General features: G+C 44.3%; 23 protein-coding genes and 1 pseudogene. 4 read left to right on the top strand and 20 right to left on the bottom strand.

Going from position 1 to position 45650, the window contains the following annotated elements:
- From BUC02_RS14465 to BUC02_RS14430, 6 genes are all read right to left on the bottom strand, one after another.
- The coding region (locus BUC02_RS14465; protein WP_175549868.1) for a transposase at positions 1-227 on the bottom strand (227 nt) is incomplete at its 3' end.
- A 73-nt stretch (positions 228-300) separates the two neighbouring features.
- Positions 301-717: a hypothetical protein gene (locus BUC02_RS14460; RefSeq protein WP_139261208.1), complete on the bottom strand. Its 417-nt coding sequence runs from the start codon at positions 715-717 to the stop codon at positions 301-303.
- Positions 714-1721, bottom strand: a complete 1008-nt coding sequence (locus tag BUC02_RS14455) for an ATP-binding protein (RefSeq protein ID WP_073323736.1) — start codon at positions 1719-1721, stop codon at positions 714-716. The genes BUC02_RS14460 and BUC02_RS14455 overlap by 4 nt, the downstream gene beginning before the upstream one ends.
- A 36-nt stretch (positions 1722-1757) precedes the next feature.
- Positions 1758-18629, bottom strand: coding sequence for a calcium-binding protein (locus tag BUC02_RS14450; RefSeq protein WP_139261206.1), 16872 nt, complete (start codon positions 18627-18629; stop codon positions 1758-1760).
- Between the two features lie 465 nt (positions 18630-19094).
- Positions 19095-20213, bottom strand: coding sequence for an FISUMP domain-containing protein (locus BUC02_RS15735; RefSeq protein ID WP_083564620.1), 1119 nt, complete (start codon positions 20211-20213; stop codon positions 19095-19097).
- Between the two features lie 18 nt (positions 20214-20231).
- Complete coding sequence (locus tag BUC02_RS14430) at positions 20232-20528, bottom strand: hypothetical protein (RefSeq protein WP_073323726.1); 297 nt, start codon at positions 20526-20528, stop codon at positions 20232-20234.
- 111 nt (positions 20529-20639) lie between these two features.
- Here BUC02_RS14430 and BUC02_RS14425 point away from each other — a divergent pair, with 111 nt between their 5' ends.
- Together BUC02_RS14425 and BUC02_RS14420 are read left to right on the top strand one after the other, a co-directional pair.
- A complete protein-coding gene (locus BUC02_RS14425; protein ID WP_073323724.1) occupies positions 20640-20933 on the top strand; it encodes a hypothetical protein in 294 nt (97 codons plus the stop codon).
- 173 nt (positions 20934-21106) lie between these two features.
- On the top strand, positions 21107-21523 hold the full coding sequence (locus BUC02_RS14420) for a hypothetical protein (RefSeq protein ID WP_073323722.1): 417 nt from the start codon (positions 21107-21109) through the stop codon (positions 21521-21523).
- A 57-nt stretch (positions 21524-21580) separates the two neighbouring features.
- Here the strand turns inward: BUC02_RS14420 and BUC02_RS14415 are convergent, their stop codons facing one another.
- From BUC02_RS14415 to BUC02_RS14405, 3 genes are read right to left on the bottom strand one after another with little or no spacing between them, the layout of a single operon-like run.
- Positions 21581-21970 carry a TIR domain-containing protein gene (locus BUC02_RS14415; protein WP_073323720.1) on the bottom strand — a complete coding sequence of 130 codons (390 nt, stop codon included), beginning with the start codon at positions 21968-21970 and terminating at the stop codon, positions 21581-21583.
- 10 nt (positions 21971-21980) lie between these two features.
- The gene (locus BUC02_RS14410; protein ID WP_073323718.1) at positions 21981-22955 is read right to left on the bottom strand and encodes a caspase family protein; all 975 of its coding nucleotides are present in this window, start codon (positions 22953-22955) and stop codon (positions 21981-21983) included.
- Between the two features lie 11 nt (positions 22956-22966).
- Positions 22967-23374: a TIR domain-containing protein gene (locus tag BUC02_RS14405; RefSeq protein ID WP_073323716.1), complete on the bottom strand. Its 408-nt coding sequence runs from the start codon at positions 23372-23374 to the stop codon at positions 22967-22969.
- A gap of 233 nt (positions 23375-23607) precedes the next feature.
- On the opposite strand from BUC02_RS14405, the gene BUC02_RS14400 reads away from it, so the two are divergent.
- A complete protein-coding gene (locus tag BUC02_RS14400) occupies positions 23608-25059 on the top strand; it encodes a GAF domain-containing protein (protein ID WP_073323714.1) in 1452 nt (483 codons plus the stop codon).
- A gap of 773 nt (positions 25060-25832) precedes the next feature.
- Complete coding sequence (locus BUC02_RS15990) at positions 25833-26519, top strand: hypothetical protein (protein WP_139261204.1); 687 nt, start codon at positions 25833-25835, stop codon at positions 26517-26519.
- A 164-nt stretch (positions 26520-26683) separates the two neighbouring features.
- Here the strand turns inward: BUC02_RS15990 and BUC02_RS15985 are convergent.
- From BUC02_RS15985 to BUC02_RS14350, 11 genes and pseudogenes are all read right to left on the bottom strand, one after another.
- Positions 26684-26878, bottom strand: a pseudogene (locus BUC02_RS15985) (succinate dehydrogenase/fumarate reductase iron-sulfur subunit); the annotation flags it as partial.
- Between the two features lie 88 nt (positions 26879-26966).
- Complete coding sequence (locus BUC02_RS16350; RefSeq protein ID WP_217653093.1) at positions 26967-27278, bottom strand: hypothetical protein; 312 nt, start codon at positions 27276-27278, stop codon at positions 26967-26969.
- The gene (locus BUC02_RS15975) at positions 27242-27790 is read right to left on the bottom strand and encodes a hypothetical protein (RefSeq protein ID WP_139261202.1); all 549 of its coding nucleotides are present in this window, start codon (positions 27788-27790) and stop codon (positions 27242-27244) included. Before BUC02_RS15975 ends, BUC02_RS16350 begins: the two co-directional genes overlap by 37 nt.
- The gene (locus BUC02_RS14380) at positions 27762-32642 is read right to left on the bottom strand and encodes an RHS repeat domain-containing protein (protein WP_073323708.1); all 4881 of its coding nucleotides are present in this window, start codon (positions 32640-32642) and stop codon (positions 27762-27764) included. The genes BUC02_RS15975 and BUC02_RS14380 overlap by 29 nt, the downstream gene beginning before the upstream one ends.
- Positions 32643-32652: 10 nt before the next feature.
- On the bottom strand, positions 32653-39948 hold the full coding sequence (locus BUC02_RS14375) for a cadherin-like beta sandwich domain-containing protein (protein ID WP_139261200.1): 7296 nt from the start codon (positions 39946-39948) through the stop codon (positions 32653-32655).
- A gap of 271 nt (positions 39949-40219) precedes the next feature.
- Complete coding sequence (locus BUC02_RS16345; RefSeq protein WP_175549886.1) at positions 40220-40360, bottom strand: hypothetical protein; 141 nt, start codon at positions 40358-40360, stop codon at positions 40220-40222.
- Positions 40357-41238, bottom strand: coding sequence for a hypothetical protein (locus BUC02_RS14370; RefSeq protein WP_073323704.1), 882 nt, complete (start codon positions 41236-41238; stop codon positions 40357-40359). The genes BUC02_RS16345 and BUC02_RS14370 overlap by 4 nt, the downstream gene beginning before the upstream one ends.
- 688 nt (positions 41239-41926) lie before the next feature.
- The gene (locus tag BUC02_RS14365; RefSeq protein WP_073323702.1) at positions 41927-42574 is read right to left on the bottom strand and encodes a hypothetical protein; all 648 of its coding nucleotides are present in this window, start codon (positions 42572-42574) and stop codon (positions 41927-41929) included.
- Entirely contained in the window at positions 42567-44603 is a 2037-nt protein-coding gene (locus BUC02_RS14360) for a DEAD/DEAH box helicase (protein WP_073323700.1), read from the bottom strand. The genes BUC02_RS14365 and BUC02_RS14360 overlap by 8 nt, the downstream gene beginning before the upstream one ends.
- A gap of 295 nt (positions 44604-44898) precedes the next feature.
- Positions 44899-45114, bottom strand: coding sequence for a DUF3791 domain-containing protein (locus BUC02_RS14355; RefSeq protein ID WP_073323698.1), 216 nt, complete (start codon positions 45112-45114; stop codon positions 44899-44901).
- Positions 45115-45266: 152 nt separating this feature from the next.
- Positions 45267-45650 (bottom strand): V-type ATP synthase subunit K (locus BUC02_RS14350; protein WP_073322246.1); only part of this gene is annotated, 384 nt, incomplete at its 5' end.

Raw genomic sequence — 45650 nt, 5'->3', positions numbered from 1 at the left:
GGGACGGCGATGTCGAGCTCTCCCGCACCCGTGAGCAGTTTCCTGTGGTAGTGGCCGCTGCGGTAGTTCCTGCGGCCTTCGGAGCGTTCGTGCTTCTCGGCATTGCAGAGGTCTGCCGCCTCCTCGTCTAGCATCGCGTTGAGCGTGTCCTCGACCGTGCCCCGGATGAGCGTTTTCAGGTCGTCCTTGAGTCCGGCTTCGTCGATTTTGATTATATTTCTTTCCATAGGATGGTCCTTTTTAGTTTGATTTGTGGTTATTTCAAATCTAAAAATTGGAACATCCTATTTTTTTACCCCCTTAGTGGAATTTGCGAAAGAAAATATACGTTACCAAAGCAGGCAACTGATCTTTGGGCATTCCCTTAAGAACCACATAGTAGTTAATCGAAAGCTGTTCCCAATTTCTTCCTTTTAACGGATCTAGCAATGAATCCCTTTCAGAAAGAATTTTCATATAGTCACTAGCAACAAGGTGTAATGTGTCGGAAAGTTTTTCCGCTATAGAAGGAAGAAAATTTTTATTAATGTCGTCACTGCTTTGCGGAATGGAACTCTTTGCTTCTAAAAAGATGGCTTTTTTTCCACGAAACAAGACGAATTCAACACTTTTACTAACAAGGTGCTTCTTTTGGGAAAATTTTTCTGCAGCAAAGACATCCTTATTTTCGAAGGGACCAAACTGCATTCCCGATTCTTCAAAAGTTACCGTACTCACAGGTCAATCTCTTCTTCGTAAAGGCGAATCGATTCGGCTATAATCTGGTTGTCTTCTGGGATGCCATCCAGCAAATCATCTACCCTATAGCCCCCATCAAGGGAAATAATAGGAATTGACTGACGATTTTTCTGGGCAAGCAGGTATAGTTTTTTTACGACAAAATAGGAATGCGAAGAAATAATGAACTGCACCCCGCATGCAGAAAGTTCATAGACAATATCCAAAAACTTGGAGATTGCCGTAGGGTGCAGGGACGATTCAAGTTCGTCAATAAAAACAACGGAGGACTTTGTCAAGAATCTGTTCCCAAGCAGGGTGTCAAGAATACCGATTTTCTTGATGCCGTCGGATGCAAGTTCTATGGGGAATGTATGTCCATCCTTCTTAAGGAACCAGCGGTTTTCCTTGGCGTCAAAACTGACCACTCCACCGGTAATATCTTTCAACATCTTTCGGCTATTGGCAAAACCGCCCGGATTCTTGCCCTTTGTCGTTGGCGAGTTCAGCGCCATCGCCAAATCATAATAGGTTTCGTCAAAGCCAAACTCCATATCCAAATCATGGGTCTTGATGACAAGTTTTTGGAGAGAGAGAATTTCCTTGGCGGGGAGAAAAACAGAATTGACCGGAGTCGGTTTCACCTTATTAAAGAACGGCGAACACACCGGGGCCTCTTTCTTCTTAGCAATGCTAAAATTCACCTCGGCCTTATCCGCCTTGAACTGCACATTGGCCGACAGCGAGGCATCTCTCTTTATCAGCGACTGGAGCGAATCCACCTGAAAAGTCCACCGAAGCTTCTTGTGCAAAAGCCTCTGGTAACTTTCATCGTTCTTTCCGCGCTGGAAAAGTTCGGCAGAACGCTTGGCCGCATACAGGACCTTGAGCAATGTCGATTTTCCGCAAGAATTCGGGCCGACAATCAAGTTAATGCCTTTCAGGTTTTCAACCCTAATCGAGTCGATACAGCCAAAATTTTGAACTTGAAATTCTTTAATCATCTTGGTCCTTTATTTAGTTGCCAAAATTAGTAAAAACTACCCGATAGAAATGACGGCGGTGCCTGCGGTGAGTGCAGTCACGCGGATTTCGTAGCGGTTATCGCCATTGGGAGTGTCGGGAATATCGACAGCGAAGTAGTAGCCCGATTGCGTCGAGGCCGTCATGGTTGTGCCGTTCACGTCCCATTCCCATGCAAGGGCGGGGACGCTATGGCCCTGACCATCAGAAATCAACACGATGTTCGGGTTCCACCACGGATTGTCCTTGCCTGGCCAGGTGTCGCTTACCAGCAACATCGTCTCGCCCTCGGCAAAGGTAATCACCTGCGCACTGGAAACATCCACAATGCGCGAAATCTTGCCAGGGGTCGCCTCCTGCTGCAGGACCCAATCCTTGTTCGTGACATCCGCGTAAAAATCGGTATCCCCATTCGCAGATGTTTCCGGGGTGACTCCCGGCACTCCCCCGTTCTCGAACTTGTCTTGGATATCCCCGGCATCGGTATCGTTGTTGCCCAGGAATACCTCAGGCGTCGATGTCGTCACCGTATGCTGTTCCAGCATGATTTCCACGCTCGGTGCAAACACGCCCACGGGGTTGTTGTGTTCGAGGATCAACGAGGCATTGTCGCCAAGGGCCACATCGTCGCCGTCGCCCATGGTAATCGTATCGCCGAAGTCGCCACCGACAATCACGTCGCGGTCCTTGCCCGTCAAGATGGTGTCGCCCGTCTCGACAGGTTCGTCGTTCTCGTCCAGCGGGATTTCCACGGCTGCGCCGTCGAAATGCATACTCTCGGCCTCGATGGCTCGGTTCGCGTAGTCGGCCAGGTTCTCGTTGCGGGCGAACGGAGCGTCGATATCGAATGTCACGCGGGCGTCGTCACCAAAGACCAGGTCCTTGTCGTGGTCGCCGCCCACGGCGATATCCTCTTCGCGGTTCGTGCCCGCCACCACCTGCACGGCGGTTATCACGGGCAGGTTCAGCGGCCACTGGTTCGTGTCGGTGAACAGGTTCCTGATTCGCACCTCGAAGGTAGCGGAGCTCACACCGTGGAACACCACGTAGTTGCCAACCAGGCGCATGTCGGGCGCAACCTGCGAAAGCAGTTCATCGGCAGTCGGGGCGGTCGCGCATTCCACAAGGCGGTAGTCGCCGTCGAAATGGCTACCCGTCCAGTCGTTCAGATAGTAGTGCTGGTCAGGCGTATTGCCGCTAGACTGGTGACCCCAGATATCGAACAGGTAGTTGTAGGTGTCCGTGTTCTGCTGGTCGCCGCCGAGGTACACATACACGTCGCAGGGTGCACCGTCCGCGAAGGAATCAAGGTTCGTAAGCGTGAGCTTGATTTCCTGCTGCTGTTGGGCAGCATAGTAGGCGTTGAACAGCTTGGAATTCGAGGTGTCGCCGTCAAGCTGGGCGTCGTCCTTCGGCATCAGGCTCGAATTCTGCGTCCCGTCGCCCACGGCGGTATCGTAGGCAACAAGCGAAATGCCTATGCCGTCGTGCGTCACGGGGGCGTTGGTGTAGTTCTCGCCAACGACATGCAGGCCGTTGTTCTTTATGTAGAGGTTCGTCCAGTCGTTATCCGCGACAACACCCGCCGTCTCCCCAACCATCTCGCTTGCGGTCGCGTTCTCGCGGGTAAAGTTGAACGAAGCAACCTGGATTCCGTCGAGCATCGCTTCGGCTGCGGCGGTCGCGCCGGATTCGATGTGGTCGGCCCCCTGGCCGCCCACGACGACATCGTTGCCATCGCCCGTGTAAATATGGTCGTTGTAGTCGCCCGCCACCGTGCGTGAATCAAGCGACTCGGCAAGCGAGAGCGTGGAGGCCGTGGCCTCGGAGCTGTCGCGGTCGGTGAACACCATCTTGGCATTGTCGCCGAACACAACATCGTTGTCGTAAATGCCGTAGCGTTCGTCGCCGTAGGTCGTCAAGGTGTCGCCACCCGTGCCGCCCACCACGATGTCGTCGCCACCGGAAGTGTAAACCGTGTCGGCTCCGCCATGAGCAATGTCGGTAGAGGCGGCCACATCCTGCGCGTGGAGGGTTCCCTTCACCTGGATGGCGGCTATGCCCGGAATGTCCTTGCCGTTGATGTTGTCGAGCGTGTAGCCGTCCTCGATAATCACGCGGAAGTTGTCGGCGGCAACACCCGCTGGAACCTCGAACACCACGTAGTTGCCCGTGGTGTCTATCAGCACGGCATCTTCGCCAGTCAATTCACCTGAGAGAACCGCCGCATTGTGCGCAAGGTCTGCCAAAATCGCCTCGGCGCTGGTGTATTCGGAACGCTTGTAGGTGCCGTTGAAGTTGGAACCGGCGCAGTCGTTCACGTAGTAGCTTGCGTACGCCGTGGCCGAACTGCCTATGTAGAGGCTCACCTTGCGGATGCTCTGGCCTTCCCAGGAGTTCGCGTCGGGCATGTCAAGGTAAACGGCCACGTGATAGTCGGTAAAGTACTGCGCAAGGCCATCCACGGCGACTTCGAGCTTGTTGTCGCACTGGTTGCCCGGGGCGGTAGTCATGTAGCCGCTGTTCATGAGCGCCGCATCGGCATCGGTAGAGGCGTTCGAGAGGTTATGGCCGTAGGCCTGCAGGTTGATACGGTTGTCGGTGCTCGTATTGCGGTGGCTCTCGATGCCGCCGTAGCTCACGCTCACGGCGCTTGCGCGGGTGTTGTCGTCAAAGCGCACAATCTCGCGGTCATCATTGCCGTAAGTCCCGGCAAGGCTCCCGCCCACATTGTTCCAGTTCGCCTTCGCGAAATCTGCCGCACCCGCAACATCTTCCGACGAAAGCCCCGTCTGCGATGCACCCATGAAGTTGAACGAGAGCGTCGCCTCGGTGCGGGTCTCGGGAATGCTCTGCGTATCGGTCACCTGTTCTTCCGCTTCAGCGGCGTTGCCCCTGAAGGTCGCAAAGCCATTGTCGCCGAACACGACATCCTTCCCTGTCCCGGTACGGATATCGTCACCATCAAGGCCGCCGAACACCACATTGTCACCGTTGCCAGCGTCAATGTCATCGGCACCGGCCGTTCCCAGGTCGGTTCCAACATTGTAACCCTCGTTGGAGACCATCAGCGCATTGCGGTCGGTGTCCATAATGACCTTGCCACCATCGCCAACAATGGCATCGTTACCCGCACCCGTGCGGATTACGTCATTGGCGGTTCCACCGATGACGGCATTCTTGCCGTCACCCGTGCTGATAAAGTCCTGACCACCATGCTGTTCGCTCTTGCTTTCGGCATACAGACGAGTTTCCTCGATTGTATAGCGGCCACCATCGCCGATAGCCACATTGTCTGCACCCGTGATGCGGATAGAATCACCCTCGGCACCACCCATGGCAACATTCTTGTCGCCCGCAATAACGATGTTATCTACCCCGCCAATACTGTCGTTGGTCGTTTCGACAATATGCATGCCGAGGCCAAGCTTGTCGCCATAAACGGCTTCGTCATTTCCGGCGTTATTGTATTTCACGCGGCCATTGTCGCCCAGGGCAACGTTCTTGTCGCCACCGATAACTATTACATCATTCTCAGCACCGCCGACAACGACACTATTCGTGCCACCGACCTTAATCATGTCGGTGCCACCATTTTCGGCATCTACCGACTGAATCCTGTAGGCATCGCGGTTCACGCCGTCCGTCTGCAGACGGTGCACGGGATTTCCCTTCTCGTCGGCCGTGCGTCCCGGAGTCTTGCCGATTCCAGTAGTATAGTCGTCAATGAACGCGGGATTTTCGGTATCAATGTTGTTAACCGTAGAGCCGAGCACCGTATCACCAACATCTACGCCGTTCACCTGGCCATTATCGTAAAGTACCTGGCCACGATCGCCGAAAGCTATACCGCCCTTGTTCATGGTAATGTGGTCATCACCGAGGCCGCCAAATGCGACCATATCGTTGCGGGTCACATCCGTACTCGAAGCGTCAATCCTGTCGTGGCCCGACTGCGCGTTGATGACCAGCTGGCCGTCGCCCTCGTAGCCATAGGCGAACTTGAGCGATACAATCGAAATTCCCGCTGTCAAGGTAAAGTCGCGTGAAATCGAGAACGAACTACTGGTCAGTTCAGAAACGGCACGGCGCTGAACGCTGCCGTCGCTCAGCGTGGCATCCACGAACATGGTGAACTCGTAGCCGTTCGGCGCATCCTTGTGGATGTTGTCGGCTGTAGCCTTGTGCGAATCAAACGCATCCTTCCGAGACACGAACAAACTCGAATCATCCGAATCTATTATATAGCTGTATGTAACAACACCCTGGTTCAGCTCAGGCTGCTGTGAAGAAATTGTCCCGGAACAAATCAAGCTTCCTGTATGGTCCGCCTGGTAGCTATTCACCTTGATATCGTCATCGAACTCCGCCTGATAGAAACGGAAACCGTCTATATATTCACCTTCGGCAAGGATAAAATCATATTCGATATCGAAACCATACTGGTTCGAGAACGAGCCCTTTACCTCGCGACGCTGGGTAACAAAATTATCGGCTTCAGCAGGGGGAACATCTTGCTTCTTGATTATCGCTTCGACATAGTAAACTTTGGTGTCAGATTCTTCGCGAACAACATTAACACCATTGTTTGCAATAGGCGTCAAGCCGTAATGGTAAACGCCATCATTGAACAAAGCACCGTTAGCGGCATTTTCAGCAGCGATTCCCGCATCACCAAGATGAGCCCCAAACCCGGCAGTCGAATCTTCTGCAACATTACCCGTATTCACTACCGTGTATGTCCTGTAAGCATCTTCTCGGTAGAGCGTCTTGTTGATATCAACAGTATCCTTGCCCTTACCCAGATTGTATTCGGCATATTCCATCTGCGCCGCAGTGATGCCGCTCTGCATCATCAGAGGATCATCATTTTCGGCAAGTTGCTTTTCGGGGAACGCTTCAAGTTCCGTATGGGTAAAGCGAACAGCATGCGAGTCATAGGCATCAACATTCTTTTCGGCTTCATTCCTATTGTTATTCACAAACCCAGTAAGCGATGCACGGGCATCAACACTATCCTGCTGGTTATTTACAAACAAGCGGTCCACAGACGCCATCTCGTCAACAAACAGGGAATCCCTATTGCCCGAAATCAGGGCAAAGTTAACACCACCAGTAGGCAAAACAACAGGCTCGTTCAAGACAAGGGTTAATATATGCGAACTTGAATCGTAAGAAGCATTCTCAATTCTAAACCACTTGTCTGCAACCGTGGACTCAATTTGATTAACGGGCTCCTTAGTTGTTCCGACATTCTTTGTCGTCTGGTTGACCCACTTGAAAGTCTTGTGGTAGAACAGGGACAATATCTGCGAATCAGACAAGTTTTCATTCCATTCTGTCTCAATGACACTATTCAAGACAGCGGCCTGTTCTTCGGATAACGAAGAGAAGTCTATCTTTGCAACGCCATCGACAACCTGGAGACTGAACAACTTACCTTCGTCAAAATTGTTCAGTTCATTAAAGTTCGAGGCCTGCTGCATGCCGCTTTGCCCCTCAACAACATGCTTGTAATTAAGCATGGCCGGGTTGCCGGTATCAAGCATCATGCTCTTGCCGTAACCATAAGCGTATACGGCACCATCAATGTCATTGATTTTTTTGTCTTTTTCACCCACTTTGGTGACTCCATAATCATCCAAAGCGTTATCGGGAACTGCAGTTACGGTAATGGAACGACTCTTATTCTCACTATCGAAACTTACAATAATGGAGCCATCAGCCTGGGAACTAAAGCCGGAACATGAAACGACCAGACGCTTGCTTTCCGTAACGGCTTCCGAATTTGCCAACAGCTGGGTCGGAGTAATTTTTACATATACGGTTTGACCATCAGACAACTGGCCTTTGTATTCAACATTGTAAGAAGTGCTTGTAAAATCACTCCTTCCAGATTCGGACAATACAGAATTGTGCTCAAAAATATTCAGCAAGTCGCTCGACAAACTAGACGCATTCGGGGTTGTTTGTTCAAAGTTTTCCCAATCGTAGCAATTCGGCAAACTCGCATTCACAATCACTGCATCATGAACTGTCATCGGTTGTCTTGTAATGCCGTTGTAGAACGTAATTACATTGCCATTGAGTTCATAGTATCTATCACAACCTTCTGTATATTCACAAACAGTTTTTTTGCCGATTGTAATCGAATCTATATCCATGTCCTCGTAAGCAAGGTACACCTTGGAATCGTCAACACGGAGAACATTTGAACGCACACATATTGTAAGTGTTTTTTCAGCTTGTAAAAGATTCGGGTTGATCGTTACTACATTGCCGGATAAATTATAATCACTAGTTGACCAATTTTGCTTTACTCCGTCCACATAGAAAGAAAGGACCTGGTTTGCAGCAGCTTCATTTGAATCGGGCTGTGGCACATAGATGGAATTCACCTTGAACTCGTTGCTTGCGCCAATAATGAATTCTTCGGTACGGACTAGCGGTCTTCCCGCGACAACATCGCCGTCTCTGTTTTCTCCAGCAAATACAAGTCCCACGGAAGTCACGGATTTCGTCAAGACATTCTTGGCGGAACCATTGTTCCATGTACTCGAAATTGCGATAGCCTTACGAACGCCTTCTTCGATTAAATCATCTTGAAGAGCCTTTACAAAGACTTCTACAGGGGTATTATTTGTCGGATGGACCGTTATGGTCTCTCCCCACTCAATGCCACCTCCCGCATTTTTCCTATATCCTACAAGGAAGCCCCTGTCTCCACGATTGGAGTCCACCGTTGAGGGAACAGGCGCGCTTATCGTCACATCAAGAGTTTGGTTATTTTGAAGTCCGGCACACCCAACAAAGAAGGACACCGGAGCAGCATTTTCACTTGAAAGAAACACTTCATAGGATTCTTGTATTTCAAAGTCAGGTTGGTTTTGAGTTCCTTTGTTTTCAACGATGAAAACGGCAGGCGCACTATCGGAATCAACGACAGTAAAACTTTCCGTCAAGGATTCCTTGCTCGTATCGGCTACACCATTTGCATCAACGAATTCATACTTGACATCAACAGTCTGACCGTCAGTATTGGCGCTTCGGAGTGTGTATTCCTTGTCGAGACCGCCCATGCTAAAGGTATCGTTGCCCTTACCGCCATTAAGTTCTGTCACATCGGTAGACTTGTTGCCCACGACATAGAACATATCGTCACCGGCAGCGGCATCGAACTGAGTACTTTCGACACCGGCAGCCTTGATGGCAACAAGGTCGCTCAGCATGCCCTCCTTAGTCACGACGAATACATCCTCGGCATCGGTTCCACGAACATTCAGCGTATCCGTATCTTTTCCGCCGTCAATGGTCATTGCACCACGGTCAAACGGAGTTACCCCATCTTCCTTGCGGAAAGAGTATACACTGAAGGTGTCGTCGCCACGGCCACCGGACATACTAAGCGCGCCCACATTGTTCAGTGCAACAAATTCATCGGCACCGGAGCCACCTTCAATATTGAGTTTTGTTCCACTGGATACACCATCGCTTAGGTACGACTCTTCGTTCGTCTTTGTCGCATTGAATTCATCAACAGGTTGGATATTGGCCGAAGTGCCGGTAACCCTGTCAGAATTGTAGAGTTGTCCAACATAGAATTTATCGGCCCCTGCACCGCCATCAACATTGGTCGTTTGCGCGGTTCCATCGATATACACCTGGTCATCGCCGCCATTTGCGTTAACATTCAGGACATCGACTCCCTGGGTGTAGTTCACGCGTTCAATGTTGGAATTGAGATTCTTTTTTACAGTCTCGCTAATTTCAGAGTCAAAATCATTTTCTGTAATTGGCAGAAGTGCAACAAAGCCCAAGTCTTGTTTTTCATTCTGACGCAACAGCAAGCGGTCAATACTTTCCGTGCCTTCAACAACAAGTGTATCGGAACCATCCAACCCCGAATCAGTCACATTGGTGTAATTCGTGGTACTGTCGCCCATCAACTTAACGGTAATCTTGTCGCTACCGCCCTGACCATCAACGAAGTCCATGCCCGGGCCAGTAGTTATTTTGTCATTACCCCCATTGGCATTGGGTTTTAGCTTTGCATTGGCATATAATTCGCCATGCAAGCCAAGATTATCGCCGAAAACAACCTTATCGACATTATCCGATTTACCAGATAATTTATTTTCAAGAGTTAATGTACTTGAATCGTAATCGGCCACACCATTGTCGCCGTACAGCATATCGTTGCCGGCACCACCGTCAATGATATCGTCATCGGCACCACCATAAATCAAGTCGTTGTCAATGCCGCCGCTGATGGTATCGTTTCCACCATCGCCGTCGATAATGTCATTGCCTATGCCACCGTAAATCTTATCGGCTCCGCCATCAGTGTTATCAGCACCATCATCACCGAAGAGCAGGTCATTACCGTCATCGCCGTAGATTGTATCAGAACCATTCGTTTTTAAATCGGAAGAATAATCAGCAAAATCATCATTATTATCATCGTTTATAGCCGCTTTAATTTCTTGGGCATATTTTACTGGATTATTCAATTCGTCAACTAACTTTATCTTAAACTCATCCTCAGAAGCGGACGTTCCGTTCTTGAACTGAGCATCAATAAATTCCTGACTGAATGCAGCAGTCTTTTTATCAGCAGACATGTCAACGGCAAAGGGCGCAGCAAGGTCCATCGGGGTACTATTTATTCTGTCGCCAAAGACAATATCCATCCCATCGCCACCATGGATGGTGTCATCGTCCGAGCCACCCATAATGCGGTCATGGCCTCTTTCGCCATAAATTTCATCATTCCCGGCACCGCCATCAACATGGTCGTCACCACCACCGCCATAAATAGCATCATTGCCATCGCCACCGATTAGCGTATCGTTACCGCCATCGAGGCTGATATCGGTCCTATCAATTTGGGGAATGGAGCCCGTTTCATCGTAACGGCCACCATCGCCGAAAATAAAATCAGCGCCAGCACCGCCATCAATTTGGTCATCTCCGGCGCCACCGAAGATAATATCCTTCTTGGAGCCCCCTAAAATTATATCGTTCCCGGCAACACCAGGGTCAACATTCGCTTCAATAATATATTTATCGTCATTCTTGCGAACTGTCCCAATATCGCCAAAAATTATGTTCAAGCCATCAGCACCGATGATAGTGTCGTTGCCGGCACCACCCCATATAAATACGGTGCGATTACTTGCCATTTGCAATCCAGAAAGGTCAATGTAATCGTCCCCATCGCCGCCATTGATTTCGATATCAAAATCTGCTGCTTCAACATCATCTTCTTCAGCTAACTTAATATATATCTTATCATTCCCCTTTTCGGCATTGATGATAAGCCTTCCATCAACCTTTTCTGAATGCCCATATTTATCAAAGACTTCGCTACCATTAACATCTAATTCTAGTATTTCATCACCATCATCCAGAGTCTTATTCAAATCATTGGTCGCTACACGGCTCGATGCATTAGAACCAATATTCGCAACGACATCATCACCCGACTTTGAAATCATTACAGGGCTTAAATGATGTTCATAATTAAATTCAAATAGGGTGATGTCGTCCGTAATGTTCCACTTCTTGGTATAGAACAATAAATCAAGGTAGGCATACAACTTGGCTGTAATGGCTCCATTTACATCGAACATGCCAAAAAGGCCTTCTTCCTTGAATACTCGTTCAATTTCGTTCAGGCGAAGTTTACCATCCTTGTTCGGATCAAATAAATTGAAGCCTACATTGATGCCTACACCACCACCTACACCAGCACTCACGCCAGCATTTAGTTCGGCAGAGGCTTTTAACCCACCATAGAAAGAGAGCTCATTTTTATCATTACCCTTTCCATCAAGGTCATCTACGTAGAAACCATTTAACAATCGGCTAAAGTCCTTATAGTCGCTACCCACCCACTGTCGAATACCTAAGGTATCATAGCCAAAGGCAAGGTCTATATTCGCATTGAAAGACACTCCTAAACGAACGCCAAGCGGAGCCCAAATACGAATGAATGTATCCCAGTCAAAGTCAAAACTGAGCTTGGGCATATCATAATGGACCAAGTCAATATCTTGACCGAGCAGCAGTTTGAAAATGTCAGTCGGTTTGTCCCAGATAAATCGCCAAGAACCATCACCCACTTGCAATCCATTACCAGAAAGGGCCGATGACGCATCCTTAGAGGCGTTTTCATATCCTGATAGGAAATTATTTTTCTTATCATCAAGCATCTTTGCAAAATCAGACGCAGCTGTTTGCCCTTTTAAGAAGGCCTCACTTTTTTCCTTGTTTCCGCCCATACCTCCTATTAACGGCATGCTTCCTAAAGAAATTAAAAGACTCTTATTATTTCCAAATGCAGCAATTTTTTCACTCAAATCAATTAAATCTTTGATGGCATAGACCATGCTATCATCAAATTTGCCTTTACTAAATTCCTTGGCTAGGCTAAGCGGAGTAATAATAATATCTAAGTCTTTAAGTACAGGGAATGGCGTTGTCAAGAAATCAATTAGTGGTTTTAACGGTTCAACAACTTTTTGAATCTTGGATACAATCGGCGCTAGAACTCCACTAATAAATGATCCCATATCGAGTTTCATCTCACTGAATCCCAATTGGGTTATATTTCCATCTGTCCAATGGAAGACAAAATCTCCACTTACATTAGGAAATTTAGGTGTATCAGACGACTTGACATCTTTCAAAACGCCAACAGTAATTTTTGTTTCAATATCTGCGTTGGCGGTAAAACTAAATTGAGGAAGCACTCCCATTGCCTGGGAAAGGTCAACCCCAACAAGTTTCTTTGATGTATCAGCTATTACCATTGTGCCAAAGGCCGATTCATAGGCACTGTAATTTGACACTCCATCTTCGAAATTCAGGCCAAAATTAATCTCAACGCCATCATCCGAATCAAGTTCCAGCATCATGCCCAATCCGGCCATTTTGCCGAGAACATTCGATTCATCTTCAAAAAGACCCGAAACCTTGGCACTTACTTCGTCACCTTCGCCGAAGATGAAATAGAAACCTTTCTCCTTTGACACTCCAAAGCCAAATTCAAGCGACCAGGACAAACTAAGGTTTAATCCACCTTCCGCTTCCAATCCAAGTCCAGGATATCCAAGGTCAAATCCAATATTGGAGCCAAAGGAGTAATCTCCGCCTAACCTAAAGAACCATTCCGCAAATTCATTTCCCTGTCGGTATAGAAGATTGTTACTAATGTCATTTTTCCATAACTCTTCACCAGAAGACACATTAATAGAAGGTACACTTGCTCCTGGAATGATTAAATAGCCATCTAAAAGCTCACTCAATTTTTGAGCAACCATTTGAGCCGTCATGCCGGTTGATTCATAAACAAAATTCGAGAATGGCTCAAGAATTTTCTGTTTAAGATCACTCAAGAAATCGACTCCAGAGCTCAATGTTCCGCCAACTACAGGCACATTGACCAAATCGCTCATCATGCCACCGTTAATGCTTGATTCCATGGTGTCTAGCAGACGATTCAGGCCCGTCACAGCTAATTTTATCTTGTCAAACCAATCAAAATCACCACTTAAGATTTCCTCCATCTTAGAATACACACTGCTAAAATCAACGACAAAATCGCCATTATTTGCAGAGTCAGATTCTTTCAGTCTTAAGGAACATCCTGAATCATTTTGATTACTCGTCCTAGAAGAATCATAAACTACTTTTACAGCCTCTCCGATAGCGACAGGTGTTATTCCTGATAACCAATCGCTACAATACTGCTCTATCTGGGACTTATAGGCTTTTGCCGATTCAACATTTGCGGCATTGACAATACCACCGTTCATCCACTTGCCAAACAACACATCGCCAAGAGAATAACCACAAACACTTATGGGCAATTTGCTACAAACGACCATTGGAATGACGCAATTAGGATTTAAATCAGCAGCAGTTCCATTTTTCTTCCATGTTGTTAGAGACACTCCTTCATCACCAAATTTTCCAATCAATGCGGCATTTCCAAAAATAAACGCATCGTTATTGTTGGAACCAACCGTAATTAAGTCTTTCAGCAGAACTGCTATTTCTGATTGAGTTGCAGAATCACCCGCAGCATCAATTCCCAAATTAAACGAAAGTTTTTCTCCAACTATATCAATATCAGCGCCAAATTTTATTACATCACCCAAAACAAAGTCAAAGGAGGAATCCATATTCGCAGAAAGTTCAAACCAAAACCCTCCTGAGACCTTCAAATCAGCATTACCGCTTATACCTGTTGAGCCATTACCGAAATTAAATTTATGAACAGAACTAAAAGCTTTTCGAACATTGAATTCTATGCCTATTTGCTGAAGTTCATTGTTGTATTTTAACTTAAAAATTTCCTTACCCTGTGTACTTGTCAAACCAAAATCATTAAGATATTTGATTAATCGATTATTCAATCCCTGCAAGCTAACAATATTGTCCTTACGCAAATTGTTCACGATTTTTCGAATATCGTTTGCGACATTCACCAAATCGCCAACCGATTTATTGATAACAGGAATTTTGATGTCGCTATTCTTAGCAATGGCGGTCAAACGATCTACAAGCCCATCAAGCAAGGCATAGACATCTTGCACTGAGAAATTTGACAAATCAGAAAGTTTATCATGTATTGCAGTCTCTAGGCCTGAGAAGTCAGATTTTATTGATGGAAGACCATTCTTTTCCTCTAGTTCAATCTTGTTTTCGCCGATATAGAATGTGTCAAAACCAGGAACCGCAACAGCGCCGCCAAATTCGAACTTATTTGAAGATTCAGATTGTTGATTGGCCGATGTATACACAAATTGAGGATTCTGGAATTCCCAGTTACTCAAGAACGAATCGTTAGCATTATTGGCATCCGTCTTCTTGTTTGCAGTAAAAGTCGCCTCAACATGCACTGAACCGTCAGCGACAAGATTCACATCAACAAAATTGAAAGTGGCCTCAATGGCGGCGACATATCTTAAAGATATATTCGGATCATTCCAATTGACTGTAGTCGAGGCATTTTCCTTGATAACAATCCAATCATTTTTTGAAACTGTAATGGAATCGACGTTCCCTTCCGAATTTACATCAAGATTATGAATCTTAAAGTAAACATCTCCAAACTTAACATATCCACCAACAGCAAACGAGCTCTTATTTGCATTTTCATCCAACGAGATTACAATTAATTCCTGATCGCTAGTATCAACCTCTTTAACCTCTATAGCTTTACCAATAGAGAAATCGACCTTCGCATACAATTCTACCTTGGCATCGGCACTTTCATCAAGGCTAAATAATTTAGACCAATCAACGCCAAGCAAGGTCTTGCCAACAATGCGGTAATCGCCATCGCCACAGCAGTTTGCCCTCATTGTAGTAAATCCCAATTTTTCGAGGATTTTACTTGCGCCGACGTTTTCAAGGGAGAAGGGACTATTTGACCGGAATTCAAAATGGTCCCAGTATGTAGTAGTATGCGATTCTGGATCCGTTTCTGAATAACACAGATACACCCCCGTTCCATTCAATTGTGTGTTAATTGTGGTAACAAAGGACTGAACCGTTGTATTCTCATCAAAATTCAAACTTTCAAAATCTATCGAAGCGGAAGAACCCTTTATTTTGAAATCATCTGAGCCCAAAGATGATAATTGATGTAAATAGCCAAACCAACTTAAAGAAGTATTTTCGTCAACCGTGAAAACTATCCGATTATTTTGAGCAACAACCGACTTTACACCTTGAATTGTATTCGCATCCAACGAATCCTTAATTGCACGGGAAAGATCATTTAGGTCGGAGCAATTTTTTGTGTCAACATGAACGCTATCATTACCGACAACGACCGCTAAAAAATTATCCGAAATCGTAACCCTATAAATTTCAGAAACATCAGCATCACTTGCTAATTTGCTAAAGTCTTGCCAATAACTCACATAACGAGAGTCAACAAGTCCGATACCAACACCATTATTCTCAATTTCTTTTGCAACAAACGCTCCAGCCGCAAATCCATCTAAATTTTCCTGAAGAGCGTCCACGTCTGTCGTACCTGAACTCAAGTCTATATATTCACTTGCATACCCCAAACTTTCAGAGTATTTCTCTATCAAAACACCTTTTTGGCTTCCTATTGCACCTGAAGCATTCAGTACGCCTGATATGCGCATATACTTGAATCCAGAGTTCGATTCAAGCGTATAATAATCCGAATCGATTTTAATTCCATTGCCTTCTCTTTTTGTTTTATACCCTTTTATTAGAGACGGGTCACATCCGAATAGAATTTCATCCGTACCTTCATTAATGTCAACAACATACAGCCCATAGGTATTCTTGATGGAGCGACCTTCTGCCAAAGCACCTGTTGATAATACATCATCCAAGCCAAATTGATTTTCATCTGACTTTTGCAAAGACAAATACTTATCCAAGCATTTTTTCCAATCAGGCGAATCCAACAAGCCTTTATCGTTAAGATCTGTCGCAAAGGTTTGTATCAAACCAAGATCAAGCGTTATATCCACATCATCAGCATTGCCTACTCCTTTTAAACTTATGACAATTGAATTATTTGAATCAAATGTTGTTGAGAAGCAGGTTTGCGGCACAGTATTGATTAACTTAAGTTCACTAAAAGCGTCTGCGCTGCCGGAATTTGATATGTCAAACTTTGTTCCTGACTTGATAATGAGTTTCTTAATATTTTTGTTATACTCTATCTCCGGCAATCCAGTAGTATTCACAGATGTGAATTCGTTTTCCTTGCCTTGAACCGTTTCAACACACTCAAAACTAGATGAATCAATTTGACCACTATGAACTAATACAATTTGGTCATCCACCTTAAAGGTAAAGGCAAAATTTGCAGTCGATCCATCTAGCTTTACATCCGTTCTTGTTTCATTAAAACTCAATTTGTCAAACGGGGTCGACTCGTAGTAAGTTTCGTTTAGCGCTATATTATCTTCACCAAGAATAACCCCCAATGTAGTAGCCGGGTCTTCACCGTTCCCGTCATTTATCGTCTGATAATCAAATTTCACATCCAAACTAAAAGAAATTCCAGCACTACACCCCGCAGACACGTTGCCGTATGTAGCGACATTTGCGAATCCATCACCAAGCGACTTTGCTAAATTCAAATCAAAATCTTTACTTTCGGTAAAGCGCAAACTGAAAACCAATCTGAAGTTTTGAAATTCAAAATTTTCCGGCAATCCAGTTGGCAAGCTAGTTTCGAGTTCTTTAGAGACTGGATTTCTCGACACCAGCATGCTTATGGGATTTTGAGCATTATCCCCTAATAGGAATAAGCTACAGGCATTCGATTCACCAAACACACTTTCCCAAGCCTCATTGAAGATAAGAACAAATTCTTCGACACTTGAGAAGTTAGCCTTATACTTACTGCCTTCAACGACTTTTAGCAAGCCATCTTCTGCATTTTCACTGGAACCAAAAACAACCTTATCAACTTTATTTACAATATCAACAACATCACCGACAGAACCTCCCAGAAAATCCAATTTTACATTGTCTTCCAACTGTTTGCGGAGAGCGGTTTGCATCGACTGGAGATACGCCACAACCTGGTGTGAAAGGGTTTCACCCGAAAGCGAAGCAAACGCCTTAATCTCATCGGGCACGATCCAGTTTTCGGTCAGCGAATCATAACCGAATCCATAAGGTCCTTCGGAAGAATCTAGTTTTGCAACTGTCACAGAGCCAGACCTTAATGTTGCTGATTCCACCGAGAATTCTGGTATTGCAGTAAATACACTTCCATTATTTGCGTCATAACTTGCCGTTAGGCTAAATATTCCGTTTGTAACAGTCGCGCTAAACAAGCCTAAAGAAATGGTTTCATTGATATTGTTCTTTGAAATCAATAAATCAAACCGGTCAAGATTAAAGCTATCAAAGCAGAGTTTTCCTGTCGCAGAATTTATATGGACATCTAATTTAATCCTAACCGAGCAGTCAACATTGAGATCACCTAGTTTAAGCAATCCAAGATTCACCAATTCATCAGTTCCCGTTGCCATATTGGCGATAGTTGGTGTAATGTTTAAATAAAGCGATGTCGGAGCTTCATACGATGTGGAAAGGGCGACATTTTGCAAAACATTTTGCCCATCTCCGACTAGGTTCACGACATGTCCGTTTCCATCATCCAAAGACAAGTGTTCCAGCAAAGAACCAAGAATCGATTGTTTTTCTTCAACAAGTTTTTCGAAATATGTTCCGATTTTTTCAAGATTCAAAACACCATTTTCAACTGCGCCATTAATCGCAAAAGACGCTCTGGCCCAATACTCTTGTATGTTTCCGACAATGTCAGAAATTTTAACTTCTTCATAATCGCAATTGTGAATAAAGGGAATCTGCGAAAAATCAACCTTGTTGTCGAAAATATGTTCTAGGGAGAAATTGCCTATGCCCTGTTTAGGCTGTAAACTAGGCATATTCACAGAGAATTCGCCATTTTCCGGGCCTTTCACCTTGATAACATCATTAACATCTACAAATTCAAAAGGAAAGTCATCATTTGCATCAAGAGAGAACTCCAAATCTAGTCCAACATCAGTCGTTGCATTCCGATATGTAGCAACAATGTCGGCACTATCTAGCGTAGTGTCTGACAAACTAGTTTCAACTACAGCCAGTCCCATAAACGAAGACGATGCACCAACATTCGGTACAGAAACACCTATCGATTCTACACTTGCAGACAATTCAACATCTGTTGCATTTTCGAACCATTCTCCGTCATCATCGGCATCTAAATCAATTTCAATAGACAGGCTCCCCGTTGCCAAAAGACTAATTGAAGCATTGTCTACACCCAATCCAATTTCATCTAATTCAAGTTCACTAGCGTTCAATGTATTCTGAACATCAAAATCTAGCTTGAGTGTATCATTATTTGGGGCACTAAAAACGGGATTTCCAATATTTGACGGTAACTGATCTGGGAGATTCGTGTTCAATCCAGAAACAAGTGCAGCCAAGGGGACAGATGTTGTCCCATCGGGCAATGCATCTCTATAGTTCTCGAATGCCGTAGATACCAAAGACCGTATATTTGAGCCGACACCAGAAAAATATGCAGAAGCAGAATCAAGAGACTCACTCAAGCCAAGTCCGGACAACTGCAAATCATCAACTTCATTCAGGGCACTTTCAACTGTAGTTGAAACATTGGATATATTGTCCTCAAAGTCCTCCAAGACAACATCCGCATTCATCATCATGCGAGGTTCTAAAGATTCGATTTTGTAGTTCAACTCGCCGATTCTTTTTTTATTATTCTTTTTAGACATATTACAAGCCCTTTAACATATTGAGATTTAACGATTCACCTGCTTTTTCACTTGTACACAACGCACAGAAAAACCATATGTCTTATATTGATCGGATCGAGAATTTCCCGTAGATGATTTCCCCTGTGATCCGGCAACAGCACCTTCTTCGGCATAATTCTTTGATTCTTCAGGATAAAACCAATATGTGTAATCATTAAGATCCGAAAACTCATATGCCCAATTATATCCAGCGGCAATTAAACTATACCCTGTATAGTTAAGGCCGCCAAAAGAGGTCGACCTTACACCTTTCACGCCCGCATCATTTCCATCTGCGTGAACTACAATATAAAAATCATTGTATGTAAGCAAACGCCAACCATCTGGGCAAATTCCCTGATGATTCTCTTGAATCAAATGGGCACAACTCTTGGTATTACAACTATCGTTGAAGCCCATCATTTCAGCCCATTGGTAAAGTCCACCATAATTTAGGCATTTTGTGGTATCATTGTTATAGCAGTAGCGTTCAACTTTAGAGTTGTCAGATTGATTCTCAGAACCATCAACCATTATACCAACATTCAAGTTCTCTGCCATAACATTGATTGTTGCCGCTTTATTATTAGTATCTTTTCCTGTCACAGTCAGATACTTGTATATACGCTGTTCATATTCAAATTCACCATACGAAAAATTCGGGGGAAGATCGCCCCATCTTACAAAACTACTACTTGAAGCTACTGACGAAGATGATTGTTTCACGGAAGAACTGGAAGACTTTACGGAACTACTACTTTGCTTTTCACTCGAAGACGAACTCACTGACGAACTGGACTTACCCTTGTTACTACTAGAAGAATCATCTGTCTTTACGGAACTGGAGCTCTTGGAGTCAGATGAATTCTTTGTTTCTTTCGCGGAACTACTAGACATATTCTCACTACTCGAAGACTTGTCTTTTTCCGTAGATTCATTGCCAGACGACTTTTTATCTATCGAAGAGGATGACTCTTCGGTGGAATCAGAGTCCTTTACGCTTGAAGACGATTCAACAGCGGATGTTTCGTTGTTGTCTTCACTTGCCGACGACGAATCGTCACAGCCCCAAAGGCCTATTCCGCCAAACACGGCTAAGAAAAGTAGTGTCTTGAACTTGTTCATCTTTTGGTACTCCTGTTATTAAACTTTTTTCGAAATCAGAATCCCGATGGACAGGGCATCCACCATAAATCGCGGTTTCAACCGCTCAATCGAATAGGGACCAGGCCCTTTTACTTTTACATCCGATTCATTCATAGGAACAAAATCTGTTCTTATTTTTAAGAAAAAGATAATAAAGAAAGCTATTTGACCAGCCACAAACACCCCAAATGGGGGTAAAAAGCCCCCATATTCACCCCACACCCCGCCCCGCAGTCCGATTTTTTTTGTATACCGCTGGAACGTGGGCGTATTATAACCGTATTCATTTTTCAATTAGCATGACACACGTCACACCGTAAAGTTTTTTCGAATAAAGTTATTGGATTTTCATCAAGAAAAAGACATCTTTAGTCTATAAACTAAACTCAGCAACAAGGAGTATTTATGGCTGAAAAAGTAAGGATGGTTATTACACTTGATTCCGATTCAGATTCTTCAACAACGGATCAAAGGGAAGAAATTCTCGCAAGACATGGCTTTTTTAAATTAACTCCAGAAAAGAATATCCGTCTACCTGAATCAACCTATATAGGTTTAGTTCCTTCGACGGAAGCAGGAAAAAAGAAAGTTTATGCTGTATGGAAAGAGCTAAATGATTTCGGTCTCGAGCCCCGGAGAATTTTCGGGGCAAACATTGGAGAATGGCAAGTATATCGAAGTGAAAAAGACAAAGATTAGTTTTTTCTAAGGCCCTGCTATAGCAGGGTTCTTTTTTCTACCCCCTTGCCATCATACCTGTTTTTTTCTATTATGCGGTAGGCTAGTGAGCTGATTGTAATACCACGAAATTGTGGAACAGGGCCCACTCCATTAACAGAAAACTATACCTAAATTTATTAGAGAGGTAAAACATGTTTTATGGTATTGGAGCCGCATATTCTAGCGGCACAGAAGACCACGCATCAACATTCATCAGCAAAGGCATCGCCTGTATTGGCTGGAACAGCAAGGACGCTCCGGCGTTTCACGAAATGCTCCGCCAGATAAATATAGGGGACATAGTCTTCCTTAAGTCGTTCAGTCCAAAGGCTGGGCTTTATATCAAGGCCATCGGCCTCGTAACATCTTCTAGGATTCTACAACCTAGCGAAACCGATAATCTTGGCTACGCAAGGGAAGTTGCCTGGAAATTTCACGCAACAAGGCAAAGTAACTGGCTATGGCTTGGCCGACTTCAGGACAAATACGATTTCATGCGCGGTGGCACCATGTACATCGAAATGAATCCCAATGTTCAAGCAAGAATCATCGCAGAACTACTGAAATAAGCAAAAACAACCCCTGCCGGTAGAGAGCCGACAGGGGTTTCTCAGTGCATAATTTATCTAGCGTTTACCTTGGAACAACAGCTTAAGGATATCCCAAGTCCACTTATAAATCGTATCCGATGCTAGTGCATGGTTTGGCTTCTTACAAACCTTGTCTGGGTGGCCCTTCAACAGGAAATACGGGATTTTTTCTTCTTGCGCAATGGTTAGTTCAGCTGTAACTCCGGTCGCCGTATCCGTATGTTCTCCACAAATAACTACAACAACATCGCAGCCTTTTATTCTATTGCGGGCTTTCTTTTTCCAGTTGTCATCTATCTTTTCTTTGATAGACATATCCGTTATTTCAAACGGGCTGTCGGGATTCCTTGCTTGACCAACAAGGCACTCCTTGAGTTCCTTGTCATGGTCGTAGTCGAAACTAATGAATGTGCGTTTCTTTTCCATGGCGTTCTCCTTATATTCTATCTTTTTGAGCCAAATGCAAGTAATACTTACCCAACGGGGTCAGGCGGCATCCCTTGGAATGCATCGCCGCAAAATACATGTGTTCTTCGCCAACCGGTTCAACTAACCCGACAGAAACCATTTTCTGCAAGAACTTGAACTTCTTGACATTTTCCGACTTAGCAAACGGCTGTATCAATTCGTGATCCACTTTCGGCGTATTCGTAAACTCGAACGACGGGTCTAGCGAGAATTCTTCTTCCGGCCTGCTAAAGAAATTCTTCAACTGTTTCAGTTCGCTACAAGAAACGGGCGGCGAGACCTTCCTCAGGCAGACAAATTCCCGCACATTGGTCTTGAATATCGGGCGTTGGTCCCAGGCACTCAGGGCCTTGTCCACATACGCATATATCGAACCGGGCGATACATTCCCAAGCAGGTCGGCGGCCTCGCCTTTCAGCGCATTCACAAGCAGGCTGGTAAATACCCCACTATCCGCCCCTTCCATAGCGCACTCGTTCTTATCACAAGCAGACAAGAATGTCACGCCCGAATCAAGTGCGGCCTTGTCGTTCGAAAGCAGGGGCATATTCCCGGCCCCGCCCGAAAAACAACTGTCAAGGATAACCACCTTGTTGTGGCACTTCGACCTTCCGATAATCTCTGTTATTTCGGTCAATTTGATACCCGGACTCATTTCGGTTCCGTCCGGCGTGCAGATGTACTCTCCAAGCATATCCGATTTGCATCCGTGCCCCGAAAAATAGAGCAGGGCGATTTCGCTTTCGCCCGCGAAAAGTTGCTGGATGTCCCTTAGCAACTTGTCCTTTGGTACGGCATCCGTTCTCAATATCACATCAAAATTTTTGTCGCCGTTTGCATGCGTTTTCAGCAACTCGGCGACATTGCAAGCGTCGTTTACACAACCGTGCAAAGGGCAACCGGAATAATTGTCAATTCCGACAACTAGAGCCTTTCTACTCATAATTCTCTCCTTTATATTGAATAATACCTAATAGCATCAACAACTGAATCGCTAGTCCAGCCTACAATATCGATAGCATTGTCTCGAACGATAGACGAAACCCGCTCCGCACCGCGCAGACGAACGCCAATTATAGGCTTGTCCATCTCCAGGGCAATGCCTATTTCCTCTTCAATCCAGTCAGAATAAGTGCAATAGACTCCCGCCGGAACAATCACGCAACTCGCATGGCGTATTTTCTCTTGCAAGGCGGCTCGCAACGCCGCCCTGCTACGAGCATTGTGAATAGGGTCATCCTTCGGCACGGAATAATCCCGCCATGAGAAATTCGGATGCCCGTCAAGAAAGCCGGTCAGGGTTTCATAGTCTTCCCCATAGCCCCAGGAATGGCTAATAAAGATGTTATAGGTCCTTGTCATAGGAACTCCTCTCCTCATAAAAAAGGCTGATTTTCTGATAATGCTGGCATTTATGCAAATACCGTGCCAACCGCAAAAACAGGCTTTTGGGGGCATTGGGGCGACCGCAGATGTTTCAAAATGCTTCAGATATTCTTACGCGCCTTTGGACTGTAGCATTTCTAAACGGTTTCTGCATGTCGGCATATTTTTACTATTATTTCCACCCAAACCACACCCTAACCGACAGTCCAATGACCGCACAGAACCAGGAAAAGCCGCAGTTCGACCAGGGCGCCATCATCAAGGCGCTGCAGAACGCGTTGCGCACCACCAGTTCCAAGATAGGGCAGATGAACGAGGTTCTGGACATCGTGCGGGTTGTCGGCGAGGCGAAGACCTTCAAGACGGCGGCACTTGCACTCGCGGGCGAAATCGCCGACCGCCACCACGCCGAAAGGGTGAGCATCGGCATGGTCAAGCACGACTACGTGGTGCTCGCGGCCATAAGCCACACCGACCATTTCGAGGGCAAGATGCAGGTGGTGCGCGACCTGGAGAGCGCCATGGAAGAGGCCTACGAACAGGACGCCAGCATAGCCTACCCGCCCCCGGACGGCGGCACCCCGCTCGCCACCCGGATCCACGAGTACTACAGCAAGACTTACGGCGTGGGGCACATGCTCTCGGTCCCGGTAAGGCGGGGCGAAGAGACCATCGCGGTAATCACCTGCGAACGCGGGGCACACCCCTTTGACGACGAGGAGTCCGCCCAGATCCACCTGGTAGCAACGCTCACTAGCGCAAGGATAGACGAACTCTACCGCAAGAGCGGCTGGTTCGGCAAGAGGTTCGCCCGTGCCGCGCGGGAGGGGTTAGCCAAGCTGCTGGGCCACGAACACACCTGGGCAAAACTGCTGGGCATCCTGCTTACGGCGTTCGTGCTTTTCGCGGCACTGGTGCCCATCCCCTACAGGGTAAGCGCCCCGGCCATGCTCAAGACCGACCACATCACCTACCTGAGCGCCCCCTTCGACGGGTTCATCCAGAGCGTGAAGGTGAAGCCGGGCGACATCGTGTACAAGGGCGACGAGCTCCTGCGACTCGACCAGAAGGAACTCAAGCTAGAAGAGGCCGACCTGATGGCCCAGGAGCAGGACAACCGCCGCGAAATACAGAAGGCCCAGGCGAACAGGCAGCTGGCCGACCTGCGCATACAGCAGGCCAAGCTCTCGCAGACACTGGCGAAATTAAAGACGGTGCGCTACAAGCTCTCTCGCTCGGTGGTGCGCTGCGAATCGGACAGCGCGGTGGTCATCGAGGGCGACCTGCAAAAGCGCGTGGGGTCGCATGTGAACCAGGGCGGCGAGCTGTTCCAGCTGGCATCCATCGAAGAAATCTACATGGAGGCCGACGTGAGCGAACTGGAAGTGAACAACGTGCGGCTTGGCGGCGAGGGCTTCATGGCCATCAAGAGCCGTCCCGATTACGTGTACAGGTTCCGCACCACGCTCATGAACCCGACGGCAAGTGTCAAGGACCAGGAGAACACCTTCGCCGTGCGCGGCGAGTTCGTGCGGGCGACTCCCCCGTGGTTCCGCCCCGGCATGACAGGGATAGCGAAGATTTTCGCGGGCAAGCGCACACTCTGGTGGATTCTCTCGCACCAGGCCATCGACTACTTGCGCCTGAAACTCTGGTGGTAAGGGGGGCAAAAGCCCCGAAAAGCAGCCCAAAAATGTGGTTGGAAGTCCTGCAAATGTCCTGGCATCAATGTCACCTTGTAAATGCTGCTTCCGCAAAAGTTCAAGTGTCTTTGCATAAGTGATGAAGGTGCTCCAGCAAATGCCCCAGCCCCATCACCTAAACGGTGAAGGTGCTCGGCCAAATGTTCAGGCACCTTTGCATAAGTAGTGTTGCCCCTCGGACATTTGCCCGGGCCCCTTTACACAAGAATGCAACACGCCCCGGCAAAAGTCCAGGCACCTACTTCACCTTGTAAAAACTACTCCCTCAAATGTCCAAACGCCTTTGCACAAGTGGTGAAACCACTCGCGCAAAAGCCCAAGCAACTTCATCACCGTGGTAACGCCGCTCCAGCAAATACCCCAGCACCATCACCTAAGCGGTGAAGGTGCTCGGCCAAATGTTCAGGCTCCTTCGCATAAGTGTAAAAGACACTCCGGCAAAAGACCGGGCCGTTTTGCACAAGTGACAAAACCGCCCGGACATTTGCCCCCGCAGTTCAACACAAGTGACATTGTAACAAAAGCAAAAGTTCAGGCAACACCCCCACAATGTAAAAGCCGCTCCCGCAAATGCGGAAGCGACTTTACACAATTGCGGGCGCATTTTCGCCAACAAAATGTGATTTACATCACACTTTGTTCTATTTATCACTTAAAAATCGCAAAGAAATGATACTTCGATATAATTTCCCTACCAAAGGAAACCGATTGAAAATCGGAAGAAGGTTAAAATGAAAAATGTAATCCTAAACGCGCTATTCGACAATCTGCTCATGCTACAGCCTTGCAGAGAGAATTTCACACTTTGCTGCAAATCCGACATACCTCCAATATACACATATAGCAGTCCATTTGCACCACCAAATTTTGCAGACAGATTGCTCACAAGAAATCCCGGCTATCCGCATATATCTCACATTCTACCGGGTACTTTCTGCCACATAGCAAATTCTAATAACGGCTGGGCGTGGGTGTACAATAGTAGTTGTCAAGGGATCAACCTACAATATCCCTGCTATTGGGATATTCTTGCAGAAAATTATAGCAATGGAATCACAACTCTTTCACATCTCATAGAAATTATCGCCCAACATAATGGTGTTAGATACGCATTCTTGCCTGACCAAGTTAATGTGATTGCAAAAGTCTGGAATAACACAGAAATTTCATTGCATATTTATGCTAATTATGACTCAATAAATCAGCAATCCGTCGCTCATTGCATCTATATATATCCATCACCATCAATAGCAATGGTGCCAAACCACACAACGACAAAAAATATTGGAATTCCTCTAAAAACGAATATTATTGAATACATAGCCCGTTTGATTAACGCCGAGCAACAACGATTCAATGCAAAACTGAAAATCATCAAAGCAACCACATCAAGCAATTTGGTATACCAACCCACATAGTCAGCAAAATAAATCCCCAAAGGTATAGAGAAAAAAGCGGGGCGTTGCGGGGCGGCGAATGAGCCCCGCAGTGGGGGTGCGCGGAAGACCCAAAGGGGCTGGAGCTAGGGGGATTCTTCCCCCATCATAAAGAAAAGAGGGGCGCGGGATGCGCCCATTCCTAATTAGTCCTTTCCGTACACCTTTTCGGCGTAGGTCACGGTGGCGCCGAGGTATTCGCGGTTCATCTTGGCGATGTAATCCACGGTGATACCCTTCGGGCAGGCGGCCTGGCATTCGTAAAGGTTCGTGCAGTTGCCGAAGCCTTCCTTGTCCATCTGGGCGACCATGGCGAGCACGCGCTTCTTGACCTCGACCCTATGACGACCGTTCGCGCTAGACGCATAAAAAAAACTAATTAGCGCTCACTCTCGCCATCACGACTCATCAATACGAGTCGCTTTTGGCTCACATCCTGCGGCAAGAAGCTGAGGTGAGAGACCTTCGCAGAAACGAAGAGCATCGCGGGTCATAGAATCGTGCGCCGAAATAATACTTGTTTATGTCGGAATCAAATTCCTTGGCCTGCCAGCGTCTTGAATCTTCAGCATCGTCATGAGCCAAGTCAATTAGTGCTCCGTATGGGTCGCTCTGGACTCCCGATGTATTTGCATAGTCCCTGATATTCCCCTGGACATCCGTCACAGGGAAATAGGCCAAGCCAAAATGTTGAATTAGCGAAGTCAATGTACCCAAAGATCCATCTTGAGAATTTTCCATCCAGAGGAATCCTTTATAATTTCATATAAACTTCCATGAGGAACATTTTTTTTGTCTTTGATAATTGTCGTTACTTTCAATGTGTCACAACCATTACTTTTATTCGCTGCGTAACAACAAGAATGTTTGGCATGCTTTGTTTTTCTGAGATCGTAAAATCCTTCAATAGAAAAGATTTTATATAGATTACTTGTATCAGATTCTGTATTATATCCTTGTTTTTCCGCTTCCCGAAGTAATTCATTTACCATCGTTGTATCCATGAAACAATTGCGACAATCTTTTATATTATGTTCTACTTTTTCAATAAAGTGAGCAATGTCATCTACTACAGCGGTATCCATAATGCAATGATATCTTACATCTTTATAAAGGCACATTTCATAGTGATAACATTCTCCACGAGCATTACTTATAGATTCAATTTGAGGTTCATCTTTTTTTTCACCAAAGCCACAACCCTGCAAAAAAAGAGAAAGTAAACTAATACTGTAAATCAAAACGCGCATCATGAAAGTCCTTATATCGAATATAATTTGTTTTTATCTCAATTTGTCGAGACAAATCCCAAAATCTAAAATACTTGTGAGACATCAGTTCTCTATTTATTATTTTTTCTTGGGTTCCAAGAGCGGTTGCATACTTTTCAGTATCAAAACTTTTCTCTAATTGCCAATCTAAAACGCTTCCAGTATTCTCCCATAATGGTTTGTGCCTCATTTCGTGAGCTACAGTAGAATAAAGTTTACTAGGTGAATTTATATCAGCATCATCCAAAGATATCAAATTCTTTTCATAATCATAATTGGACAACCCTTTTCCTCGACTTTGTAGCTGAAAATCAACTTGTTCAACACCGCCTTCTACTTTATATACATAATCAGCAGATTTCAATATATATTCTGCACCAAGTCCGTTTTCAGGATTATACCTATTTAAAGCATACTTTAGAACATTTTCATGGGTTTTCCACTGATATGCAGTATTTGTATTATATTGATAAGCACCAGATATGGCCCCAAACGCAACACCAACCAGTCCCCCTATAACCCCATTTTTCAAATCTTCCCCAAAGCTTTTGTCAAATCGATACCATTCATTTCCTCGATCAAAAGCACTAGACACAACAGAACTGGCCCATGCGGAAGCTCCAGAAACTATTCCCGTCTGAACAGCCGCACCTTGAGCAGCAGCAGACATCGCAGAACTACCCATTTCAAGAGCAGCATAACCTGTTTGAGCAGCACCGGCCGCTTCAGCAATACCAGAAACCGCAATTCCTGCACCATAGCCAACCGCAGCAGATGCTGCACCTTTTAAAGCCCCCATTGCCACTCCCTGCGCAATCGCTTTTCCACAGCCAACTTCATTTGCACCACTGCAATTCACTGCAGAAACAGTTCCGCCAATGGCCGCACCAATAGCAGCCCCAATAATAACTGCGGCTGTCAAGCTTTCTCCGTTCGGGTCAATGTAGTTTAGCGGATCACCGCCATAAGTATAGGGGTTCGCAAACTGTCCGGCAGGGTCCGGCGTAAGCCATAGTCCAAAGAGTGGGTCATAGAATCGTGCACCGAAGTAATACTTGTTTATGTAGGAATCAAATTCCTTGGCCTGCCAGCGTCTTGAATCTTCAGCATCGTCATGGGCCAAGTCAATTAGTGTCCCGTATGGGTAATAGGCGTATGCGCTCTGGACTCCAGATGTATTTGCATAGCCCCTTATATTGCCCTGAACATCTGTCACAGGGAAATACGCTGCGCCATCTTTGCGGTAGCCGCCAGCAATCAAATCCTCCCGTACAAGAGTATAATCCCCACTTCCTTCCTTGCGGTAAACGCCCACCCCGCTCAGGTTCGCCTCTCCGTAACCAGAACTTCCGTCACTGTAGTCAAAATACACACGTTGTCCATTTTCGTCATAGGACATACGGATTCGAGCCAATTCTAAAGACTCGAAATCATCCAAATTATTCTCTGAAATTCCAGACGGGACTTCAGGATACAACCGAACATTCTCCGGCAACGCCCTGGCATCCAGTTCGTAGGCGGCACGAGCATAACGGTCTAGCCACACATTTCCTGAAGCGTCGTAAGAATAATACTCATACGGGGTATAGCTTCTACCCGAAATTGTCATACCATAAGGTCGATAATACCCTTGATGGCTCTGAGAACCATAGTAATACCCTACAGCCTGAGATCCCTCGTGTTTGACAGTCAATCGTCCAAGTTCGTCGTAACTATAACTTGCATTTCTAGTTCCGGACATTTCCGTCAGACGGCCCAGATAGTCATAGGTATAGCCAGCATTTTCTACAACTCGGCCTACAGTTCCCGCATCAGCCCACACTCTTGCCACGGTTGACTGTCGCACAGACAAGGGATTTTCATACGATATGTTTTCAGAATAAAGCTCCGTAGAGCCGTTCCTATAGTCTAGTACAACGGGTCTTCCGTATACATCGCGCCGAACAGTTTTTGCAAACACCTCAGTCCCCGCGTCGTAATAATGTTTGGATACAACATTCCCATTTGCACTGTACGTATAACTAGCCAACATGGAATTGCCTTCGCGTGTTTCAACGAGACGACCCTTGTAGTCGTAAGTTCTAGTCCTTGTTGACTTTTGCGTCCAACCGCTTCCATTCCATTCCGAATAGGTAGAAGAAGCCAGTTCGTCGGACAAGTTATAGACATAGGACAATTGTACCGCGGGAACATCGTCAAACAGGTAGACGACCCACTGTCTTGACATGCGCCCAATGCGGTCATAGGACTTCATTTTTATAGATACAGGATTACCTTCACCGTCGTAGGCAATGATAGCCCCGACATCATAATCGCGTATTCCGTCCATCTGAGACAGAATGTTTCCAAGCAGCGAGCTGTTCAGGTTTACCCCGTATAGGGTCAATGTATCGGATGTCGGCTTTCCGTAAACTGTGCGGACTATGGGAGTAAGAGCTGCGGAAGCAATCGCCGTATTTGGGGCGGCAAAGTCATGACCGCCATGTACTTCGCCGATTGCGACAACACGCCCTTCGCCGTCATATACATTCGCCATAAAGTAGTTATTTCCCAAAGCCTTCTGGCGAGCGTTTCTCGTAAACCTTAAATTTCCCAGGGAATCATAGGCATATTCCACCAGGCCACGGTCATTGGATTTTTTCGAGAGCAGGCGCCCCATGGCATCATAGCCCATCGTATCCGCAAACGCAGGGTAATCCCTAAGATAAGATCGAATCAACCTGTCATAGCCATCATACTCGTTCATGACAACGAGTTCATTCTCGCCATCGTATGTCCATGCCGATACAGTCCTGTTTTTTTCATCCGTTACACTTTGCGTATAACGCCCTTCAGCATCGCGAGATATCGTCAAATGCTTTCCGCCAGGGTTCTTGATTCTTTTCCTGAAATTATCCGATATATTGTCTTCGTTCAAATAATCCAAATAGAGAAAGTCCGTCGCAACAGAAGCGGGCAAACCGTAGGCTTCCTGGACTTGCTGCTGATATTCAAAAGAACGCCTCGCTATCCCTGCATTCCTTCCGAAGGAACCGGAAGTATTTCCATATCTCGGTTCGAATTCCGTGAAGGCATTACTCTCCGCATTCGGTTTGTCTGTAGAATCGGTTCCGTCGTAATAATTATTCGCCGCGGTCACACAGGCTTCGCAAGCCATATCCATATACCCGAATGCAGTCGTATCACGCACAAACGACATCGGCTCATATTTTGTTTTTCCGAGAGCATCACTATATACGGCTGACACAATATACTTTCCGTCAGCAAGAGAATCCTGCTTCTGCACAGTCGAACCGAAGGCGTCCTTGAAAAATGCCGATGTAAACTTTCTCGCATTTGACTGGTTGACGGGATCAAGATAGGAATCGGTCTTTACCATTTCCGGTACGACATCGAGCGTCCTCGCCTCACAGGGAGCAAATTCAACGACCACATTCACATTTTCATGCATGGCCGTGATATCAAAATCAATCTTCGAATACGGCTTGTTTCCATAGACCTTAAAAAGCTTTACATATTCATTTGCGGCCCTCATTGCATTAAACGACGGATTTATGGGAGGCATTTTCGAAATAATTTCTCCATTGAGAACAACAACTTTTCCATTCACCGTAATCCGTTCTATCGTCGAACCGGCCTTGCCTATTATTGAAGCGGAAGCATGTTCACCTTCGTACAGGCTAAACGGAGAAGTACCCGACGGGGAGTTCATCGATACACGACCACTTCCCGTAATCGAAAAAGTCAACTGATATGGTTTAGGTGGCAGAAACTGGATTGACGGGAGTTGCTTTAGATTGTATACAATCCGGCCTATTCTAAATGTCATATTCTGGTTTTGCGGGTAAGCCAGTTGAAACTTGAAACCTGGTGCAGGCCTAGTTACATAAAGCGATGTATAGAAAGGTCCACCCCACTGGTAGGTGTAGTCTTCGGGACTAAACACCCCCATCGTCTGGTTCATCTTCATAGATGGATAATTTGCATAGACGGTTCCTTGAAATTCGTCAAAATACCAAATGCAAAGACTATCGTCAACATCGACCGGATTAAGCATCTTGACTTCGATATTACGGATTCCTCCAACTACGGGGTACTCTCTAGAATAATCATAAGCAAGGAGTCCCCCAGCTTGCGAAAATGTTCCCATATTCACAAGAAGGCCAGTTCCAATGCCGTTTGGTTCAGTAATAGAAACCCCGGCCCCATTAAATGATTTCGCTATCCATCCTGGTCTCAAACCATTCGGCCCATAGACATCCATTCTGGTCACTTGTTTCTTCTCCGGACGTGTTTTTACAGTTCCGTTATACAAGACCGGACGCATCCAATTAAGCAATTCCGGTTTGGCGTGAGCAACATCGTTTTGCCATAGCTGTACCTGAATTTCACCGTCTATAAAGAAAGACGACTGGACAGAATAGGATTTTCCCCTATACAGAAACGGCCCCATTTCTACAACGGTAAGATAATTCGAATTCGCATCGACGATGGACCTCCATCTAAAAGAGTTTCCCATGTTGACATCGGCAGAAATAGGCTGTAGATAGGGTTCGATGTCCTTATCAAGACCATTAGTCAGATTTCCGAAAGAAATGCGGCCATCGGCAAAAATGGTAAGATTTGAATATGTTCGCGACATATATGTAAATTGATTTGCTTCGGGAAGACTGAGAACAGTCCCGTTCACCGAAAAAGGCACAACTTCCGCGTCTGACATATCTATCCAGCTGGGAAGCGCCCTATGAATTTTGCCATCGCTATATCGCTGGGCAATGACATCGGCAAAGGAAAATCCGACAATCAGGAATAGAAGAATTAGTATCTTTTTCATTTTTTCACTCCTATTCAATTACGGCATCCGCCTGTACGTATAGATTGTTAGCCCAAATCAATCCTTCCCACCTAGATTGAGTAGCAAGGCTCACGGATGCGAACGGAGCGACAAGAATGGACGCAAAATCAGAATAGACTCCGAAATACATCAAGTCAGTTGTATTCGTATAAAGGAATACATTTTCTGCTCCACCTGGAGAATTATAGAGCCCCGCACGGTCAGCAATGCTGATACCGTTTTGTACCCACAGACGAACAGGGCCATCAAAGTACACCCTGACATCAGGTTCTACGACAAAGGAGTCGAAATAATATTCCCCCTCCTCAAAATGTATTTCCGAATTTGCATAGGCATGGAAATCCTTATATGCACCAGAAGATATCGTTGCCGAATCATTCACGCCGACAATAAAATCCGTTATTCCTGTAACGAAATAATTTACAGGTATGTCCGCAATATGGACATCCCTATGTTCAATTTGTCCGTGCGTTGCACCATCCTGCATATACAGATTTCCACCTAAAGTAATATCCTCGACATTTGAATTGGACCGTAACAAGACATCCCCTTCAACAGTCATCTGTGCAAGAACATTTGCTCCTGCGCAAACCTCGACCGTTTCACCGACAACTTCATCGGCAGAAATCGAAGCCCGATCATAAAGGGCCATATATCCTGTAGCATAGACCTTGTGCCCTAACAAATTCCTATACGGTAAAGGAATATTCTCATTTTCGTCAACTCCGCTACTATCGTCATCGCTTTCATTCTTGCTTTCAGCAATGTTGTCATCTTCAACAAAAATAACTTGCTTATTTCCATATTCATCCTCCAGGAATAACGTATCGATTGATGCCTTGGAGAAATCCAAATCAACACAGGTGCTGCGGAAATAGGTCGTTCCCTTGAACCACAGACGAACGCCGAACGGGAACTGAATACAGAATTTACGATACGAACTATCCCCCCTACTGACATATAGTGCCGTATCCAAAGCTATGCCGACAGGAATCAAATTGCTGTTGGTACTGACACTATATTGCAATGTTTTATCCGATGAATCCGCAGTCGGGTATTCCCTAAACAGGTCTATCGTATAAGTCAAAGATACGCCATTAGCCCCGATGACATTTATTTCTATGCGGTTCTCTCCAGGTTCCAAATGAATTTCACTTGTCAAATCCTGGAAGTTATATCCGGGAGAAAATATTGAACCGACCCACGATATCAGTGCACCAAAGAAATTGACACCCTCATAGGAAACCTGGTTCCCGTTATGAAGCACCTGCACAGAAGCTACATCCAGCGGTTCCATCAAGGCGGGTGATATTTCAATGACAGAGTCATCCGACAATACCTTGGCCGAATAATTTAAAATGTATTGACGGAATTCGGACGAAATTGTTGTCACGGCACCCGTAACCTGAATTCCAGAAAGAGTTATATCAACGTCATCCGCCGATACATACTTCATTGGAACAATATGCTTTCTGCGACTTTTCGTTTCTTTATCCGATGCCCGTACAACAACAGCGGGGGTTCCATTTGAGCCAAAAGCCAAGCTGGCCGAATTCACCGTTTTATTTGACTTAATGAAAGCAGGGATACCAACAGAAAGCCATCGTGAATCTCGATAACTTACAAGAGTGAGTCCATCTTCGTTTTGACTATTCGCAAACAAGACATAAGGGATTCCATTCCGAACAGCAAAATCAAACGGAGCATCACTTTCTAAATAAGCAATAATCCGACGTTCCTGTTCAACGGGTAATCCCGCAGAATTTACAATAGAAGCATCCTCGTAGGGAGTAAACTGGAGTCTATGTTCGGGAATACCATCTTCATCTTCCGTGTCGACAAATTCGCCCCTGAGAACCGTAATAGCAGTCTTACCAGTATTATCCACAGAGACATTGTATGCGACAGCAAGGTAGATATAGTCAGCATCGCCAACAATCTTAAACTGCTTCACCATGGTAAGTGGTATTGAATCATCCATAAAGACAAAATCTCCTAGATAATTCGGGAGCATGTCATTGGAAGCAGAATCCTTTGTAAGAGTCGGCCCCGCCCAAATATTTCCTGAGCCAGATATCCCTGATTCCGAAGAATCAAAAAGTCTCTTTATAATCAAGAATTTGGGAGAAGAAACGCTATCTCCATGTTCAGCAATCACATCATCCTTATATAGTTCAAAATAGGGATTTCGTGCAACATACGCCACATAGAGTTTTCCGCCAGGACCTGTTGTCAAATCAACGCCAAACACATCGCCATTCTCTATAATACCCGGTACAACAGATGGAGGCGCATCAAAATCTTGCCCAAACACCGTATAGCCACCTATAGGCATCCATACATTGTTTATAAAGCAACTGGAAGCAAGTACCGAAGGCGTTGTGCTATCATGGGCAGCTGTCTTTACATAGGCCGCACAAACATTGCCAGTTGAATTCGCCGACATAGCAAAATCAAGCCCGTATACGGAGGCATCAAAAATGTAACCATTGTTGGTCCATGTTTCTGAATTGCCAGAGAACAGTTCAGCATTTTCGTTGCTAGTAGAATCAACCATCAGGATTCGCGGCATTGAAAGCAAATAGCTGTTTCCACCAGACGTTGTTCCCGACAGAGCTTTAGACTTTTGCAAAGTTACCAGATTTTCAATCCATACATTTCCACTAAAATCAGCCGTATAGACTCCATCTGATGCAGAATAGACTATTTTCGAAGAATCGCCCCTATTTATAAACAGCGGCATTTCTGCCTTTCTCAAGACATTTCCATAGCCAACCCACCCGGAAGAGGCTTTCTGAATATGCACAGTATAAATCCCGACACTATCCGCCCCGACATCTATTTCCAATGTATATGAGGTATTGTCATCAAATGTAGCATACAACCCATCGGTAGCAGAGCAACAGTCGTAATGCCATCCAGCCGAAGCAGACTCTCCGTCCGCATAAAGACGATAACGGACCGCATCTTCCGAATTCTTTGGTTCCCAAGAAATAACTATATCCTCCTTGTTTCCGGCCAATACATATTGCAAGTTTCGATTAGTCGAAGACTGCAGAATCGGTTTGGAATCAAAAGATAAAGACGCCAAGTCATCTGAACCAAGAGAAGGATCGCTACATCTTGCATCGATGAAATCATTTTCGCTTACAAGCCGTAGACTACCGGAAACATCTTCACCAAAAGTCTTTTTGATCCGTCCGTTTTCATCCAGCGTAATATGCTTACCAACACCTCGATCATCAACTTCGGCAACAGGCATCCCGAAGTGTACATCATAGTATTTGACCATGGCTGCAGCACCAGCGGGAATCATCCGGATATCCTGCACGCGAGTATTTCCCGTACTAGACAAGGAAACATTCTGTAAACCCGAATTCACTTCGCCTTCCCACTCGACATAATGCCATTTACCGGCTGCATTCCCATCTAAAGTCCAGTTATATTTCTGTATTCCATTAAGTGACAACGTAACTGTTGCAGATGTGTTGTCCGCATTTTGGACCCATGCGGAAAAACGATATTTACCTTGCCTTGCCTGCTTGACGACACCTGAAAAGCCATATCTCAAATCCATCACGACTTTTGAAAAGCGACCATTAGACGCACCTTCGCCATCGGTCGCTCTTCCCTGTAAAGGCAACAAGTGACATTCACTAGTCACTTCCATGCCATTTTCGTCACAACGATCACCAGGAACAACAAGAATTTCATCAAATCCGGCATTTTGCACCACGGCACGTTCAAAAGCAATCGAGTCATCATCAACAACCCTTGCAGTCTTGTTTCCGAGTGCATCAGTTTTTTCTACTGCAAAACCGTTCAAAAACTTTGATACAGCAGAATTCTTTTTCCATATACCACTTGGGTTCTCATTAAGCGCCCAAGGAATTCCTTGGAAAGAATTGCCATTTACAAGGTTATCAGGATTATAAATCCATTCCTCAACAAGGTGAGGCGTTCCCACGGAATCATTAGCAGCTGCATAACGTGCGGCAGTTGATTCAACTACCTTACCTGTAGAACAATTCGGTTTACATGAGTATGACAACAATGGATTATGCAAATGATTCACACTTCGTTCAAAAGCATATTCTTCCGCCGAATATCTGAGAACCTGCTCATTAGAGATATCATTCGAACCGTTTTCAAAGAACAATTTTCTTGAGGGCAGTCCATTAAGCGCAATATTATACTCTATCGAATCCTTACTCTTGACTCCCTTGATGTATGTTTCTATAGAACTGACAGCATCGACATGCAACAGATTCGGCCAATTTGAATTATGGTAACGAGTATACTTGGAAATTGAACTTTTTTCAATAACTTCCCCCACATAGGTTCTTTCAGCGCAAATTTTTCCCAGTCCAAGCCCGACATCACTGTAATCAATTGGGCACAATTCTCGTTCAATCATCCCTGAATTATCTGGTAATTCAACGCGAACGGTCGTTATTAAAGGTGTATTATTCACATAATCAAATGCGATATCTGGAGCCTTGTCAAAATTATAGACATACTTATAAGAATACTCTTTGTCAATTATTGGATCCTGAACAGTCTTCTTTTCTACAAGTAACACGCCCTTATTTTTCACAAAGGAATCATTTTTCTTATAATAAACCGTTGTCGTTCCTTCTTCTGGCTGTCCAGTCGACCCCTCAACAGCAAAGAAATCACCTATTGTATACGACTCATCAAAGACCTCGACCATTGTCGGTCCCTGTCCACTCGGATTATGAATATCTTTAAAATAGCTCCAATTTATATTCAATTTTTCTTCGTTCCATTTTACTCCATCCCACAAGTAAGCTTTATTTGAACGTTTTTCTATATACCAATTCGAGCCGACAACCAAATGTTTTTCGCTTTTGGAGTCATCAGTATTTACTTCACCATGCCTTATCCACCCACCATCATTTTGCCGCTCAAACAATTCGATATTCGCTCCAGGGTGTGTTTCACTCCACACTCTCACATATTTACACTTCCATTTTATACCCCAACGCTTAAATTTCGGCCAACAAATGTAAGGTATTTCAATAATGTTATCTACTTTGGGGCGTCTTGTTACAAAGAAATTGCCGCTTCCAACAGCATCCCATTCCGCTTCCTCCAAAAGGTCAAAGTCATCATGGTGGACCATATTCCTATTTTCAAAAGGAATATGCCAAGATTCACCATCCCAATCAAATAAAGTCAAGTCATCGTTGTCATTGTGTCGCATAGCGACATAATTATAACCTACAGCCTGCGCCCTCGGAACACCCTGAACCCCATGAACATCATAGTTAAGCAATTTTGTCCAACCACTACCATTCCAATGATACGCTTCTGCTCGTTGCCCCCAAAGGCCAGTGGACTCCACGGCACCAAACAAGTAACCGTTTCCCCAATAGTAACGATTATCGTCGTCCAAATCATCATTATCATAGGTTTTTTGAACAGAAATTCCGGATGCATCGTACATAAAAGAAAAAATTCTTACTCGGTAGTTGTTTCCCCAATCTTCACCTATATAAGATACAGCAATATGATTTTCCGACGGATAAATCTGAAGGAACTGATTATCCATACTCCCTTCATCAGCAGAAAGAGTATCTATTACAAAAGTATTTCCCCATAGAGTCCAAGGAACTGTGAGCGTCAAGGTTGATTTAGTTGAAGACAGGTTGCCCTTTACTATATAATTAGGACCTGTAAGCACCAATTCCTTATCACCATCATCATGAACATAAGGCTTCACTTGCCACGAAGCACCATCCCATACAACAGGATACATATCGTAACTATCGCCATCACCTGTTACATAGGCGAACCAGTTGTTTTTCGCCGTGATAAAATATCCATCTTCATGATACGGTAGCGAACTCAATTCTTTTCGAATGTTCCAAGCACCATTTTGCCAATAATATACAACAACCTTTTTCTCATTTTTATCAATGCCTAGTAAATAAGGAGTTCCATCATCCAGATAACCAAGCGACACGCTGACAACCGGCAGTTTCTCCGAATGAATAGTCAACGGCTGTTTATCTATGGCCTGATAAACATAATCAAATGATACTTTTCCACAATTCGCCCCTTGAATTTCCTTCATCATGCCTAACGCATAAGAATCATTTAAATATGCTTTATACACATTATCGTAGTATTCATACGATTCTCGTTTCGTTTCCTTTCCGACGCCATTCGCCCACACTATTCGCGTCAATAAACGCTTGGTGTATTTTTTATTTTCGTCAGCGTCTAGACTTGGAGAAACTTTCAAAGCTTCATAACAGAAGCCTACCGTTTGCAGAATTTCGCCATCCATTCCATAAAGTTCTACCTTAGACAAGAATTTTCGTTCCAGGGGGTCCACAAACGCATCAATTTCATCATCAGCAGAAAGTTCTTCTTTTCCGATAGCATCAACCACTTCACCTTCAAAATCACCTTCATTTTTATCTGAAAGAACAAACTTTACATAAGAACCCATCGAGGAACGAACCTCTTTTAAGTATGTTTCTTTTGTATATCTGTTTTGAGAAGTCCAGGAACCATGCTTTATTTTTTCCTGAAACTGGTAGTAAGAATATGTTAAAGAATTATTTTTCCAATCATAAATTTTAGCTAGGCTCCAAGAAACAGGATAAGGAACATCGTCCCCGTCAATAGACTCGCCCGTGTGCCCAAATGCAGGAAAACCTAGCTCATACGCAGTCGCTCCTTGCGCACTACAGGCTGTATCTAAAGCATTGGTCAAACAATAAGACATATCTCCATATTGGTACTTATTGCCCGAATCATCTGTCAGAACCCATCCAACGACAATTTCAAAAGTTTTGCCACTCAAAATTTTTGTTTCAACATGTCTTTCAACCAACCAATATGGCAAACCTTCAATCCACCATCGATTTCCCTCATAAATCAACTTATAACGAATCCCCTCTGCTGTTACTAGGTAATAAAAATCATCTAAAAGGCTCATCGAATGGTTGTTTTCGCTAACGATTTTAGCAAAACCCATAGACCAACCTAAACCAACCCAGCTAGTCGGACTCAAGTCATTTCGATTTTTTACACTCTGGGAAACATTACCCGAATAATTCAAAGCAAACGAGGTGGATACACCCCCTGCAGACAGCGTTGCAAGAGGAACACTAAAGCTAACCGTTCCAGATAAAGGGTTTATCCCACCATCAGGGGACATATATTTATTGAACGCATCGCCCGTTTCCACAGATTGCGAAAACACAAAAGAGCAAAGAGCAAGCAAAGCCTGTAAGATTTTTGAAAGCATACTGTAAATATAAATTATGACAAGCGGCAAGGATTGTAAATTTAATTCAACACATTCCTATATGCAAAAAAAAGGATTAAAATTATTTATTTATTATCTGCTAGACTTTTTTTTCACCACTTATAGAAAAATTTTTTCTGGAGTTTTATGGGCTAAGCCACCAAATGTGGATGTATTGGCATACCCGACTAGGGCTGGTCATACAGAAAAAAACTCCTGTCTGATATCCAATCAGGCAGGAGATTCGTTGTTCATGTCTTGTATTTGATTGTTATGCGGCATTTTCCTCGTCCTTCGTTTCGGTGGGGATTTCGATTACCGCCGTTTCGGGTGTTTCCGGAGTCACGGTAATCTTGCCCCTTCCCTTGCGAAGTTTCAGGTGGGCCTTCTTATGGTCGATGTGGCTGCTCACGGCCTTATTTTCAATTCAGAATTGTCACTACTTGCCACCTGATTTTTCGCCGGCCAAAATTCAACATTCATTTTAGAATCTGATGAAATATCCTCAACAATCGCGCTAAATCTAGTTCCAAGCAAAACTTCCTTATCTTTGGAACAAGCTGTAAAGATGCCAACAAGAAAGCCTCTTTCATTATATATCGGAGAGCCACTCATCGCATGAGTATCAGGAAAGACATTTTTTCGCTTTGGATTTGACAAATCATAAAAACCATATCCCCTATTGAATGGTATGGCTATATGGAGTTTGGGATCTAATCCATATTTTTTATAAGTTGCTAGATCCGCTTCCGGCGATGAATATGAATACGATCTACTCTTGATATACGCTTTTCCCTTATATCGAACAGCCTTGCATCGGGACGAGGGAAAACCAACAACTGTATAGATTTTTGCAGTAGGCAGAGCGTTATAATTGGAGAGTCTAAGACCTATATTCTGAAAGCCTATGATAATTTCATCTGCAGCAGGAATTAAGGCCCAATCTTTGTCATCCTTATTTCTTATAATAGATGGAGCAATAGATAAAAGCCTAGTCCCTTCTAAAGACATATAAATTGGTTGCACTATTTTTGTAGAACCAGGGCAAGGTACCGCCAAATTCATTTCATCGGCAACATGAGCTGCAGTCAGCAAGAATATCCGACCACCAAGCGGAATTATCGAGGCCGTTCCGCACGAAATAGGCCGATTATGGTTATGGCCTGTAGCATTGATATTGGCGAATAGTTGAACAACATATTGTTCTAGGTACATTCTTTCTATAGGCATCCGCTGTAATGCCGGGTCAACAATTCCATAAACTCTAGTTGTTTGTTTACCAATTTTCATACAAAAATCCTTTTGTAATTCCTAGCACATAAATTATATCATTTTAGAAAAAAAGACAACGAACCAATAAATGGTCTTAAAATTCTTTTTCAATCAAGCCCGGGCGTTGCGGGCTGGCGTCTGAAGCCCGCAGTGGGGGTGCGCGGAAGACCCAAAGGGGCTGAAGCCAGGGGGATTCCTCCCCCTCCATATACAAAAAGGGCCGCATCGCTGCGGTCCTTTTTAATGCTTTGAGATCCTATCAGGGCTATGCCTGGATTCTATCGCTTCGCTCCAGAATGACAGCCTCCGCTCAGGACAAGAATGTATGGCGGCTCGCTCACCCTGAATATATACTTTGTAAATGCCGCTCCGGCAAATGCCCCAGCACCATCACCTAAGCGGTGAAGGTGCTCGGCCAAATGTTCAGGCTCCTTCGCATAAGTGTAAAAGACACTCCGGCAAAAGACCGGGCCGTTTTGCACAAGTGACAAAACCGCCCGGACATTTGCCCCCGCAGCTCAACACAAGTGACATTGTAACAAAAGCAAAAGTTCAAGCAACTTCCCCACTATATAAAAGTCGCTCCCGCAAATGCGGAAGCACTTTTTAGTCTAAGGAATATTATCCCAACTTGTTTTTATTAGAGGCAAATCCATATAATCATAATCAACTAATTTCTTTTTCCTCATAATCTGAACGAAAAGGTTCACATATCAATAATTTTACCATTTCTCAAATACCAACAATCAGTCTTTACATTTAGAACATCAATAAAATCCTCTTCACAAAGCATATTTTCTAATCCCAATTTATATGTTGCACTATTCGAATAATTGATATCTAAATGATTTAACGGATGCAATTTACCATTTTCGTTCTTTTCATCGAAATCATACCTTAAATAGCCAAATTCTTCCGATAACAAACTCCTATAAATAAGATTTAATTGTCCAGGATTAACCAATCCTTCATTAACAGCATCTATTTCACCTTCGAAATCCTCCAAACCGGCAATAACATTTCCAGAAGCATACCTTAACAAACTCAACAATGCAGAAGAAAAAGTTGAGTCTATTTCAACGCTATTGTAATAAAAGAACAACTCGCCATTTTCTTCTCTATAGGTGAATGGCAAAATAATTGAAAAATATTTTTCTTTTTGAAAGAAAAATAATCTGGTACTGACAGACTCTACTAGTTTTATGCAGCCGTATCCTGAATTTGGATAGCCTTGATTTTGTCGAATAAAAGCAACTGTATTTAAAAGCAATTCAACGATATCCAAAGTACTAGATTTCATGCCAAAGAAATCAATACTAGTACAGCGATCTAAATAAAAAGTATTATTAGACATAACTCTTATTGCTCTGAATTGCTCGAACTATTTTTTCCGTATCAAAGCCTAGATCAAGAGTTTCTAACACTTTCTTTAACTTATATCTTTGTTTCTTTTCTATTTTCTGTTCATCAAAAATTTTATTCAAGAAATCTGCATAAGATAGATAATTTTGAGATTCAATAAAACGCTTTCTGTTTATTTCCATTCGCTTCAGTTCATCTTCAGTCGGTTGTTTCGTTTGAATATAATGCTTTTCATTAATAATTTTCAAACCATTAGCTATGCATTCCAAGTTGTCGCTATTTTGTACACAAAGATACGATTTAAGAAAAGATCGCGTTAGCATTGTATAAAGACCATTTCTATATTTGTAATCAGAAACAATTTTTTTCGTTATACAAATAACAAATGTAAACTCAAGCCCTTTAGCATTATTTGCATTTGTAATCGTCAAACAATCATCCAACAAACATTTACTATCTACCAAAACATTTGCAGGAAAATCATATCGTCTCTGTATGGCGAAACGAAGTTCTTCCATAGCGGAATAAACCTCTCGTCCTTTATCCAAAAAAATGATTGCAATATCTTTCGGTGCAACACCAGAATATTTTTTTTGAATAGAATCGATAATTGAAAAAATGGAGTCCAAGGATATAGAGTTCTTTATTTCAACACTCACATCATCAATAGGGATTTCCTCATCAAATCTTGTCAATGGTTGACGGGAAAAAAGAACCTTATCACCGATAACATTCTTTGTATAACCTGTTGGTTTCAATATATCATCATAAATCCAATTTAACTTTTGTTCTTCAAATAAGCCCATTCCAACCGCATGAGCAAACATCAATGTCCGAGGATCAGTTCTATAACATTTGCTTAAAGATATATCAACATTCAACGTCTCTTTGGTTTGCTCCTCAAAAATATTTTGATAAATATCACCGGCTGTAAATACTTTTTTTGAAGAAACCTTTTCACACAATTTAAAGAAAACTTCAGGGAAATCTTGCCTTTCATCTACAATTATATAATCAAAAGCCGGCTTAAACATTTCGCTCGGAATTGCATTTAATCGGGTTAGCAAATCAGAAAACAAAACTTCATACGTTAAACGACTTGACCATTTATAAAATGGAGTGTTGTAAAATTTACACAGATAGCTATACAATCCCGAATTTTCATCTGAAGCGGATCCCCATGCTCGATCAACCCACAAATATTTATTCCATTCAATTTGCCTAGACACATTCATCAAGTTGAAGAATCTTGGAATGCGCTCTTTTAAATCATTGGCCAAAGTTTTATTATGACAGGTGAAGAAAATTTTCACTTGATCATGTTTTACGTATAGTTCCGCTAATTTATGCATCAAAAGAACCGTTTTACCAGTTCCCGCAAGCCCTTGAATGGATACAGTTTTTTGACCAGGGAAATCTTGATAAATAAATCGGGTTTGATCAGCATCAAATAGAATAATATTCTTTTTAATTTGCTCTAATATCGAACCTGGAACATCAATTCCTTTTTCTTCAGCATCATTTATTGAACCAATCAGTAAAGATACCAATAATTTGACACGTCGTTTTTCTTTTGGATCTGTTAGTACATTCTCATTCAGTAGACTTTCAACATTAACGCCAGCCCCTGCAACTTGAATATCCTTACGCCATTTATCAGGTCGTTCTACTGTTTTTTTGTATTTATACTGTGCTGAAAGAGCAAACCAGTCTTGAATAAAATTTTCAACGCTTTCATCAAATTCATCAGGTAAATCACTCGCATCATCTAATTCTTTACATGAGTCATTTTCATTCATTAAATCAATAAATACGATAGCGTGTGTTGGAGAAAAAATACCCAACATATTTTCTTTGTAAGAATAATCATATTCCCCACTCACTAAGGGTTCTTTCAACACATAGAAAGACTCCCCTGCATGCGAAGCAGCATATTCTTTTATCGAAGTCAATATGTCTTTGTTTTTTTCATCAACTTGGACATGGCAATAAAAATTTGAAACATTATCTAATTCATTCATAGTACTTTCCTAAATTTTTTTTAGAGAGGACTGAACTATAGTCATTTCCGTTTCTGATTATTGTTAATATATAACTTTTTTGACCGAAGCGAACTTCGTCATATGAAGAAAAACGTCGTTATTATGCAACACAAGACTTCAGTTTGTTCACAACTAACCATTACCACAAAATGCAATGTATTCTCCTGCTCATTCTGCAAATGACTCTGCAAAAATAACACCATATAGAAATGTGCTCACGCAAATGCGGAAGCACATTTACACAAGTGTAGTAGGGTTTTAGGCAAAAATTGTGTTAAAAGGTCACATTTCGCTCTTTCAGGTAGTCTTCTATATCGCCAATGATGACATCAGATGTTAACGATTGTAAAATTTCATAATTGGGAACAAGGAATTTCTGAATACAGCCTGATTCAGCCAGCTTTCGATACACAAAAGACGGCAAACGATTCCACTTGTTTGCGCAAGCGTGAATCATATACACGACAAATTCAAAAGATTCCTGAACCATGGTCTAATCCTAATGCTCAATTCAATTATACAAAAATAACGGGGCATAGCCCCGCTATTTTCATTGTTTAGGAGTTCCTTCGACTCCGTTTCCTTCGGCGGTTCGGCCGGCTCACCGACCTTAGGAAACTTCGCTCAGGATGACACTTTGCGCTACGACACGAGCATCATGGAGAACACCATGACGAACAGTGCGACGGTTTCGCCGACGCCGAGCACCATCAGGTAGTTCACGAGGCCCTTGCCGGTTTCGCCGAGGGCGTTGCAGGCGTCCGCAGCGGACTTGCCCACGTACCAGGCAGATGCCATCATGCCGATGCCACCGAAGATGCCCACACCCAGGTATGCAGCCCAGTTGGCCGGAGCCGCCTGGGACTTGTTCAGGATGTACATCATCAGCAACATGCCGTAGATTGTCTGCGCAATCGGCGCGCCCACGAAAATGAGCAGCGTAAACAGCGCGTTCTTACCCTTGAGATACGCCTTCTTCCAGGCCCCGATGGCCGCCATGCCGGCAGTCCCGCAGCCCAGCGCAGA

The organism is Fibrobacter sp. UWOV1 (assembly GCF_900142495.1).
Classification (GTDB): Bacteria; Fibrobacterota; Fibrobacteria; order Fibrobacterales; family Fibrobacteraceae; genus Fibrobacter.
This window is presented reverse-complemented; position numbering and strand designations above follow the sequence as displayed.

Bases quoted from the DNA above. Each gene is read 5' to 3' on its own strand.
- BUC02_RS14420 (WP_073323722.1), top strand. From the start codon at position 21,107: ATGTTTTATGGTATTGGAGCCGCATATTCTAGCGGCACAGAAGACCAC.
- BUC02_RS14415 (WP_073323720.1), bottom strand. From the start codon at position 21,970: ATGGAAAAGAAACGCACATTCATTAGTTTCGACTACGACCATGACAAG.
- BUC02_RS14365 (WP_073323702.1), bottom strand. From the start codon at position 42,574: ATGTCTAATAATACTTTTTATTTAGATCGCTGTACTAGTATTGATTTC.
- BUC02_RS14360 (WP_073323700.1), bottom strand. From the start codon at position 44,603: ATGAATGAATTAGATAATGTTTCAAATTTTTATTGCCATGTCCAAGTT.
- BUC02_RS15990 (WP_139261204.1), top strand. From the start codon at position 25,833: ATGAAAAATGTAATCCTAAACGCGCTATTCGACAATCTGCTCATGCTA.
- BUC02_RS15735 (WP_083564620.1), bottom strand. From the start codon at position 20,213: ATGAACAAGTTCAAGACACTACTTTTCTTAGCCGTGTTTGGCGGAATA.
- BUC02_RS14355 (WP_073323698.1), bottom strand. From the start codon at position 45,114: ATGGTTCAGGAATCTTTTGAATTTGTCGTGTATATGATTCACGCTTGC.
- BUC02_RS14405 (WP_073323716.1), bottom strand. From the start codon at position 23,374: ATGACAAGGACCTATAACATCTTTATTAGCCATTCCTGGGGCTATGGG.
- BUC02_RS14410 (WP_073323718.1), bottom strand. From the start codon at position 22,955: ATGAGTAGAAAGGCTCTAGTTGTCGGAATTGACAATTATTCCGGTTGC.
- BUC02_RS14425 (WP_073323724.1), top strand. From the start codon at position 20,640: ATGGCTGAAAAAGTAAGGATGGTTATTACACTTGATTCCGATTCAGAT.
- BUC02_RS14375 (WP_139261200.1), bottom strand. From the start codon at position 39,948: ATGCTTTCAAAAATCTTACAGGCTTTGCTTGCTCTTTGCTCTTTTGTG.
- BUC02_RS14380 (WP_073323708.1), bottom strand. From the start codon at position 32,642: ATGAAAAAGATACTAATTCTTCTATTCCTGATTGTCGGATTTTCCTTT.
- BUC02_RS16350 (WP_217653093.1), bottom strand. From the start codon at position 27,278: ATGGAAAATTCTCAAGATGGATCTTTGGGTACATTGACTTCGCTAATT.
- BUC02_RS15975 (WP_139261202.1), bottom strand. From the start codon at position 27,790: ATGATGCGCGTTTTGATTTACAGTATTAGTTTACTTTCTCTTTTTTTG.
- BUC02_RS14400 (WP_073323714.1), top strand. From the start codon at position 23,608: ATGACCGCACAGAACCAGGAAAAGCCGCAGTTCGACCAGGGCGCCATC.
- BUC02_RS14370 (WP_073323704.1), bottom strand. From the start codon at position 41,238: ATGAAAATTGGTAAACAAACAACTAGAGTTTATGGAATTGTTGACCCG.
- BUC02_RS14455 (WP_073323736.1), bottom strand. From the start codon at position 1,721: ATGATTAAAGAATTTCAAGTTCAAAATTTTGGCTGTATCGACTCGATT.